Source organism: Caballeronia sp. LZ035 (assembly GCF_031451175.1).
GTDB lineage: Bacteria > Pseudomonadota > Gammaproteobacteria > Burkholderiales > Burkholderiaceae > Caballeronia.
The window spans coordinates 1,387,076-1,443,809 of sequence record NZ_JARUXS010000001.1; the positions used below are offsets into that span (position 1 = coordinate 1,387,076).

Annotated in this window: 52 protein-coding genes, 1 tRNA gene and 1 riboswitch (2 of these 54 cut by a window edge); of the genes, 30 read left to right on the top strand and 23 right to left on the bottom strand. The window is 64.8% G+C overall.

Annotation, left to right across the window (positions count from 1 at the left end; all coding sequences use genetic code 11):
- From QCE88_RS06510 to thiC, 7 genes are all read right to left on the bottom strand, one after another.
- Positions 1-199, bottom strand: the start of a protein-coding gene (locus tag QCE88_RS06510; RefSeq protein ID WP_309900254.1) for a hypothetical protein. It extends 329 nt beyond the left edge of the window; only the first 199 of its 528 coding nucleotides appear in the window; its start codon is at positions 197-199; its stop codon lies off the left edge, out of view.
- Between the two features lie 86 nt (positions 200-285).
- Positions 286-1,236, bottom strand: coding sequence for a DMT family transporter (locus QCE88_RS06515; RefSeq protein ID WP_309900256.1), 951 nt, complete (start codon positions 1,234-1,236; stop codon positions 286-288).
- Between the two features lie 120 nt (positions 1,237-1,356).
- Complete coding sequence (locus QCE88_RS06520; RefSeq protein WP_309900258.1) at positions 1,357-2,958, bottom strand: L-lactate permease; 1,602 nt, start codon at positions 2,956-2,958, stop codon at positions 1,357-1,359.
- A gap of 286 nt (positions 2,959-3,244) precedes the next feature.
- Entirely contained in the window at positions 3,245-3,370 is a 126-nt protein-coding gene (locus QCE88_RS06525; protein WP_309900259.1) for a hypothetical protein, read from the bottom strand.
- A 258-nt stretch (positions 3,371-3,628) separates the two neighbouring features.
- Complete coding sequence (locus QCE88_RS06530; protein WP_309900261.1) at positions 3,629-4,135, bottom strand: hypothetical protein; 507 nt, start codon at positions 4,133-4,135, stop codon at positions 3,629-3,631.
- A 205-nt stretch (positions 4,136-4,340) separates the two neighbouring features.
- Entirely contained in the window at positions 4,341-4,553 is a 213-nt protein-coding gene (locus QCE88_RS06535) for a glycine zipper 2TM domain-containing protein (RefSeq protein ID WP_309900263.1), read from the bottom strand.
- Positions 4,554-4,785: 232 nt separating this feature from the next.
- Positions 4,786-6,717, bottom strand: coding sequence for a phosphomethylpyrimidine synthase ThiC (gene thiC / locus QCE88_RS06540; protein WP_309900265.1), 1,932 nt, complete (start codon positions 6,715-6,717; stop codon positions 4,786-4,788).
- Positions 6,718-6,897: 180 nt separating this feature from the next.
- Positions 6,898-7,039, bottom strand: a riboswitch (TPP riboswitch).
- A 250-nt stretch (positions 7,040-7,289) separates the two neighbouring features.
- Between thiC and QCE88_RS06545 the strand changes: the two genes are divergently transcribed.
- The 3 genes from QCE88_RS06545 to QCE88_RS06555 all read left to right on the top strand — a co-directional run bounded on the left by QCE88_RS06545 (position 7,290) and on the right by QCE88_RS06555 (position 10,907).
- Entirely contained in the window at positions 7,290-8,231 is a 942-nt protein-coding gene (locus QCE88_RS06545) for an EamA family transporter (RefSeq protein ID WP_309900267.1), read from the top strand.
- Between the two features lie 331 nt (positions 8,232-8,562).
- Complete coding sequence (locus tag QCE88_RS06550; RefSeq protein WP_309903431.1) at positions 8,563-9,345, top strand: DUF4397 domain-containing protein; 783 nt, start codon at positions 8,563-8,565, stop codon at positions 9,343-9,345.
- 197 nt (positions 9,346-9,542) lie between these two features.
- Positions 9,543-10,907, top strand: a complete 1,365-nt coding sequence (locus QCE88_RS06555) for a Fic family protein (protein WP_309900270.1) — start codon at positions 9,543-9,545, stop codon at positions 10,905-10,907.
- Positions 10,908-11,044: 137 nt separating this feature from the next.
- Here the strand turns inward: QCE88_RS06555 and QCE88_RS06560 are convergent, their stop codons facing one another.
- Both QCE88_RS06560 and QCE88_RS06565 read right to left on the bottom strand, forming a co-directional pair.
- A complete protein-coding gene (locus QCE88_RS06560) occupies positions 11,045-11,179 on the bottom strand; it encodes an entericidin A/B family lipoprotein (RefSeq protein WP_309831493.1) in 135 nt (44 codons plus the stop codon).
- 229 nt (positions 11,180-11,408) lie between these two features.
- Positions 11,409-12,959 carry a sensor histidine kinase gene (locus tag QCE88_RS06565; protein WP_309900273.1) on the bottom strand — a complete coding sequence of 517 codons (1,551 nt, stop codon included), beginning with the start codon at positions 12,957-12,959 and terminating at the stop codon, positions 11,409-11,411.
- A 151-nt stretch (positions 12,960-13,110) separates the two neighbouring features.
- Between QCE88_RS06565 and QCE88_RS06570 the strand changes: the two genes are divergently transcribed.
- From QCE88_RS06570 to QCE88_RS06590, 5 genes are all read left to right on the top strand, one after another.
- A complete protein-coding gene (locus QCE88_RS06570) occupies positions 13,111-13,287 on the top strand; it encodes a DUF1328 domain-containing protein (RefSeq protein WP_309807883.1) in 177 nt (58 codons plus the stop codon).
- Between the two features lie 61 nt (positions 13,288-13,348).
- Complete coding sequence (locus QCE88_RS06575) at positions 13,349-13,510, top strand: DUF1328 family protein (protein WP_016344888.1); 162 nt, start codon at positions 13,349-13,351, stop codon at positions 13,508-13,510.
- 160 nt (positions 13,511-13,670) lie between these two features.
- Positions 13,671-14,246 carry a ferritin-like domain-containing protein gene (locus QCE88_RS06580; RefSeq protein WP_309900274.1) on the top strand — a complete coding sequence of 192 codons (576 nt, stop codon included), beginning with the start codon at positions 13,671-13,673 and terminating at the stop codon, positions 14,244-14,246.
- A 127-nt stretch (positions 14,247-14,373) separates the two neighbouring features.
- A complete protein-coding gene (locus tag QCE88_RS06585; RefSeq protein ID WP_309900277.1) occupies positions 14,374-15,006 on the top strand; it encodes a response regulator transcription factor in 633 nt (210 codons plus the stop codon).
- Between the two features lie 82 nt (positions 15,007-15,088).
- Positions 15,089-15,529: a response regulator gene (locus tag QCE88_RS06590; protein WP_309900279.1), complete on the top strand. Its 441-nt coding sequence runs from the start codon at positions 15,089-15,091 to the stop codon at positions 15,527-15,529.
- Between the two features lie 131 nt (positions 15,530-15,660).
- Here the strand turns inward: QCE88_RS06590 and QCE88_RS06595 are convergent, their stop codons facing one another.
- The 3 genes from QCE88_RS06595 to QCE88_RS06605 all read right to left on the bottom strand — a co-directional run bounded on the left by QCE88_RS06595 (position 15,661) and on the right by QCE88_RS06605 (position 18,209).
- Positions 15,661-16,917, bottom strand: a complete 1,257-nt coding sequence (locus QCE88_RS06595) for an MFS transporter (protein ID WP_309900281.1) — start codon at positions 16,915-16,917, stop codon at positions 15,661-15,663.
- Positions 16,918-16,981: 64 nt separating this feature from the next.
- Positions 16,982-17,782, bottom strand: coding sequence for a phosphodiesterase (locus QCE88_RS06600; RefSeq protein WP_309900283.1), 801 nt, complete (start codon positions 17,780-17,782; stop codon positions 16,982-16,984).
- Positions 17,783-17,843: 61 nt separating this feature from the next.
- Positions 17,844-18,209 carry a hypothetical protein gene (locus QCE88_RS06605; RefSeq protein ID WP_309900284.1) on the bottom strand — a complete coding sequence of 122 codons (366 nt, stop codon included), beginning with the start codon at positions 18,207-18,209 and terminating at the stop codon, positions 17,844-17,846.
- A 238-nt stretch (positions 18,210-18,447) separates the two neighbouring features.
- On the opposite strand from QCE88_RS06605, the gene QCE88_RS06610 reads away from it, so the two are divergent.
- Together QCE88_RS06610 and QCE88_RS06615 are read left to right on the top strand one after the other, a co-directional pair.
- Positions 18,448-18,750, top strand: a complete 303-nt coding sequence (locus tag QCE88_RS06610; RefSeq protein ID WP_309900286.1) for a hypothetical protein — start codon at positions 18,448-18,450, stop codon at positions 18,748-18,750.
- Positions 18,751-18,873: 123 nt separating this feature from the next.
- Positions 18,874-19,098, top strand: coding sequence for a hypothetical protein (locus QCE88_RS06615; protein ID WP_309900288.1), 225 nt, complete (start codon positions 18,874-18,876; stop codon positions 19,096-19,098).
- A 176-nt stretch (positions 19,099-19,274) separates the two neighbouring features.
- Here QCE88_RS06615 and QCE88_RS06620 read toward each other — a convergent pair whose 3' ends face one another.
- The 4 genes from QCE88_RS06620 to QCE88_RS06635 all read right to left on the bottom strand — a co-directional run bounded on the left by QCE88_RS06620 (position 19,275) and on the right by QCE88_RS06635 (position 21,563).
- A complete protein-coding gene (locus QCE88_RS06620) occupies positions 19,275-19,571 on the bottom strand; it encodes a hypothetical protein (protein ID WP_309900290.1) in 297 nt (98 codons plus the stop codon).
- A 323-nt stretch (positions 19,572-19,894) separates the two neighbouring features.
- Positions 19,895-20,335 (bottom strand): DUF4279 domain-containing protein, encoded by a 441-nt coding sequence (locus QCE88_RS06625; RefSeq protein ID WP_309900291.1) that lies wholly within the window; start codon positions 20,333-20,335, stop codon positions 19,895-19,897.
- On the bottom strand, positions 20,325-21,080 hold the full coding sequence (locus QCE88_RS06630; protein WP_309900293.1) for a hypothetical protein: 756 nt from the start codon (positions 21,078-21,080) through the stop codon (positions 20,325-20,327). The genes QCE88_RS06625 and QCE88_RS06630 overlap by 11 nt, the downstream gene beginning before the upstream one ends.
- Positions 21,081-21,478: 398 nt before the next feature.
- Positions 21,479-21,563: transfer RNA gene (locus tag QCE88_RS06635), tRNA-Leu, on the bottom strand.
- Between the two features lie 161 nt (positions 21,564-21,724).
- Here QCE88_RS06635 and QCE88_RS06640 point away from each other — a divergent pair.
- The gene (locus QCE88_RS06640; protein ID WP_309900295.1) at positions 21,725-22,177 is read left to right on the top strand and encodes a metallophosphoesterase family protein; all 453 of its coding nucleotides are present in this window, start codon (positions 21,725-21,727) and stop codon (positions 22,175-22,177) included.
- Positions 22,178-22,234: 57 nt separating this feature from the next.
- Here the strand turns inward: QCE88_RS06640 and proP are convergent, their stop codons facing one another.
- The 3 genes from proP to argA all read right to left on the bottom strand — a co-directional run bounded on the left by proP (position 22,235) and on the right by argA (position 26,130).
- Positions 22,235-23,710: a glycine betaine/L-proline transporter ProP gene (gene proP, locus QCE88_RS06645; protein ID WP_309900297.1), complete on the bottom strand. Its 1,476-nt coding sequence runs from the start codon at positions 23,708-23,710 to the stop codon at positions 22,235-22,237.
- A gap of 702 nt (positions 23,711-24,412) precedes the next feature.
- Entirely contained in the window at positions 24,413-24,685 is a 273-nt protein-coding gene (locus QCE88_RS06650) for an oxidative damage protection protein (protein ID WP_309831527.1), read from the bottom strand.
- 62 nt (positions 24,686-24,747) lie between these two features.
- Positions 24,748-26,130 (bottom strand): amino-acid N-acetyltransferase, encoded by a 1,383-nt coding sequence (gene argA, locus QCE88_RS06655; protein ID WP_309900299.1) that lies wholly within the window; start codon positions 26,128-26,130, stop codon positions 24,748-24,750.
- A gap of 794 nt (positions 26,131-26,924) precedes the next feature.
- On the opposite strand from argA, the gene QCE88_RS06660 reads away from it, so the two are divergent.
- The 7 genes from QCE88_RS06660 (at position 26,925) to QCE88_RS06690 (ending at position 36,199) form a co-directional block, all read left to right on the top strand.
- Positions 26,925-27,707 carry a hypothetical protein gene (locus tag QCE88_RS06660; RefSeq protein WP_309900302.1) on the top strand — a complete coding sequence of 261 codons (783 nt, stop codon included), beginning with the start codon at positions 26,925-26,927 and terminating at the stop codon, positions 27,705-27,707.
- The gene (gene hrpA, locus QCE88_RS06665; protein ID WP_309900304.1) at positions 27,653-31,471 is read left to right on the top strand and encodes an ATP-dependent RNA helicase HrpA; all 3,819 of its coding nucleotides are present in this window, start codon (positions 27,653-27,655) and stop codon (positions 31,469-31,471) included. Before QCE88_RS06660 ends, hrpA begins: the two co-directional genes overlap by 55 nt.
- A 126-nt stretch (positions 31,472-31,597) precedes the next feature.
- Positions 31,598-32,623 (top strand): beta-propeller fold lactonase family protein, encoded by a 1,026-nt coding sequence (locus QCE88_RS06670; protein WP_309900306.1) that lies wholly within the window; start codon positions 31,598-31,600, stop codon positions 32,621-32,623.
- 91 nt (positions 32,624-32,714) lie between these two features.
- Positions 32,715-33,725 carry a sterol desaturase family protein gene (locus QCE88_RS06675; RefSeq protein ID WP_309900308.1) on the top strand — a complete coding sequence of 337 codons (1,011 nt, stop codon included), beginning with the start codon at positions 32,715-32,717 and terminating at the stop codon, positions 33,723-33,725.
- Positions 33,726-33,805: 80 nt separating this feature from the next.
- A complete protein-coding gene (locus QCE88_RS06680; RefSeq protein ID WP_309900311.1) occupies positions 33,806-34,666 on the top strand; it encodes an EI24 domain-containing protein in 861 nt (286 codons plus the stop codon).
- Positions 34,667-34,685: 19 nt separating this feature from the next.
- A complete protein-coding gene (locus QCE88_RS06685; protein WP_309900313.1) occupies positions 34,686-35,504 on the top strand; it encodes a molybdopterin-binding protein in 819 nt (272 codons plus the stop codon).
- A complete protein-coding gene (locus QCE88_RS06690; protein ID WP_309900315.1) occupies positions 35,501-36,199 on the top strand; it encodes a copper homeostasis protein CutC in 699 nt (232 codons plus the stop codon). Before QCE88_RS06685 ends, QCE88_RS06690 begins: the two co-directional genes overlap by 4 nt.
- Before the next feature lie 415 nt (positions 36,200-36,614).
- Here QCE88_RS06690 and QCE88_RS06695 read toward each other — a convergent pair whose 3' ends face one another.
- Positions 36,615-37,079, bottom strand: coding sequence for a rhodanese-like domain-containing protein (locus tag QCE88_RS06695; protein WP_309900317.1), 465 nt, complete (start codon positions 37,077-37,079; stop codon positions 36,615-36,617).
- Positions 37,080-37,449: 370 nt separating this feature from the next.
- Here QCE88_RS06695 and glnA point away from each other — a divergent pair, with 370 nt between their 5' ends.
- From glnA to ntrC, 3 genes are all read left to right on the top strand, one after another.
- Entirely contained in the window at positions 37,450-38,865 is a 1,416-nt protein-coding gene (gene glnA / locus QCE88_RS06700; protein WP_309900319.1) for a type I glutamate--ammonia ligase, read from the top strand.
- A gap of 161 nt (positions 38,866-39,026) precedes the next feature.
- Positions 39,027-40,169, top strand: coding sequence for a nitrogen regulation protein NR(II) (glnL, locus tag QCE88_RS06705; protein ID WP_309900321.1), 1,143 nt, complete (start codon positions 39,027-39,029; stop codon positions 40,167-40,169).
- A gap of 138 nt (positions 40,170-40,307) precedes the next feature.
- On the top strand, positions 40,308-41,801 hold the full coding sequence (gene ntrC, locus QCE88_RS06710; protein WP_309900323.1) for a nitrogen regulation protein NR(I): 1,494 nt from the start codon (positions 40,308-40,310) through the stop codon (positions 41,799-41,801).
- 22 nt (positions 41,802-41,823) lie between these two features.
- Here the strand turns inward: ntrC and xth are convergent, their stop codons facing one another.
- Positions 41,824-42,606 carry an exodeoxyribonuclease III gene (gene xth / locus QCE88_RS06715; protein ID WP_309900325.1) on the bottom strand — a complete coding sequence of 261 codons (783 nt, stop codon included), beginning with the start codon at positions 42,604-42,606 and terminating at the stop codon, positions 41,824-41,826.
- An 89-nt stretch (positions 42,607-42,695) separates the two neighbouring features.
- The gene (locus QCE88_RS06720) at positions 42,696-44,261 is read right to left on the bottom strand and encodes an integrase (protein WP_309900327.1); all 1,566 of its coding nucleotides are present in this window, start codon (positions 44,259-44,261) and stop codon (positions 42,696-42,698) included.
- Positions 44,262-44,965: 704 nt separating this feature from the next.
- On the opposite strand from QCE88_RS06720, the gene QCE88_RS06725 reads away from it, so the two are divergent.
- The 9 genes from QCE88_RS06725 (at position 44,966) to QCE88_RS06765 (ending at position 55,299) form a co-directional block, all read left to right on the top strand.
- Positions 44,966-45,517, top strand: a complete 552-nt coding sequence (locus tag QCE88_RS06725; protein WP_309900329.1) for a glycosyl hydrolase 108 family protein — start codon at positions 44,966-44,968, stop codon at positions 45,515-45,517.
- A gap of 159 nt (positions 45,518-45,676) precedes the next feature.
- Positions 45,677-45,784, top strand: a complete 108-nt coding sequence (locus QCE88_RS06730) for a potassium ABC transporter ATPase (protein ID WP_309900331.1) — start codon at positions 45,677-45,679, stop codon at positions 45,782-45,784.
- Positions 45,781-45,876 carry a potassium-transporting ATPase subunit F gene (locus QCE88_RS06735; protein WP_309807913.1) on the top strand — a complete coding sequence of 32 codons (96 nt, stop codon included), beginning with the start codon at positions 45,781-45,783 and terminating at the stop codon, positions 45,874-45,876. The genes QCE88_RS06730 and QCE88_RS06735 overlap by 4 nt, the downstream gene beginning before the upstream one ends.
- Positions 45,873-47,681, top strand: a complete 1,809-nt coding sequence (gene kdpA / locus QCE88_RS06740; protein WP_309900333.1) for a potassium-transporting ATPase subunit KdpA — start codon at positions 45,873-45,875, stop codon at positions 47,679-47,681. Before QCE88_RS06735 ends, kdpA begins: the two co-directional genes overlap by 4 nt.
- Before the next feature lie 85 nt (positions 47,682-47,766).
- Entirely contained in the window at positions 47,767-49,824 is a 2,058-nt protein-coding gene (gene kdpB / locus QCE88_RS06745; protein WP_309903433.1) for a potassium-transporting ATPase subunit KdpB, read from the top strand.
- A gap of 27 nt (positions 49,825-49,851) precedes the next feature.
- Positions 49,852-50,421, top strand: coding sequence for a potassium-transporting ATPase subunit KdpC (kdpC, locus tag QCE88_RS06750; protein ID WP_309903435.1), 570 nt, complete (start codon positions 49,852-49,854; stop codon positions 50,419-50,421).
- Positions 50,422-50,465: 44 nt separating this feature from the next.
- The gene (locus QCE88_RS06755; RefSeq protein WP_309900335.1) at positions 50,466-53,282 is read left to right on the top strand and encodes a sensor histidine kinase KdpD; all 2,817 of its coding nucleotides are present in this window, start codon (positions 50,466-50,468) and stop codon (positions 53,280-53,282) included.
- A gap of 56 nt (positions 53,283-53,338) precedes the next feature.
- Entirely contained in the window at positions 53,339-53,929 is a 591-nt protein-coding gene (locus QCE88_RS06760) for a GNAT family protein (RefSeq protein WP_309900337.1), read from the top strand.
- Between the two features lie 95 nt (positions 53,930-54,024).
- The gene (locus QCE88_RS06765) at positions 54,025-55,299 is read left to right on the top strand and encodes an amidohydrolase family protein (protein WP_309900339.1); all 1,275 of its coding nucleotides are present in this window, start codon (positions 54,025-54,027) and stop codon (positions 55,297-55,299) included.
- Between the two features lie 54 nt (positions 55,300-55,353).
- On the opposite strand, the gene QCE88_RS06770 is transcribed toward QCE88_RS06765, so the two are convergent.
- A protein-coding gene (locus QCE88_RS06770; RefSeq protein WP_309900341.1) for a M3 family metallopeptidase crosses the window boundary here: on the bottom strand, positions 55,354-56,734 show its 3' portion. It continues 731 nt past the right edge of the window; only the last 1,381 of its 2,112 coding nucleotides appear in the window; the start codon falls outside the window, past its right edge; the stop codon is at positions 55,354-55,356.

Below are 56,734 nucleotides of genomic sequence, written 5' to 3' on the forward strand. Positions count from 1 at the left end.
GCAAGTTGGCAAGCAACACGGCCTTGCCGAGAATCAGCGACGCGACGATGACCGAGACCGAGGTCGGCAGCGAGATGCCGGTGCCCCTCACCATCAACGCGCGGACGAGGATCACCACATGCAGCAGCACGAAGAAAAAGAGGGTGGGCGGCACCATCTTGAGCATCTCGTGCTTGATACCGGCGAACGACATTCCCATGGCGGCGGCTCCGGGCGCAAGGCGCGCAGGATGACGCGGGACCCGCGCGCACCTCGGCGGCTTGCGCGTCACAGGAAAAGTCTAGTTCACCGCGCGAGCTTGCGCCGCCTTCGCCACGGGAGGCGCCCGAGCGCGCCGGTGGCGAGCGCCGTGCCCGCGAGCACGATCCCGCAGCCTGCAACCATCGCGAGCGAGACGGGTTCGCCGAGAAACCACGCGCCCCACAGAATGCCAAAGAGCGGAATGACGAAGGTCACGGTCATCGCGCGGGCAGGACCGGCAACGGCGACCAGATGGAAGTAGATGAAGTAGGCGATACCCGTGCAGCCGATGCCCAGCGCCAGCGCCGCGCCCCAGGCTTGCGCGGACACCGGCGCCGCGGGCCAGGTGAGAAACGCGAGCGGCGCCAGCGTGAGGGTCGCGCCGAGCATGCTGCCGGCGGCGTTCGTGAGCGCGTCGACGTCCATCAGGTAGCGCTTGGCGAAATTGCCCGCCACGCCGTAGAGCGCAGCCGCCGCCAGCGCCGCGGCCGCCGCGAGCAGGCCCTGCACCGGCACGGCAGAAGCGCTGCCGACGCCTGCGCCGCCCGGCGCCGAAGCCGGCGCAATCTGGTTCCACACGAGCACCATCACGCCCGCGAAACCGATCGCCATACCAATGGTACGCACGGTCGTCAGGCGATCCTTGAGCCACAGGTACGCCACCAGCGCGCCGCATAAAGGCGTGGTCGCGTTGATGACGGAAGTCGCGCCGGCCGAAAGCGTCAACTCGGCATAGGCGAACAGGCAGAACGGCGCCGCCGAGTTGAGCATGCCGACGATCAGCAACGGCCACCAGCGGCGGCGCAGCGTCGCCAGGGTGGCGTCGAGCGGGCGTCGCGCGAGCAGCATCGCGACGAGAAGCAGCGCGCCGATGCCGACGCGCAGCGCCATCAAGGGCGCGACGCCGAACTCGACGACCCCCACGCGGATGAACAGGAACGACGCGCCCCACAGGGCGGCGAGCACGATCAGTTGCAGCAGGTTGGCGGCGGACATGGCAGGACGGAAGGCCAGAAATCAGCGAAAGTCCGCGCATGTTAACACCGGCCCGCACCCCTCCCGACATCTTCCGGACGAGACCGCAAGAACCGGTAGACGCCGCCCCTGGCGCCGCGCTCAATGCGGCGGAATCATCCAGGTCAGCACATTCTGTTGCAGCCACACGAGCACGCCCAGCAGCACGGTGAGCAGGATCGAATGCCAGAAGGTGCGCGCGAACACCAGACCCTCACGTCCCTTGAGTTCGGTCGTGGCGACGCCCGTGGCGATGTTCTGCGGCGAGATCATCTTGCCCATCACGCCGCCCGACGAATTGGTCGCCGCCATCAGCACCGGATTGAGATTGAGCTGGTTCGCCGCCACCACCTGCAGGTTGCCGAACAGCGCGTTGCCCGAGGTATCGCTGCCCGACAGGAACACCGCGACCCAGCCGAGGAACGCCGATACCAGCGGAAAGAACGCGCCCACCGACGCCACGCCCAGGCCGAGCGTGTAGTTCATCCCCGAGTAGTTCATCAGGTAAGCGAGTCCGACGATGGTCGCCACCGTCAGGATCGCGATGCGCGTCTGCACCCACGTATCGCCGATCGCCGCGCCGAAGTCGCGCGCGGGCAGCTTCACCAGCAACGCGGTGATGATCGCCGCCACCAGGATCGCCGTGCCGGTCGCGAGCGGCTGGAAGTCCCAGATGGCGCCGTAGGGCTGGTTGTACAGCGTGATAAACACGGCCTTGTCGAGCCCCGGCCAGGAAATCTTGATGTCGCCGATCAGGAAGATCTTGAGCACCGTCCACACGATCACCACCACCGACACGACAATCCACGGCACCCAGCCATGTCCGCCCGAGAGCGTCGCGCGCGTGTCGGACAGGCGGTCGACGTTGACGGCGAAGCGCTCGTCCGCGACCGGCTTCCACACGCGCAGGAAAGCGATCGTCAGGATCAGCGAGACAAGCGAGGAGAGCACGTCGGTCAGTGCATAGCTGATGAAGTTGGAGGTCACGAACTGCGTCAGCGCGAAACTGGCCCCCGAGACGAGCAGCACCGGCCAGATGCGCAGCATGTTGCGAAAGCCCGCATACACGCCGATCACGTAGAACGGCAGGAACAGCGCGAACAGCGGCAACTGGCGGCCGACCATTTTTGCAAGGGCGTCGGTGGGCAGGTGCGTGACCGCGCCGAGCACCGTGATCGGCACACCCAGCGCGCCGAAGGCGACCGGCGCGGTGTTGAAGATCAGCGTGAAGGTCAGGGCTTCGAGCGTCGGGAAGCCGAGCAGGATCAGCAGCGAACTCGTGATGGCGATCGGCGTGCCGAAACCGGAGATGCCTTCGAGCAGCGCGCCGAACGAGAAGCCGATCACGACGAGGACGATGCGCCGGTCGTTCGGCAGGTTGTCGACCATCCACAGGCGGAAGGCTTCGAAGCGCCCCGAGCGCTGCGCGATGTTGTACAGCAGGATGGCGGCGAACACGATCCACATGACCGGCCAGAGCGCGAAGACGGCGCCTGCCGCGACGGAATCGAGCGCGAGTCCCACCGGGAAATGCCAGCCCGCGACCGCGATGATCAGCGCCAGCACGAGACCCGCGAGCGAGGCCTGCCAGGCGGGGCGGCGTGCCCAGCCGAGCAGCACGAGCACGAGCAGGATGGGCAGCGCGGCGACGATGAACGATGCGAACAGCGAATGGGCGATCGGCGTGAGGATCTGATGGAACATCGCGTCTCCTGGCGGACATGAGCGGGAGCGGCGGGCTGGCTCGCCGCCGTGCGCGTCCCATCGATGCGAAAACTGCGGGCGTCCGCGCTTCGGGCGCATTGGCGCGGCACCGAAACCTTAAGCGGGCGCATAACGCGCTCACTAAGAATAGGGCGCGATCCGTTTGCGTCAAGGCGTGAATGCCCGCGCATTGCGGCGTTTCGGGCGCAGGCATGCCCAAGACGCGCCTGGCGCGAGCGGAACGACGAATGAAGGGGCGCCGCTGACGCCGCTGACGCCCGGGCGCTCAGCCCTCGGCGCCGCTCGGCACGGCATCCTCGCGGCGGGCGATGGGTGCCTGCCGGAATACCCAGACGGTCAGCAGGCCGAGCGAAGCCAGCATCCAAAGCAGGAAAAATACGAAGGCCATCATGTCCGACTCCCCGAGAACCGATGTTTCGCAACGGTGATCCGCGTCGCGCGACGGCAAATGAGGGACACGATTAGCCAGTTTCGTGCCATAGGTCTGGCGATATCCGCCAAGTCGTTGACTGAAAAGGAAAGTGTTCCAGCGCACGCAGCCCGCATGCGTGCCGGAGCAGGTCAAGCGCCCGGAAAATGTTGCAGGTTTGTTACTCGCAGGCAAAGTCCATGTCACGTGCCGGCACTCGCCGCGTCGGCAAGCCCGGGTTTAGTGGCCATGTCCGCCCCCGCCACCGTGCCAGCCGCCGCCGCCTTGCCATCCGTGGCCATATCCGCCGCCGCCGTGCCAGCCATGACCGTAGTAGCCGCCACCACGCCAGCCGCGGCCCCAGCAGCATCCGCCGCCGCCCCAGTAGCCGAAGCTGAATGAAACCGGTGCATAGCCGTAGCCGTAATAGCCGGGATAACCGCCGTAGGCGGGGTAATAGGGATAGCCTGCGTACGGATACGGGTACGCGTAAGGATAGGTCTGGTAGTAGTTCGCGTCGGGCGCGCCGATCGCGTATTCGTACTGCGGGGGCAAGGTTGCTGAGGGCGCCGTGGCAACCGTCGCGCCCGACGCCGGGACGGTGAACTCGCGCTGCGTATAGACGGGGTTGACGACCGGGTAGGAGGGATAGGCGGGATAACCGTAGTAGCACCCGCCAAGAAGCGTTGCAGCCGCCGCGGCCGCCAGTGCAGTCGACCTTCGGAGAACAAGACGAGCGAATTCCATGATGCTGCTCCTGACGGTGTGTAACGCCCGGTGTAGATCGATGATGAAGCGTTGCAGCCGGGCGGGTCCGTCATGAAGCAGCTTACTCGAACGGCGGCACTGCGGTCGGCCAGCGGTCGGAGGAGAAATGATCCGCGTGGCCGTTTGTGTCAGATCTGAAACGTAGCGGCGAAACGACTGCGTTTCGCCGCACTGAAAGGCCGGCTTACTTCCCGACCTGATTCCCGATAATGCCGCCGACGGCCGCGCCGCCGAGTGTCGACAGTCCGCTGCCGCCGATAACGGCGCCGCCCGCCGCACCGACGCCTGCGCCGATCGCGGTATCCCGTTGACGCGTGTTCATGTCGCCGCAGGCAGTCAGGCCCCCGAGAAGCGCCACGACCGTTGCAGCGACGCCGATCTGTTTGATGTTTTTCATGTCGACTCTCCAATACGATATTGAGCGAAGCGGCGGCGGTGCGGCTTCCAGGCATCTGCAGGGCCGCGATGGTCCGGACCGCTTCGTCGCTTGATCAGCAGGAAAGGTGCCTGATTCGTCAGGAGAGGCCCGGACGTTACTGGACAAGGCCCGCGCCGGATGCACGAAGAACAACGGCCTGACGCACGCGAAGCGCGTCAGGCCGTTGATAGCTACTGAAAGGCGTCAGACATCAGGTCGGCTGATAAATCTCCGAACCCTTCTTCACAAATTCGATCGCCTTGGTTTCCATGCCTTTCGCCAGCGCTTCCTGCTCGCTGACGCCCTGTTTCGCCGCGAAGTCGCGCACGTCCTGCGTGATCTTCATCGAGCAGAAATGCGGGCCGCACATCGAGCAGAAGTGCGCGACCTTGGCCGAATCCTTCGGCAGGGTTTCATCGTGGAATTCGCGTGCCTTGTCCGGATCCAGACCCAGGTTGAACTGGTCGTCCCAACGGAACTCGAAGCGCGCCTTGGACAACGCGTTGTCGCGCACCTGCGCGCCGGGATGACCCTTGGCCAGGTCGGCCGCATGCGCCGCGAGTTTGTAAGTGATGATGCCGACCTTCACGTCGTCCTTGTTCGGCAAGCCGAGATGTTCCTTCGGCGTGACGTAGCAGAGCATCGCCGTGCCGAACCAGCCGATCATCGCTGCACCAATGCCCGACGTGATGTGGTCATAGCCCGGTGCGATGTCGGTCGTCAGCGGCCCGAGCGTGTAGAAGGGCGCCTCGTCGCACCATTGCAGTTGGAGATCCATGTTCTCCTTGATGAGCTGCATCGGCACGTGGCCCGGACCTTCGATCATCACCTGCACGTCGTGCTTCCACGCCACCTGCGTGAGCTCGCCGAGCGTCTTCAGTTCGCCAAGCTGGGCTTCGTCATTGGCGTCGTAGATCGAGCCGGGACGCAGGCCGTCGCCGAGCGAGAACGAGACGTCGTACTGCTTCATGATTTCGCAGATGTCTTCGAAGTGCTCGTAGATGAAGCTCTCGCGATGATGCGCGAGACACCATTTCGCCATGATCGAGCCGCCGCGCGACACGATGCCCGTCATCCGGTTCGCCGTCAGCGGCACGTATTGCAGACGCACGCCGGCATGGATCGTGAAGTAGTCGACGCCTTGCTCGGCCTGCTCGATCAGCGTGTCGCGGAAGATTTCCCAGGTCAGGTCTTCAGCCTTGCCATTGACCTTTTCGAGCGCCTGGTAGATGGGCACCGTGCCGATCGGCACCGGCGAATTGCGGATGATCCACTCGCGCGTCTCGTGAATGTGCTTGCCGGTGGAGAGGTCCATTACGGTGTCGCCGCCCCAGCGGATCGCCCAGGTCATCTTGTCGACTTCCTCGCCGATCGAGGACGTCACCGCCGAATTGCCGATGTTCGCGTTGATCTTCACGAGGAAGTTGCGGCCGATGATCATCGGCTCGCTTTCCGGGTGATTGATGTTTGCCGGGATGATGGCGCGCCCGCGGGCTACTTCCTCGCGCACGAACTCGGGCGTGATCGCCTTCAGCGCGTCCTTGCCGAACGCCGCCGCGCCGAAAGACTGGCCCGGATGCTGGCGGCCCATCATGGCGGCGAGCTTCTCGCCGTTCGGGCCGCTCTGCTTCAGGCTTTCGAGATATTCGGCGCGGCGCTGGTTTTCGCGGATCGCGATGTACTCCATCTCCGGCGTGATGATGCCGGCGCGCGCGTAGTGCATCTGCGAGACGTTCTTGCCGGCGAGCGCACGGCGCGGCTGGCGGTGCAGGCCGGGGAAGCGCAGTTCGGCAGTCTTCGCGTCGGCGGCGCGCTCGCGGCCGAAGTCACTTGAAAGACCCGCGAGTGCTTCGGTGTCGCCGCGCTGTTCGATCCATGCGCCGCGCAGCGCGGGCAGTCCCGAACGGATGTCGATCTTCGCGTCCGGGTCCGTGTACGGGCCGGACGTGTCGTACACGTAGACCGGCGGATTCTTCTCGCCGCCGAAGCCGTCGGGGGTATCGGACTGCGTGATTTCGCGCATCGGCACGCGGATGTCGGGCGTCGAACCGGTGACATAGACCTTGCGCGAGTTCGGCAGCGGCGCGATGGCGGCGGCGTCGACGACGGCGTTTTCGGACAGGAACTTGGGATTGGCATTCATGTGCTGTTTCTCCTTGTGACAGAAGCGAGCGCGTGCGCGCTTGCTTCCGCCCCATGCGAAGCAATAGGGACGATATTTTTTCAGCACGAGCGATGACGCTGCCCGGGCTGACTCAGGAGCTAGACAGGAGGAACGAGATGGAAAGGTACGGGCTCGGAAGAGGTGGCCGGATGCGGCAGGCCATGGAGCCCGAACGCTTCCCTGCGCTGGCATTATCCAGATCAGGTTCAAAGGGTATTTCTCACCCACGCCGCACGAAGCGGTTCGGCCCTGTCAGGCCGGCCAAACCGCGATGCGCAACGCAGGACCCCCGCGTTAGCAGCCGTGACATTACACCGCGGCGTGGCGTCTTGGCAACCAACGGCGAAATCCTTCGAATGGGCAGGGCGCTTACTGCATAATGGCGGGCGCTGCAAATTCCGGGTTTTCCCGGGGCGCTTGTGGCCCTTCCCGCGCATCCCGTTCATTCCGCATTTCCTCGTTCCGCCATGCCGTTGAGTCTGGTTTTCGCCGCAGCGCTTTCGCCGGTAGTTGTTTCATCGATCCGGCGCGCAGCCGTCGCGGAGTAACGCATGTCCGCGCTTCCGCCGCCGCGCCTGCCATTCAGTTTTCCCGATCGTTTTCCATTCCGTGCGCCGCGCTCCTTCAAGGGGCAGGTCGTGCTGGCGCTGGCCGTCGTCTATCTCGTCTGGGGCTCGACGTATCTCGGCATTCACCTCGCGCTCGAATCGTTTCCGCCGCTGCTGCTCGGCGGCTTGCGCAACCTGTGCGCGGGTGTCGGGCTGTTCGCGCTCGCCGTGCATCGCAAGGCTGTCTGGCCGAGCGCGCGCGAAGTGCGCAATGCGGCGATCGTCGGCACCTTGCTCGAGGGGCTGTCGAGCGGAATGATGGCCTACGGCATGGGCACCGTGGGCACCGGCACCGCGGCCGTGATGGTCGCCACCGTGCCGCTCTTCGCGACCATTTTCACCGCGCTGTCAGGCCGGGGCGTCGCGCGCGGCGAGTGGCTCGCGGTGGCGCTCGGGTTGATCGGCATCGTGTTGCTGAATCACGGCGATCCGTCGCCCAGTTCCACGGTCGGCACGCTCGCCATCCTGTGCGCCGCGATCTTCTGGGCAGGCGGTGCGCATCTGGCGGGCCGTCTGCCGCAGCCGACCGATCTGCTGATGTCCACGGCGCTGCAGATCGGGCTGGGCGGGCTCATTGCGACGGGTATCGCCCTCGCCGCCGGCGAACGCCTGACCCATGTCAGCCTCGGCGCGGGCGTCTCGTTCCTGTACCTGATGCTGATCGGTTCGATGGCCGCGTATGTCGCCTACAACTTCCTGATCCGCCATACCAGCACCATCGTCGCGACCAGTTGCCTGTATGTGAATCCGGTCGTCGCCGTGCTGCTCGGCGCGCTGCTGCTGGGCGAGATCGTCACGCGCTGGACCGTCATTGCGACGGTCGTGATCCTGCTGTCGGTCGGGCTGTCGTTCTGGTTCGATCACCGCCGGCGCGGACTGCGCTGAGCGCTTGCTTTTGTAAAAACCACCATTCCGTGCGACGCGACGCGTGACGACGGCAACTGCGTGTCCGGCTTTTCCGAACGATTCCTCTAACCAATTCCGAAGCCTTGCCACACAAGGCCGCGTGCCACGCGCGCGGTCGGTACGCACCGGCGCGGGGCATGGGCATTGCTCATTGCTGACACCGGATGGCGCGGCCTGACTTGCGCCGCCGAAACCGGCAAGGAAGGAAAACAGAAGGTCGGTCCGCGAGGTGGAAGGGGTAGACATCTCGACGTTCGCGCGTACCGATCCGCATAACGAGGTGGTCGATTACAACAAGGAAGGTGGAATCATGAAGCTCATCCGCACCGCAGCCGCGCTCGCCGCCGTTGCCTCCGTGCTGTCCGCTTGCGGCGGCAGTTCGGACGATCTGGGCAAGGAGATCGGCGTCACGCAGCCCCAGGTCCATTTCGTTCACGCGCTGCCTGGTGGCCCGAACGTCGACTTCTACGACAACGGCAAGATCCTCCAGCCAAACCTGGCCTACCCGACGGCAACCAACTTCGCGAACATCGACACGGGCCAGCACAACTTCTCGTACGCGGCCGTCAACACGACGACGCAACTCGCCACCGATACCAGCATCAACAACGCGGCCAAGGGTCACGAATACACGGTGATTGCGTTGCCGGACGCGGGGTTCCTGCCGTCGATCGCGGTGATCGACGACCCCTTCGACAAGGGTCTGCTCTCAGGCAGCGCGCGGGTGCGGGCCTTCAACGCATCGACGAATGCGCCGAACCTGGACCTGTACCTGGTCGCGCCGAACGCGAGCATTGCGAACGTCAGCCCGACAATGGCAGGCGTGTCCTACAAGAACGCGGTGCCTGCGACGACGCAGGATTCAATCTACGTGTCCGGGGGCACGTATCAGCTGATCGCGACGCTGCCAGGGTCGAAGACGCCGGTTTATAAGTCGGCTTCGTTCGATCTGGTCAATAACGCGGACTGGCTGATCACGACGCTTCCTTCCGGCAATGCGCTTTCGCAGCTGATTCCGGAGAAGATCCGGTTGCTGGTGGCGCAGGGCGGGAATACGCAGCAACCGGTGCGGGAGTTGCCGGATACGCAGTGAGTCGGACGGGTGGTTTGGTTCAAGAGAACCGGTCGCTTGCGGCCGGTTTTTCGTTGCGCAAAAGAGCGCCAACAAAATCCGCTCAAGACCGAGTATCTGCTCACAATCCAATCAGTATCCGCTCAGAATCTGTTCAAAATGGAGAATCCGCTCATTTTTGGCTAGAATCTGCTCACTGAACAGATTCGCAGCAGAACATGGACACATTGAATCGGGAACGGGTGCTCGACGCCATTCGTGACTTGGCGCGAAAGGGATACGCCGAGGTGACATCCACTCAGGTTCTGGAAGCGACTCAGACCAGTGCTGCCACCGTTCGCCGAATGCTGGATGCGCTGTGCGCCAGCGGCCAGCTTATCCGCAGCGGTCAGGCGCGGGCGACGCGCTATCGCCTGAATGAAGACGCTGCTACGGGCCTGATCCACGGGGCGCGATTCCAGGAAGTCCCGTCTGCCGAGGCTCATCCGGCATGGTCCGACGCCTCGATCGATTTGAGTCGCAAGCTCGAACTGCCTCTGGCAGCGCGCGACCCTGTGACTTACCAGCGCAGTTTCGTCGACGACTATGTTCCCAACGAAAGCTGGCTGATGCCGCAGGACGTTGCCGAAACGCTCTACCGCGACGGCCGGCTGCGTGACCAACAGCCTGTGGCAACCTACGCGCGCAAGGTGCTGGAACAACTTCTCATCGACCTGTCGTGGTCGTCCTCCCGCCTGGAGGGCAATCGCTTTAGCCTGCTGGCTACGGAGCGCTTGTTCAAGCGCGGAACGGCAGAGGGCGATGCGGAAGCGGTCATGCTGCTCAATCACAAGGCTGCTATCGAGTTCCTGGTCGAGGCTGTGCCAATGCAAGGCCTTTCGATGGCGCTCGTGCGTAATCTGCACGCGGTACTGATGCAGGATCTGCTCGCAGATACCGACTCGCTGGGCGCCATTCGCACCAGGCTCGTTCACATCAGCGACACGGTGTATGTACCGACCCAGGTTCCGGCCTTGCTCGAAGATATGCTGGCGACCATTCTCGGCAAGGCAAGGCTGATCAAGAACCCGGTCGAGAATGCTTTCTTCCTGTGGGTAAATCTGGCCTATCTGCAACCATTCGAAGACGGCAACAAGCGCACGAGCCGACTGGCGGCGAACATCCCCTTGATGCTGTACAACTGCTCGCCCCTGTCGTTCCTCGATGTTGATCCGCACGACTATGCTTGCGCGATGCTGGGCGTGTACGAGTATCTGGATGTCTCGCGCGCCGTGGATCTTTTCGTGTGGACGTATCGGCGTTCGATGAGGAAATATGCCGTCGTGGTGGAGTCCCTGGGAGCGCCCGACCCGCTCAGACTGCGCTACCGTGAGCACCTGACCGAGGCCGTGGGACTCGTGGTCCGGGACGGACGCCCGGCACAGCAGGCAATCGATGAACTGGGCCTCACCGAGGATCAGGCGCCCGGATTCCGAGCCATGTTGCTCGACGAGTTAAACAAGCTGGGGATCTACAACTGCGCGCGTTACCGGCTGACAATGGCTGCGACGCAGGCGTGGATCCACGCCGGCAGGCCACGCTGAGCGATACGGGCGTTCATCACTCGACATTAAAAAAAATCCCGCCACACAAGGCGGCGGGAAGACAGGGAACATCATCAACGCTATGGATCCTGCCGAGGCAGGCGGCGCATTGCGGCGCCGCTCCGTGCGTCTCGTGCTTACTTGTGTTCTTCCGCGGAATTGCTGATGGCCTGGCCGCCCTTCGAAATATCCTGGCCAGCGCCCGAAACCGTGTTGCAACCTGCGAGCATCGCCGTGCCGGCGAGCAGAAAAAGTGCGATCAGTCGAGTCATGTGTATTCCCCTTGAAGTTGAAATGCGTGACGGGAATCGCAATCGCGCATCGTGTCGGGTGGAAAGGCGCCTGTCTGGCCAGCGGCAAATGATGCAAGGCAGATGCACCCAGCAATTTCAGCGCCCGACCTACCGGTAAAAACAATCATAAAAAAGGCGCAGCAGACCGGCTGTAGGCAGAGCCGGGATTCTCCTGTAGTCCCGTTCCGCATTTCGAGTGGGAATCGTCCTACGCAAGCGGCGTCATATCGATGGCCGGATCTCCTTGTCCCGTACTGCGCTCGCGCGGCATCGACACGCTGATGATCGTGCCGCGCGGACTCGCACGTTCGATCTCGAAGCGCCCGCCGCGTGCCGACACGCGTTGACGCATGCCCACCAGCCCATGGGTCTGCGTGCGCTTCAGGTCTTGCGGCCGGATGCCGATGCCGTCGTCGCGGATGGCGAGTGACACCGTTTCGTCGTCGAGCGCGAGCGCCACGCGGATGCCGCTGGCATGCGCGTACTTCGCGGCATTGGTGAGTCCCTCCTGCGCAACGCGGAACAGCGCGATCTCGACCGCTTCCCCGAGCTTCACATCCTCTTCGGGCAGGGCGAGTTCGAGGCTCCAGCCGTTGCGTTGCGCGGCTTCGTCGGCGAGCGAGCGCAACGCGGTCACGAGCCCGAAGTTGGCCAGCACGGTCGGGCGCATGTCCTCGATGATGCGACGCTTCAGCGCGATGCCCTGATCCAGATTGCCGAGTGCGCGCGTGAGCTTGTCGGCCATCGCCGGCTCGGCATCCCTGAGCTTGCCGCGGACCCAGGCCACGTCCATCTTGCTGGCCGTGAGGATCGAGCCGAGTTCGTCGTGCAGTTCGCGCGCGAGCTCGGTCTTTTCGTTCTCGCTGACGGATTGCAGATGCCACGCCAGCGCTTCGAGCTGCCGCGTGCGCGCGAAGACCAGTTGATCGAGTTCTTCCTGCTGTGTGATGAGCGCCTTCTGCACGCGCGCCTGCTTGTCGAGCTGGATGCCGAGATTGCGGAACAGGAGCAGAAACAACACGATGTTGAGCGCGCAGAGCGCCCCGACGCACAGCGTGGAGATGCGCTGGTCGGCGCGGCTGGCATCGAGCGCGTGCTGCGCACGCTGATCCTCGTTGAGACGCAGCAGGGCCAGCGCGGCATCGAGTGTCACGCTCGTGTCGGGCGGCGGCAGCGCAAGCGTGTTCGCGCGCGCGGTGGAAGGAGTGGAATTGGCGGCGGCGCCCTGCGATGGAGCGGCGAAGCGCGCGCTGCCTTGCGCGATTTCATCGACGGCGGCGGTGCGGACCTGCGCGAAGCTCGCGAGCGCGGTGTCGTCGCCGATGCGCCGATAGTACGCATCGAGCGAGGCGAGCGTACGCTGCGCGCGGCTGGCGGTATCGCGGAAATGCGTCTGGAAGACGGCGGCCGGGTCGAGCGCGAAGCCGCGTTCGTCGGCGACGAGCGTGGCGATGTCGGCGGCCAGCATCGACAGTTGCGCCGTCGCGCCCTTGGCGTCGAGCGCGGTTTCGTACTCGGCGGCGATGCGCATGCGTCCCGACTCCAGTATCACGAGGCCGCCCACGGTGATGACGATTGCCACGGTCATCGCCACGGCCCAGCTGTAACGGCGCATCCATTCATTGACACGCGCGGCCCGGCGCGCCAGTCCGGCGGGGGCGGGCTTGTCGGGGGCATCGTGCGCGACGCCTGGGGCGGTTACGGACGGCGCCTTGTCTTCCAGAAGCTCGGACGGCAGGGCGGGCGGGACTTGGCTCATGGCGTGATCAAAAAAATCGGGGAGCGAAAAACGAAGACCGTTGAAAGCATGTGTCGGTGGATTCCCACAGCAAAAAAGGAGCCAGCCCGAGTGCGCGGCCCGGGCGCCGCGACTAGCATGGTGCGGTCATCACTCATTACGGGGAACGATCATGCTGAAGTGGGCCTTGTTTTTCGCGATCGTGGCCGTGATTGCCGGTTTGCTCGGCTTCACGGGCGTCGCCGCCGGCGCTGCCGCCATCGCCAAATTCATATTCGTGCTGTTCCTGATCCTCTGCGTCGTGTTCCTGGTGCTGGGGTTCGTCGTCACGAAGAAAGTCGTCGACTAGCGGGGCCTGTTCCTGACCCGCCGAACCCGATCACGCTGAACCCATTCATGGAGGAGGTCCCATGCTTCATTACGCAGCCGTCTTCTTCGTCATTGCGATCATCGCCGCCGTGTTCGGCTTCACGGGCATCGCGGCGGGTGCGGCGGAGATTGCCAAGATCCTGTTCTTCATTTTTCTGGTGGTGTTCGTCGTTACCTTGCTGCTCGGCGTCTTCCGGACCTGACGGCCCACGCCGCAGCCCGTTTTCCGGCGAATTCGAGAGAGCGGGCATGCAGCATGCATCGGCGTATGTGTTTGGATAGCAGGGCGCTATGCGGTCTTTGCAAAAACGGCCGTCCTGCTCCAGCCATCGACACCTCAACTCATTCTCAGGAGCGAACCTCATGTCCAAATCGTCTGCTGTCAAAGCTGCGCCCCATACGTCGTCGGACCCGTTCGTGCTCGACCTGGACAAGATCCGCGCCGATGCCCGTCAGCACATGGACGAAGGCCCGGTCACGGCAAGCTATGGCGCCGATCGCGAGACGGTGCTGAAGCTGCTGAACGACTCGCTGGCCACCGAGATCGTCTGCGTGCTGCGCTACAAGCGCCACTATTTCATGGCGAAGGGCATCCATTCGGAAGCCGTTGCGCAGGAATTCCTCGAGCACGCGAACGAAGAACAGGAACACGCCGACACGCTCGCCGAGCGCATCGTGCAATTGGGCGGCGAGCCGAATTTCGCGCCCGATGGCCTGGCTTCGCGCTCGCATTCGCAGTACAGCGAAGGCAAGGACCTGATCGACATGATCCGCGAGAACCTGATTGCCGAGCGGATCGCCATCGACACGTATCGCGAGATCATTCGCTATCTCGGCGACAAGGACGTCACGACGCGTCGTCTCTTCGAAGACATCCTCGCCGTCGAGGAAGAGCACGCCGACGACATGGCGGACCTGCTGGAAGGCCGCAACGGTTGATGCCCGCAATGGCCGCGCTGGCTGGATGCTGCGCCGGACGGCTTGTCCCGCGCGGTGTCCGGCGTCGCGCCTGCGTACAATGAGCTTCCACCTTCACATAGAGCGTCCGGCAGCACGGATGGCGCGCATGATTCGAGTCCTGATAGCCGACGACCACGCAATCGTCCGCAGCGGTTTTCGCCAGTTCGTCGCGGACGAGCCCGACATGGAAGTGGCCGCCGAGGCGGCGAGCGGCGACGAGGCCATTGCGCTTGTACGCGCGCAAACCTTCGATGTCGTCCTGCTCGACATCGCGATGCCCGACAAGAACGGCGTGGATACCTTGCGCGTCATCAAGCAGATCCGGCCGGAGCAGGGCGTGCTGATGCTGTCGGGCTATCCGGAGAGCCAGTACGCGATCAACCTGCTCAAGGCGGGCGCGAACGGTTATCTGAACAAGGACGCCGCGCCCGACGAGATCGTCCGGGCAATTCGCACGGTGGCGCGCGGGCATCGTTATCTGTCGGAGTTCATCGCCGACGCGCTGGCCGACAAGCTCGACAAGCCCGCCGCCGAACGGCCGCACGAATTGCTGTCGGAGCGCGAATTCCAGATTTTCTGCAAGCTCGCGGGCGGGCAGATTCCGACGGAAATCGCGCAGGAGCTGCATCTCTCGGTCAAGACCGTGAGCACCTATCGGGCGCGAGTGCTGGAAAAAATGCGGCTGGCAAACAACGCCGACCTCACGTATTACGCGATCAAGAACGGCCTGATCGAATAGCGGCGCTGCATCAAGCGCAGCGCGAAGCAATCGCGCGCCCCGCGCCCCGAGTGCAGCGCGCATCAGCCGGAGGACGCCCGACGTGGGCAATCACATCACCACCGACGACCGGGCACGGCACGCAGCGCCGCATCAGACGCCGCTCGCCGTGCTGCTGATCGAGGACTCGCCGCTGATCCGCCGCAGCCTCACCGAGGCGATCGACGCGCTCGGACCGTGGCGCGTGGCCGCCTGCGCCGATGCGCCCGAAGACGCCATCGCGCTGCTGTCGGCGCGGCGCTTCGACGCGGTGATCGTCGACCTGCAACTGAAGCGCGGCTCCGGCATCGACGTGCTCGCGTGGCTCGGGCAGGCCGGCGCGGGTTATCTGCAGGAGGCCTTCGTCGCGGTGCTGACCAATCACGCGCTGCCCGCCTATCGCGAACGATGCCGGCAATACGGCGTGCATCGCTTCTTCGACAAATCACTCGAATTCGATCGCGTGCTCGACGCGCTGCACGACTACGCACGCGAACGCGGCTGAAACGATGCTCATTGCGGGCGCTGCTCCGCTTGACCTTCCGGCGTTTCAAACTAACCCGCCGGCGTTTCGGCTCGACCCTGCGGCGTTTCCCGCTGACGCTTCGACGCTTCCCTCTGATCCTCCGGCATTTACTACTCACCCTGCGGCGTTTCCCTCTGACGCTTCGGCGCTTCCCCTTCTGGCGTTTCCCCCTGACCCTGCGGCGTGCGCCCGCCCCTGCGCCAGTGACTCAGCCCCGCGAGCCCGGTGGCCGCGAGTCCGGCGACGCAGACGCCGGTCCAGCCCAGCGCATGCCAGGCGAGCGATGCGAGCGCCGAACCCAGCGACCCGCCGATGAAATACGCCACCATGTAGACCGTGTTGACCCGGCTGCGCGCTTCGGGCCTGAGCGCGTAGATGCGCGACTGGTTCGAGATCTGCGCGGCCTGCACGCCGACATCGAGCACGATCACGCCGATCACGAGCCCGCTGATGCTGCGTCCCGACAATGCAAATACGACGAACGACAGCGCGGTCAGCACGATGCACAGCGAAATCACGGCGCGCGGCCCGCGCCGGTCGGCCGACTTGCCCGCAAGCGGCGCAGCAAGCGCGCCCGCCGCGCCGACAATGCCGAACAGCCCGGCCGCCTGCGGTCCCATGTGGAACGGCTCGCCCGCCAGCAGGAGCGTGAGCACGGACCAGAACATGCTGAACGCGGCGAACAGCGCGCCGCCCGTGAGCGCCGCTTCGCGCAGCGCGGGGCTCTCGCGCGTCAGATGCCACATCGAGCCGAGCAGCTTGCTGTAGGAGAGCGTGGAGGTGGGACGGCTGCGCGGCAGGCGTGCGATCACGACGCCCGCCAGCGCGACGCACGCGAACACCGACGCCCCGAACACCGCGCGCCAGCCGAAATACTGCGCGACGAAGCCGGACACCGTGCGCGCGAGCAGAATGCCGAGCAAGAGGCCGCTCATCACGGTGCCGACTGCGTGGCCGCGTTCGGCGGCGGGCGCGAGTTCGGCGGCGAACGGCACGGCCTGTTGCGCGATGGTCGATGCCACGCCGATCGCGAGGCTCGCCGCGATGAGCACGGCAAGCGTGCCCGCGAAGCACGCGACCACGAGCGAGAGGCCGAGCGCCGCGAGTTGCAGCAGGATCAGCAGGCGCCGGTCGAAGCGGTCGCCGAGCGGCGCGAGCACGAGCATGCCGAGCGCATAGCCGAGCTGGGTTGCGGCCGGTACCGCGCCGATCAGCCACGCGCTGTGCGGGAAGGTGGCACGGAAGTCGTCGAGCAGCGGCTGGTTGAAGTAGATGTTGGCGACCGAGACGCCGGCGATGGTCGCGAGCAGCCACAGCGTGGCGCGCGAATACGGTGAATCGTGAGGATGCGGTGGCGAAGTCGACATGTCGGCGGGTGCGGGAAGCCAGTCGCCGATGATACTGAAGCCCCGCGCATGCCGCTCGCCGCGGCTAGAACGGCTGCGGCCCGCCGCCCTGATCGACGCTCATGCAATGCGTGACGAGTCCCGTCTCCTTGCGCCAGAGGTGCAGTCCGAAGGCGGGCGGCTCCATGACGAACGCCTCAGGCGCGCCGTGCTTCAGTTGCAGCGCGACCTGATGCGCCGTGGACGGCGCGCACCAGGCCAGCGTGCCGCCGAAGCGCGCGCTGATCGCACGATGCACATGACCGCACACGATGCGTTCCACGTTCGGATGGCGGCGCAGCAGCGCGTCGAGCGCGCGGCTGTCGTCGGGCGCGAGCCGGATCTCGTCCATGAACTCGATGCCGCAGGCGAACGGCGGATGATGCATGCCGATCAGCACGGGCCGCTCCGGGCACGCGTCGAGTTGCGCGTCGAGCCAGGCCAGGCGGGCGGGGCACAGCCGTCCGGAACCGTGGCCGGGATCGAGGGTATCGAGCGCGATCACGCGTACCTCGCCGACATCGAAGGCGTAGTGAATGAAGCCAGCGGGATCGGCTTGCGGCAGACGGTCGCCGAAGACGGCGCGCAGATTGTCGCGCGCGTCGTGATTGCCGGCCATCGGATACCACGGCATGGCCAGGCGGTCGAGCAGCGTGCGCAAGTGCCGGTATTCGTCGAGACCGCCCGCATCGACGAGATCGCCGGTGATGAGCACGGCATCGGGGTGCGGGTCGAGCGCATTGAGGGCGTCGATGGCGCGGACCAGACAGGCGGTCGTATCGACCTGACCATAGGCGAGCGTGCCAGGCGGCGTGATGTGCAGATCGGTGATCTGGGCTAGCAGCATGGCTCGATCTCCTCGATGCGGCCGCGCGGCGCGGCGGGCCGGGCGGGGTTGTGCGGTGAGCTTACTCGGTGTCGGCGTCGTCGTCGGACGGCGGCTTGGGCGCGAGCTTCGCGGGCAACAGCCACTGGAAGTTCGTCATCGATTGCTCGCTGAACGTGCATTCGGCCGCGGCGTACTTCGTGACCTTTTTGGTCTTGCTGGCGGCGGGCGGCGGGTTGCGGTCGTCGATGGTCGCGTGCACGATCACCCGCGATCCATGATAAGCGGCGTTCGAGCCGGTGATCTTGAGCGGCGCGCTGGCGGCGTCGGGATAGTCCGCGATCATCTTCCCCTTGCAGGCTTCGACGTTCTTGTAATAAGACGTGCAGCCGGCGAGCGTGACGAGCGGAAGGGCGAGCAGCAACAGCAGGGAGGACATGCGATTCATCGGTGAATCCGGTCGATGCCTGGCGCCGCCAGCGGCGTTCGGGCGTGATGAGAGTCGGGGCGGAGCTTTATAACATGCGCGCGGCCGTGCATTACTGTAGTGCATCGCGGCGGGGCGCGCCCCTGGCCGATCGGCTAGCTTGTCTTGTCGCGCGCTGCGGTAGCACAATCGGCACGGGGTGCTTCCGGTGCGTATCGGGCGCGCCTGGACCGCGTTTCTAACGATGGAGACGATCGTCATGGAAAAGGACATCGAAGTGGGCGATTACTTGCTCGCCCTGCAGACCGTGCCGCGGCTGCGCCCGAGCCCGAGCCTCGACGGCGCGGACGCCGAAGCCGACGCGGCGCCGTCCGAAGGCTATGCGATCCGCGTGCGCGTCACGCGCCTCGACCGGCAACCGGTCCACGGCAGCCGCGTGGCCGACGAGTCCGGCGAGATGACCGGCGACCATGGTCCGTTCGAGACCGTCGCCGAGGCCATTGCGCATGGCGAGGCGTGGGGCCGTCACTATGTGGCGCGCGTGCTGGGACATTCGGTGTAGGGAGGCGGGCGAAAGCGGGGTGCGCGTCCCTGCGTGATGCGGGGTGCGTCTACCGCGTGGTCGTCGCTAGACTGGCCTCGTCGTCCGGATGCCGGCCGGCATTACCGAGCCGCGGAGGCCGCCATGACGTCCCTGACCCTGCCAATGGCGCTGTATGTCACGCCGAACTACATTGCTTCGGTACGGCGCGGCAAGGCGCGCGCATCGTTCAGCGGGACGGTGCGGTTCATCGGCGTGGAGGCGCTGCCGTTCGATATCGAGCACCTGTGCGTGTTCAATCGCGATACGCCGATCGAAGCGCTGTTCGATGCCGTGAGGGATGCGGAGCGGCTGCTCAACGCCGTGTGAAATGGGCTGCGCGGTGGCTCGTTTCGCGAACGCTGCGTGCTGTGTTGTGTTTTTCAGCGGTTTACGAACCCCACGCCGCCTTGTTCGCGCTTGTTGTCTCCGCCGTCCGGGCGCCTCGGCGATGACGTTTCGATCCCGATCAAAAGGCCGGCAGGCGGAAAGAACCGATGCGCCGCTTACCACCGGTACTCGTGAATCTCGATGGTCCCGCCCATCCCCTCCATCATGGCGCGAATCGGCTCCGGAATGTCCGGGATGCAGTTGCCTGATTCGTTGACCCAATAGCAGAAGAAACGCATTTTCGCGTGCGCTTGCGCCAGCAATTTGGGCAGATCACGGCGCGGTAACTCAAGTGAGGTTGTCAGATACCACAGGTGCGGCGCAAGCAAATCACTTCGCACGCGTCCCTTGGTTCGCACGCCCCAGACGCCAGTCGGTCGTTCCGCATACAGCTTCCCCGCAGGCGGACGCATTCGCTCTCCCTTCTTTCTCGCAAAGTCAGGCTGTTGCTGAAAATAAGTTCGTCCAGAAGGCTGGATTCGCACCATCGCCGGAAATGGTGAAGCTGGCGTAAGCGAACTGCGCATCGTTTGTTGCCATTTCAGTCGTGATATTCGTGAAAGCTGTCGAGGTGCGGCGAGCGCCGGGAGCGTGTTGAGAAATCTTGAGGTACGACCCGCCCGCGTCGGATTTCTCGACTACACGGCGCGAACGTATGTGACATGGCCGCTGCATCAAGCTCCTCCGGCTATAAAGAGGCGGCGTGCAAACAAGCCTCCGCCGTCCCACCGCTCCACTATCGATATTCGTCAATCTCGATCATGCCTCCCATCGCTTCCATCATCTCGTGCGCGAAGGGCGGAATGTCCGGAACCCGGTCGCCGGAATGGTTGCACCAGTAGCACCACAACGCGATCGTGGCGCCTTGTGCTTCCGCTAACGCGCGCGCGTCCCTGCGCGGCAGCGAGAGGCGGCTTTGAAGGAAAATCAGGTGCGGCGCGAGGTGGTCGGAGGTGACATGAGGTTTGCTGCCGAACGCCCAGAGGCCAAGCTTTCCGAGACGCGGATTCATACGCCCGGACGGCGTTTTGAATGGCTTACCTTTGGTGACTGTCCACGTAGGCTCGACGCCGAAAAAAGTCGTCCAGAATTCAGGCACGACGCCCGATCCGGAGACAATCAGCGTCGCGTGAGCGAGGGGGTGCGGCTTGTCCGCGAGATCGTTTTCAGGGCGCATAGTTGTGGATGTTGTCGTCGAGAATCTGCTTCTTGAATTCCACGCTGCCATCGTCGTAGAAAACCAGATTGTCGTTCGGCCGTAGTCCATTCGCAGGTTTTAATGCGTGGACCATGTCGCCGAACGTTTTACGGTCGTATCCGAGCATCTTCGCGGCGTGGTCCGGATTGTTCGTCTTGGCCGCCAACTCCATTGCTTCTTCGCTGAGCGTGTGCGGCACGTACACAAATGGCTCAGTCTCGAGTGCTGTCGCAATGGTGCCATCAGGCAGCCTGTCGCCAGGATTGGCTGCCATGATTTCGAAAAAGTCGTTACGCGGCCACGGTAGCCGCGGCGGCCCTATGGGAGACTTGAACGATCTGACGCTGGCCGCCGCCTCGATTGCGGGCTTGAAGAGCGGCAGTGCCGCGACAGCCTCCCGTGACTTCGGCGCAGGCCGCGCATCGTCGCCGCCCCTTTGGATGAAATTCGTCGTGCGCACCGGAACATCCGGAACGGTCACCAACTCGCCTGTTTCAATTGCGCGCTTGATCTTTCGAAGACGCTCCGCGCCCTCATCTTTCACGCCGATCAACTCGCCCAACTCGCTCAGCAAGCGGCGATCGTTCGACCAGGTCATCGAATCGGCCAGGAACGTGCGCGCCTGTGCGGCGGCGCGCGCCTCGTCGTCGCTGTTCATGTAGAGCACGTCACGACGGCGCTGCACGATGATCCCCGCGTTGAATACTTTGACTTCCTGACTCAAGCGTGTCTCCTGCTGTGAGGGCGCATGAGTAGCATGGCGAAATATCACGCCGCTCACCCGCATGGGCGAGGATCATACAGCGCGCGCGCACTCTGACGCAGTCGCCCCGAAGCGGTACTTCATGTGCCAGTACTTTCCGCTCGCCGGCGGGAATTCGAGATGCATGCTGTCAGCGTTGGTCAGGCGGCAGGTCTTTTTGCGCGCCGCTGCGTTGCGTGCAGGCGTGTCGGCAAGAGCATGAGGAGACTGTCGAAGGCACAAATCCGGGGGCATCATCGGAAATGCCCGAATGGTTCCGAAGGCGCCTTTTCAAAATGCCCGTGTGGATAACAAAAAACCCCGAGAGCGCTTCGCTGTCGGGGTCTCTGGTCATCTCTGAGTGTCGCCTGGAATCTGCCTGGTACCGGGGACCGGACTTGAACCGGCAAGCCGTTAGGCGGCGGATTTTAAGTCCGCTATGTTTACCAATTTCATCACCCCGGCAGGGCGGACGCGATTCTACCATTGCGCCTGCATCGGCCAAAACCCGCGCACGCGGTTCGACAGGGGTTTCACCGTCACGCATAATCGGCGGCACCGGTCATGCAACCCGACCGCACCATCAGCCCGCGGCGCCCGAAAGACGTCGACATCAGGGGAGCACCATGCGCATCGGCCTGATCTCCGATACCCACAACCTCGTGCGTCCCGAAGCGCTCGAAGCCCTGCGCGGCTGCGCGCACATCATCCATGCCGGCGACATCTGCCGGCGCGACGTGCTCGACAGCCTGGCGCCGCTCGCGCCGCTGACCGTCGTGCGCGGCAACAACGACACGGGCGCGGACCTGGCCCATCTGCCGGAGCATGCGCGCGTCGAACTCGGCGGCGTGTCGATCCACGTCGTGCACGACATCGCCGACATACCGACGCAGCTCGCGGGCACCGACGTGGTCGTCACCGGACATTCGCACAAGCCGCTGATCGAGCGGCGCGGCGCCACGCTCTTTGTGAATCCCGGCAGCGCGGGACCGCGCCGCTTCAAGCTGCCGATCACGCTCGCACTGCTCGACCTCGACACCGGAACGCTCGACGCGCGCATCGTGATGCTCACGCCATAGAAAAAGGCCGATGCGTGAAGCATCGGCCTTCGACAACTCATGCCACGGCAACCGCGATCAGGCGCGCACCGTGCCTTCCGGGAATGTATCGTCCATTTCGCCCGCTTCGCGATGACCGCGCAGGATCGCATGCGCTTCCGAGTGCGAGGCGACGGCCGGCGGCGAGCCCTTCAACGGCTTCTTCGCCGATTCATGCAGCGCGATCACCGACACAATGCCGATCACCGACGCGCCCATCAGATAGTACGCGGGCATCATCAGCATGCCGGTCTTGTCGACGAGCCATGCCGTGACGAGCGGCGTCGTGCCGCCGAACAGCGACACCGAGACATTGAAGCCGATGGCAAGCGCGCCATAGCGGATCTTCGTCGGGAACAGCGCCGGCAGCGACGACGGCATCACGCCCGTGAAGGTCGAGAGCAGCGCGCCGAGAGTCATCATGCCGGTGAAGATCGACGGAATCGTGCCCATGCGGATCAGCGTGAGCGCCGGGATCGACAGCAGCAGCAAGCCGACACAGCCCGCCAGCATCACCGGCTTGCGGCCCACGACATCGGAGAGACGGCCGAACAACAGCGTCAGCGGCATCATCAGCACCATCACGACCAGCACGATGAACAGGCCATGCGTCTCGTTGAACTTGAGCGTCGCGGACAGATAGCTCGGCAGATAGGAAAGCGCCATGTAGTCGGTAACGTTGAAGATCAGCACGAGGCCCACGCATTGCAGCAGGGGGCGCCATTGCTGGACCAGCGTCTCGCGGAACTGCTGCTTGGTGGTCTCGTGCGAAACCGCTTCCGCCTTTTCGGCTTCACGCTGGAACGCCGGGGTCTCTTCCAGCTTCATCCGGATGTACAGGCCGATCAGACCGAGCGGTCCCGCGATCATGAACGGAATGCGCCAGCCCCACGACAGCAGCGCGTGCTCCGACATCACCGCCGTCAGCACCGCCACGACGCCCGCGCCGAGCACATAGCCCACCAGCGTGCCGAACTCGAGGAAGCTCGCCATGAAGCCGCGCTTCTTGTCCGGCGAAAACTCGGCGATGAAGGTCGCCGCGCCGCCGTACTCGCCGCCCGTCGAAAAACCCTGCACCAGGCGCGCGACCAGCAGCAACACCGGCGCCAGCACGCCGATGCTGTCATAGCTCGGGATCAGGCCGATCGCAAACGTGCCGAGGGCCATCATGATCATCGTCATCGCGAGCACGCGCTTGCGGCCGATGCGGTCGCCGAGCGGGCCGAACACCATGCCGCCGATCGGCCGCACCAGGAACGCGGCCGCGAACGTGCCGAAGGTCGCGAGCAGCTGCGCGGCCGGACTGCTCGACGGGAAGAACACCTTGCCGAGCGTCACGGCGATATAGCTGTACACGCCGAAGTCGAACCACTCCATCGCGTTACCGATGGCCATGGCGCCGACGGCACGCTTGAGCAGGGACTGGTCGACGATCGTGATGTCGTCGAGGGTGAGGTCGGATTTCTGGCTCGATGAATCGCTGGTGCGCCAAAGGCCCTCGTGATGGGAAGACATGTTTCGAAGACTCCGTATTCGATCCCGAACACTCCGGAGAGTGGCTCGGGCGCGCCATCGAAGCATCGACGGCGCGAATTGCCGGGAGAGTGCAGTTTCGCGACGGCGCCGCCATGCAAGGCAGCGGGAAAACGATCGCCAATGGCTCCGCGCAGCGTCGAATGAAGCAGACGCTGAGATTGAGATAGCAAACGCGGTGCCGGCGCATCGCGGTGGGTCGCGAAATTGCACTCGGATGTAACCAACGAGTTTGACGTGCGGACGGTCAACCCTGACAGAGAGCCTGGGTTACCGCGGGTGGGCCGCGACGTCGGCGAAAAAACAGCTTGAGACGAAAAAGGCCGGCGTGTTTTGCTGAACCATCTGGTCCATCTGGCAAAAGCAGCTTAAAAACCGACGCGCCTCTTTGTATGAAAACAGTCACTCACGCGTTGAGATCGACAAATGTGACACTGAACTACGCTGCGTGAATGATGGTGAATTGCTGTTGATAAGAAGGAGATGATATCACGATGACAGACGATCTGCAAACCGACCCGTCGAGCGGACGCTCCGGGAGACCCTCAATCCCTTATCCCGTCTGGGATAGCGGCGGGTTGGGGCGATGCTCCACGGTGTACCGTCTGGATCAATCTCACGGCTCGCGCGGGCAATAAAAAACCGGCCCACGGCCGGTTTTCTTCGAACGGATGAGGTGGAAGTTCAGCCTTGCGGCGGCACGTAGCCGGACGCGGTATCGGCGCCTTCGCCGAAGAAGTATTTCTCCGTCTGCTTGATCAGGTACTGGCGCGCGCGCGGATCGGCCATGTTCAGGCGATTTTCATTGATGAGCATCGTCTGCTGCTTGAGCCAGCCCTGCCAGGCTTCCTTAGACACCGTTTCGTAGATGCGCTTGCCGAGTTCGCCCGGCAGCGGCGGGAAGTCCAGTCCTTCGGCTTCCTTGCCGAGCTTCGCGCATTGAATCATTCGGGCCATTGTGTGTTTCTCCTCTGTATCGGGGGGAGAGGCGCCGTCTCGGCCCTCTCGAAAACGGTTCTTTAAAGCTGTTTCATCAGCACGAGCGACTTGCGCTGCCAGTTGTAGAGGCGGCGGCGGTCTTCCGGCAGATCATCGACGGTGACCTTGACGAAGCCGCGCTTCAGGAACCAGTGCTCGGTACGGGTGGTCAGGACAAAAATGCGGGTGAGACCGCGCGCGCGGGCGCGCTGCTCGATGCGTTTCAGGAGCCGTTCGCCGTCGCCGGAGCCTTGCGCTTCGGGCGCGACCGTCAGGCAGGCCATCTCGCCGATGCGCTCCTGCGTATAGGGATACAGCGCCGCGCAGCCGAACAGCACGCCATCGTGCTCGATGACCGAGAAATGGTCGATGTCGCGTTCGATCTGGTGGCGGCCGCGGCGCACCAGCGTGCCGTCGGACTCGAGCGGTTCGATCAGCGTGAGAATGCCGCCGACGTCGTCCGGCGTGGCCTCGCGCAGGCTCTCGAGATTCTCGTACGAGATCATCGTGCCGACGCCGTCGTGCAGGAACAGTTCGAGCAGCACGCTGCCGTCGAGCGCGTACGGAATGATGTGGCCGCGCGCCACGCCGCCGCGGCACGCGCGAATCGTATGCTTCAGATAGAACGCGGTGTCGCCCTGCAACTCGCCGCTTTCCTGCAGGCGGTAGGCGTCGTCGAGCGACATTTCGCGCACCAGCTCGCCTTCCGTGTCGGCGAGACCGGGGATCTCCGTGACGAAGATGATCTTGTCGGCGCGCAACGCGATGGCAGCGGCCGAGGCGACGTCTTCCATCGACAGGTTGAAGGCTTCGCCGGTGGGCGAGAACCCGAGCGGCGAGAGCAGCACGAGCTTGTTGCTGGCGAGCGACTGGCGCACGGAATCGCCGTCGATCTTGCGCACGACGCCGGTGTGCTGAAAATCGACGCCGTCGAGAATGCCGACCGGCCGCGCCGTCACGAAGTTGCCCGACACGACGCTGATGTGCGCGTGCGCCATCGGCGTGTTGGGCAGGCCCTGGCTAATGGCGGCCTCGATGTCGAGGCGCACTTCGCCGGCGGCTTCCTTGGCGGATTCGAGGGCGCGGGCGTCGGTGATGCGCAGGCCGTGCGAGAACGACGATTCGACGCCGTGCAGACTCAGCTGTTCGTCGAGCTGCGGCCGCGAGCCGTGCACCAGCACGACGTGGATGCCCATGGCGTGAAGCAGGCCGACGTCCTGCACGAGCGCATTCAGGCGTCCTTCCTGGACCAGTTCCCCGCCGAACGCCACGACGAACGTCTTGTTCCGGAACGCATGGATATACGGCGCGACGGAGCGCATCCAGTCGACGAACTGGGCATGGGGGTCGGGCGCTTCCGGCTCGGCCGCGGCCAGTGGCGATGCCGCTTGAGGAGTCATCGTGAGGTCGGTTTGAGAATTCATCCCGGGATTATAATGCGACGCTATGTCGAATGTTTCTCGTCCCTCGCGTCCCGCGCGCCCTTCAAGTCCCAAGCAGGCAGACACGTCCCGGTCCGCCGACTCCTCCACCGATCCCCTGGCGCAGTTGCGGCAACTGCGGGAAAGCCTGCGGCGCGACGCGCAGGAGGCGCCCGACCCATCCGGCGATGCCACGACGCTGAGCAAGAAGGAACTGGCCGCGCGGCGTTTTGCGGGTACGGCGGGCGCGCAAGCACAGAAGGGAACGGAGCGCGGGAACGCGCCGCGTGAGGCGGTCGGCACGGGGGCGCAGAAGCAGGCGTCGGTGGTGGCGGGCGTTCGTTCACAGGCCACGCAGGATTCGCCGAAAGCGCAAGTGGCGCGGACGCCGCGTCAATCGATGCAGGCGCAAACCGCGCCGATGTCACGACCTGTACATTCCGGAGACGCTTCGCAGCGGCAGCCTGCGCCGGCGCCGGCTGAACGCGCGCGCGAATCGCAAGCGACGCGGCCGCCGCGGCCCGGACGCGAAGAAGCGCAGCGGGATAGCGGTGAGCGCACGCCGCATGCGCCGCAACCGCCCGCAGCAAGGACCGACCGGCCGGAAACCGGTCGGCTTGGTGAGACGAAGTCTGTTGCGCCGCGCGGCGAACGCCGGGGCGCGGTGTCTTCGGCGGAAGCCGGTCGGGTCGGTGAACAGCGCCGCACCCGCCACACGGGCGAAGGTGAAGGCGCTAACTCGAGAGAGGCGCGTCAAGCTCGTCCTTTCCGCGACTCCGGTTCAATCGCCGAACCCCGTGAGCCGCGTCAAGCTCGCGAATCCCGCGAAGGCGCCGAACCGCGCGACCCGCGTCAAACCCGCGAACCGCTCGAGGGCGCCGGATCACGTGAGCCGCGTCAAGCTCGCGAATCCCGCGAAGGCGCTGAACCACGCGAGTCGCGTCAAGCACACGAAACCCGCGAAACTGCCGACCCGCGTCACAGCCGCAAACCGCTCGAAACCGCCGGATCGCGCGAAGCGCAACAAGCTCGCGAATCGCGCAAAGGCGCCGAAACACGCGAACCGCGACAAGCTCGCGAATTCCGCGCAGCCGCCGAACCACGCGAATCGCGCGAAGGCGTCGAAACACGCGAGTCGCGTCCAGCACACGAAGCCCGCGAAGGCGCCGACCCGCGTGAGCCGCGTCAAGCTCGCGAATTGCGCAACGCTGCCGAACAGCGCGAACCACGTCAAGCACGCGAATCCCGCGAAGCTGCGGAATCGCGCGGGCCGCGTCAAGCTCGCGAAGGTGCCGACCCGCGCGACCCGCGTCAAACCCGCGAACCACTCGAAGCCGCAGAACCGCACAAGGCGCTTCAGGCTGACGAACCACGCGAAGGCGCTGCGCCACGCGAACCACGTCAGGCACGCGCGACGCGCGCAGCCGGCGACCCACGCGAACCCCGCGCCCCCCGTCCCCCCCGGCCGCCACGCGTCATCACCCCCAACCCCGTCCCGCCCATCACCTTCCCGGAAGCTTTACCCGTGTCCGGCCGGCGCGAGGAAATCGCCCGGGCGATCGCCGGGCATCAGGTCGTGATCGTCAGCGGCGAAACCGGCTCCGGCAAGACCACGCAGCTGCCCAAGATCTGCCTCGCGCTCGGGCGCGGGCTGGGCGCGGGCGGCAGCGGCCTGATCGGTCATACGCAGCCGCGCCGGATCGCGGCATCCGCGACCGGACGGCGCATCGCCGAGGAACTGGGCACGCCGTTCGGCCAAGTGGTCGGCTACAAGGTGCGCTTCACGGACAATCTCGCGCCCGGCGCCTCCGTCAAGCTGATGACTGACGGCATCCTGCTCGCCGAAACGCAAACCGATCCGCTGCTCACCGCCTACGACACGATCATCATCGACGAGGCGCACGAACGCAGTCTCAACATCGACTTCCTGCTCGGCTATCTGAAAGAGATCCTGCCGAAGCGCCCGGACCTGAAGCTGATCGTCACGTCCGCGACCATCGACGCCCAACGCTTCGCGCGCCACTTCGGCAGCGACGAGCATCCGGCGCCGGTGATCGAGGTCAGCGGCCGTCTGTATCCGGTGGAAGTGCGCTATCGGCCGATCGAGGAAGACAGCGTCGCGGTGAAGTCCGCGCAGGGCACCTTGCCGAAGCGCGGCGAGCGCAACGACCGCAAGAGCGACCGCGACCTGATGGAAGCCATCGTCGATGCCGTCGACGAACTCTGTCGCGTCGGCTCCGGCGACGTGCTCGTGTTCCTCCCCGGCGAGCGCGAAATTCGCGATGCCGCCGAGGCCTTGAGAAAGCATCATCCGCCGCACACCGAAATCCTGCCGCTGTTCGCGCGGCTCTCGGCGCAGGAGCAGGAGCGGGTGTTCCGGCCGTCGAACGCGCGGCGCATCGTGCTCGCGACCAACGTCGCCGAGACCTCGCTGACGGTGCCGGGCATCCGCTACGTGGTCGATACCGGGATGGCGCGTGTGAAGCGCTATTCGTATCGCAACAAGGTGGAGCAGTTGCAGATCGAGCCGGTGTCGCAGGCGGCGGCGAACCAGCGCGCCGGGCGGTGCGGCCGCGTCGCGGACGGCGTGTGCATCCGTCTCTACGACGAAGCCGACTTCCAGATGCGCCCGCGCTTCACCGATCCCGAGATCCTGCGCTCGTCGCTCGCGGCGGTCATCCTGCGGATGAAGTCGCTGCATCTGACGGCGATCGAAACCTTCCCGTTTATCGAGCCGCCGCCGGGCCGCGCGATCGCCGACGGCTATCAGCTGCTGAACGAACTCGGCGCCGTCGATGACGACAACGCGCTCACGCCGCTCGGCCGCGAGCTGGCGCGCCTGCCGCTCGATCCGCGCGTCGGCCGGATGATCCTCGCCGCGCGCGATCACCACGCGCTGAAGGAGGTGCTGATCATCGCGTCGGCGCTGTCGGTGCAGGATCCGCGCGACCGGCCCATCGAGGCGCAGGAACAGGCGGATCAGGCGCACCGCCAGTTCGTCGACGAGCGTTCCGAATTCCTGCAATGGACGCGCATCTGGAAGTGGTTCGAGGAAGCGGTCGCGCACAAGAAGTCGAACCGCCAGCTCACCGATGCCTGCCGTGCCGTGTTCCTGTCGCACCTGCGGCTGCGCGAATGGCGCGACGTGCATTCGCAACTGCTCACGGTTGTGCGCGAACACGGCTGGCGTCTGAACGAATCGGACGCGACTTTCGAACAAGTGCATCTGTCGCTGCTGACCGGCCTGCTCGGCAACGTAGGCCTGAAGGCCGACGACGAACCGCATTATCTCGGCGCGCGCGGCATCAAGTTCCATCTGTGGCCGGGTTCGGCGCTGCTCAAGAAAGCAGGGCGCTGGGTGATGGCGGGCGAACTCGTCGAGACGAGCCGGCTGTACGCGCGCACCATCGCGAAGATCGAGCCGGAATGGCTGGAAATCGTCGGCGGGCATCTGTTGAAGAAATCGCTCTCGGACGCTCACTGGGAAAAGAAGGCCGCGCAGGTCGTCGCGTTCGAGCGCGCGGTGCTGTACGGCCTGACGGTCTATGCGCGCCGGCGCGTGAGCTTCGGCCAGCAGGATCAGAAATACGCGCGCGAGCTGTTCATTCGCGGCGCGCTCGTCGAGGGCGAGTTCGACACGCGCCTGCCGTTCTTCGCGCACAACCGCAAGCTGGTGGCCGATATCGAGCAGCTCGAACACAAGTCGCGGCGTCAGGACGTGCTGGTCGACGACGAGCTGATCCACGCCTTCTACGATGCGCTGCTGCCGGAAGGCATGTGGACCGGCGCGGCTTTCGAGCGCTGGTATCGCGACGAGCAGAAGAAGCCGGGCAACGAGAAGCTGCTGTTCCTGTCGCGCGACGACCTGATGCGCCACGAGGCCGCCGGCGTCACGACCGACCTGTTCCCGAAGCGCATGACGATGTCGGGCATCGAGATGGCGCTGACCTATCACTTCGAGCCGGGCTCGCCGCGCGACGGCGTCACGCTCGCGGTGCCGCTCTACGGCCTGAATCAGGTCGATGCGCGGCGCGTCGAGTGGCTCGTGCCGGGGATGATCAAGGAGAAGGCGCAACTGCTGCTGAAGTCGCTGCCGCAGAAGCTGCGCCGGCACGTCGTGCCGCTGCCGGATTACGCAGCGGGCTTCGCGCAGCGGCATGCCGGACCTGCGTTCGGCGCGGGCGGGCTGGTCGAGTCGCTGATCGCGGATATCCGTGGAGAGACGCAGGTCGCTGTGAAGAGCGCGGACTTCAAGCTCGAGACGCTGCCGGCGCATCTGTTCATGAACTTCAAGGTCATCGACGAGCACGGCCGCCAGCTCGCGATGGGCCGCAATCTTGCGCAACTGCGCGCGGAGCTCGGCGGCCAGGCGCAGCAGCAGTTCCAGAAGCTGACCTCGGCGGCGGCCAGCGAGGCGCTCGACGCGCTCTCCGGCGAATCCGGCGCGCCGGTGACGCCGGCGGCGGGCGTCGGCGCCAGCGCCGGCACCGCACTGTACGAAAACCTGACCACCTGGAACTTCGGCAAGTTGCCCGAACTGCTTGAAATCCGCCGGCGCGGCCAGACGCTGTTCGGCTATCCGGCGCTGGTCGATCGCACCACGCATTGCGACGTCGAAGTGTTCGATTCACCCGAGGAAGCGGCGCGCATTCATCGCGCGGGATTGCGGCGGCTGTTCGCGTTGCAGCTGCGCGAACCGATCCGCTATCTGGAGAAGAACCTGCCGGGCCTGCGCGAGATGTCGCTGCATTTCATGGCGCTCGGCACCGCAGACGAGTTGCGCGACCAGATTGTCGGGACGGCGCTGGATCGCGCGTGCCTGCAAGACCCGCTGCCCGACGACGACGCCAGCTTCCACGCCCGCCGCGACGCCGCGAAAGGGCGCCTCACGCTGCTGGCGCAGGAGATCGCGCGTCTGGTCGGCACGATCCTCACCGAATACGCCGCGCTCCCGAAAAAGCTCGCGCAGGCGAAGCCGTTCGCGCAGGCTTACACCGACATCCAGGCGCAACTGTCCGCGTTGATCGGCAAGCGTTTCGTGATCGACACGCCCTATGCGCAGCTGGCGCATTTCCCGCGCTATCTGAAGGCGATCGCCCTGCGCATCGACAAGCTCAAGGCCGAGCCCGCCCGCGACGCGCGCCAGTTCGCCGACTTGCAGCCGCTCGCGCAGCACTACCAGCGCGCGGTGTCGCAGCGCGGCGGCGTCGCGGACGCGCGGCTCGCGGAGTATCGCTGGCTGCTGGAGGAGTTGCGCGTGTCGCTGTTCGCGCAGGAATTGCGTACCCCGATGCCCGTGTCCGTCAAGCGCCTGCACAAGGTCTGGGAGTCGATGCAGCGCTGAGCCTGGCGCTCGCCCACATCGTTGTGCCGGGCGGCGCCGTTTATCTCGCAAAAAGCCGCGTTCGGTCAACGTGCCGCCCGTGGCAAACGTTCTACAATGACGCCTGCCTTCCGAAGCCAATCTTTCATGCGCACTCTTTTTCGTTCTGGCCGCTCGTCCGGCCGCTTCCGCGCGGCCGCCGCGCGCGCGGTACTCGCGACCGGCGCGGCGCTCGTCGCCACCGCCGCCTTCGCCAACAATGTCATCGTTCTGAATTCCGCTGAAGCCACGCTGAGTCTCATCGACGAGAACACGCGCCAGGTCGTCGGCACGGTGCCGACCGGCAAGGAACCGCACCATCTGATGGTGACGCCCGACAATACATCGCTGATCGTCGCGAACTCGGTGTCGAACAACCTGATGTTCGTCGATCCGAAAACCGGCGCGTTCCAGCGCTGGGTGCAGGACATCGAGGATCCGTACCAGATCGGCTTCTCGCCGGACAAGAAGTGGTTCGTGTCGACGGGCCTGCGCCTCGACCGCCTGGACATCTATCACTTCGACGGCAAGAACCTCTCGGTGGCAAAGCGCCTGCCGCTCGCGACCATGCCGAGCCACATCGCCTTCACGAAGGACAGCGCGACCGCGTTCATCTCGTTGCAGGTGTCCGGCGAGATCGCCGCCATCGACCTGGCGACGCAGACGGTCAAGTGGAAGATGAAGGTCGGCAAGGTGCCGGCCGGCGTCTGGCTCACGCCGGGCGACAAATACCTGCTCGTCGGCATGACGGGCGCGGATTATGTGGCCGTGGTGGACTGGCGCAACCAGAAAGTCGTCAAGACCATCACGACGGGCAAGGGCGCGCACAACTTCCGTTCGATGGTGGACGGCAAGCACGTACTGGTGTCGAACCGCGTGGCGAACACGATCAGCATCATCGACGAGGACTCGCTCACGAATGTCGGCGACATCACCGGACTGCTGCCCGGCCCGGACGACATGGAACTTTCCGCCGACAAGAAGTATCTCTGGGTAACGTTCCGCTTCGCGAAGCATGTCGGCGTGATCGACCTGGCGAGCCGTAAGCTGATTGAAACCATCAAGGTCGGGCGCTCGCCGCACGGGATTTACTTCTACAACCGCGCGCCCGTCACCGCGCCGAACGGGGCGTAGGCGGCGGAGTGAAAGGGCGCTTTGCCGCGCCCTGTACTACGATTGAGGAATGGCCCGCCGCGCCGGGCCGCCGCCAGCACCACGGAGCATCATGTTTCATTCCATCGTTTCGCTGCTAGATACCTTCGTTTCCACGCTGCAGACGCTGCTGTATGTCGACGTGGTCCAGCCGGTGCTGTTCAAGATCGGCATGATGGACTACGACGAAGACACCTACGATGCGCTGTACTGGGTGATCGTCGGCGTGCTGGAAGTGCTCGCGATGTACGCGGTCCTGCGTCCGCTCGAAGCCTTCCGTCCGGCGGAGAACTGGCAAGACCGCAAGGGCGTGCGTGTGGACGTGCTGTACACGTGGATCGTCAAGCTGGGCATCCTCAACCTGTTCTTCTTCTTCACCTTCCAGCCGATCTTCGACTCGATGCAAAGCTGGCTGCGCCTGAACGGCGTGCCCAATCTCGAGATCGACAATCTGTGGCCCGGCGTCACCACGCAGCCGCTCGTTACCTTCGTCATCTATTTGCTGATCCTCGACTTCGCCGGCTATTGGTATCACCGGCTTGAGCATCGCATCGGCATCTGGTGGGAACTGCATGCGGTGCATCACAGCCAGCAGAAGATGTCGCTGTGGAGCGACGATCGCAACCATCTGCTCGACGACATCCTGCAAGCCAGCGTCTTCGCATTGGTTGCGCTCGTCATTGGCGTGGAGCCGTCGCAGTTCGTCGTGCTCGTCGCCATCACCAATTTCATGCAAAGCGTGCAGCACGCCAACATCCGCATGCATTTCGGCTGGCTCGGCGAGCGCATCGTCGTCAGCCCGGCGTTTCATCGGCGTCATCACGCGATCGGCTTCGGCCACGAAGGCACCACGTATGGCTGCAATTTCGGCGTGCTGTTCTCGTTCTGGGACATCCTGTTCCGCTCGGCCTCGTTCGACCGCACCGTCGAACCGACCGGCATCCGCGACCAGCTCGGCGCGCCGGGCGTGATGCCCGTGCATTACGGCGACGGTTTCTTCGAACAGCACTGGCTCGCGTTCAGGCGCATCGGCGCGCGTCTTTCGAACCGCCGCGCCCGCACGTCCGATTCCGCCACGATCTGACCTTTCCGCCTCTCCCAGACCAGCGCCCGCGTGCGGCGCTGGTTTATCCTGTCGTTTCCTCTTTTTCCTGACGATCACGCATGAATGACTTGCTGCGTTCGTTCGTGCGCGCGGTGGCGAACGTCTTCCATCCGCGCATGCTGTGGCTCACGCTGATGCCTTTCGGCGTCGCGACGGTGGTGTGGGGCGGCCTGCTGTGGTTCTTCTGGCAGACGCTCACCGGCGCCGCCAACGGCTGGCTCGAAGGCTGGGCGCTCACCTCCGCGATGTACCGGCTGTTCGATGCGGTCGGTTTCTCGTCGCTGCATGCGGTCATCGCGCCGTTCCTCGTCGTCATCATGACGATTCCGCTGATCGTCGTGACCGTGTTGCTGCTGATCGCGACGCTCTCGATGCCGGGCGTCGTCAAACTGCTCACGCGCCGGCCGCGCGGCCATTACGCGTCGCTGGAAGAGCGGCGCGGCGGCTCGTGGTACGGCAGCCTAGGGCATTCGGTGGTGACCACCGTTGTTTGTCTCGTGTTGCTGGTCGTTACGTTGCCGCTGTGGCTGATCCCGCCGTTCTTCGCGTTGATTCCGCCGCTGCTGTGGGGCTGGCTGACCTATCGCGTGATGACCTACGACGCGCTCGCGCTGCACGCGAGCGTCGAGGAACGCCGCGCGATCGTGCAGGACGGGCGCTGGCCGCTGCTGGCGATCGGCATCGTGAGCGGCCTGTTCAGTTCCGTCCCGACGATGCTCTGGGCCTGGTCCGTCTGGCTGCTGCCGCTGTTCCCGGTGGTCGCGGTCGTGACGATCTGGGCGTATGCATTCATTCTGGTGTTCTCGGCGCTGTGGTTCGCGCACTACTGCCTGCATGCGCTGGAACGCCTGCGCGCCGGGGAGCCGCAGTATCCGGCGATCACGGTCGAGTCCCGTGAAGTTTCCGTCAAGGAACAATGAGGCGATAAAGGGGGTTCCCATGGGCATTGGCGTCATCATCATCGGCGATGAAATCCTGTCGGGGCGGCGCACCGACAAGCATCTGCCGAAAATCATCGAATTGCTGGGCGCGCGCGGGCTGTCGCTGGACTGGGCGGAATACGTCGGCGACGACCCGGCGCGCATTACGGCGACGCTCAAGCGCACCTTCGCGTCCGGCGACATCGTGTTTTCGACGGGCGGCATCGGCGCGACCCCCGACGATCACACCCGCCAGTGCGCGGCCGACGCGCTCGGGCGTCCGCTCGAACTGCAACCGGAGGCGGCGGAGCTGATCCGCGCGCGCATCCGCGATACGGCTGAACAGGCCGGCAAGCCGGTCGAGCTGGATTCGCCCGAGAACCTGCATCGCCTGAACATGGGCACGTTTCCGCAGGGCGCGGCGATCATCCCGAACAGCTACAACAAGATTCCGGGCTTTTCGGTCGGCGATCATCACTTCGTGCCGGGCTTTCCAGTCATGGCCTGGCCGATGATCGAATGGGTGCTCGACCACCGGTACGCTCACCTGCATCACGCGGTGCCGCATGTCGAGCGCTCGCTGCTGGTGTTCGGGCTGCCGGAGTCGCGCATCACGCCGCTGATGGTGGCGATCGAACGCGACTTCGAGGGCGTGCGCGCGTTCAGCCTGCCGAGCGTCGGCGACGCGGCGCGCGGGGCGCTGTACGCGCGCTCGCACATCGATCTGGGCGTGAAGGGCGATCCGCAACAGGCGAATGCGGCGTTCGAAGTGCTGCGCGAGGGCGTGAAGGCGCTGGGCGGTGAAATCGTGGAAGTGCCGCCGGAGCCGGCGAAATGACGGTGCTGGAAGTCATCGCGACGACGGTGGCCGATGCGCGCGCCGCCGAGCGCGGCGGCGCGGACCGGCTCGAACTGGTCACGGCGATGGGCGAGGGTGGCCTGACGCCGGGAATCGGGCTGGTGGAGGCGATCGTTGAGGCGGTGGCGATTCCGGTGAACGTGATGGTGCGGCCGCACAGCCGCTCGTTCGTCTACGACGCCGACGATGTCACGGTGATCCTGCGCGAGGCGCGCGCGATCGCGAAAACGGGCGCGCATGCGCTGGTGGTCGGGATGCTGCGCGCGGACGGCGCCATCGATACGGAAGGGCTGACGCGCGTGGTGGAGGCGGCGGGAGATCTGCCGCTGACGTTTCACCGCGCGTTCGACGAAGCACGCGATCTGGTCGCGGCTTTTGAAACCCTCTCGGCATTCGATAGGGTCACGAACGTGCTGACGTCGGGCGGCAAGGCATCGGTGCTCGATGCCGCGGAGACGATCACGCGACTGGTCGGCATGGCGGCCGGATCGCACTGTACGGTGCTGGCGGGCGCGGGTCTCGGTGTGGAGACTGTGGCGCGCTTCGTGGCATCGACGGGCGTGCGCGCGGTGCATCTGGGTTCGGGCGTGCGCGTTGGGGGACAGGCATTGGCGCCGGTCGATGAAGCCAGGGTCAGGCGCGTGCGAACGTTACTGGACGGGATTGTTTCCTGAGTGCGGCGCGTTTCAAGCGACGGTGCGTTGTTTCGCTCGATGCCCCGCGTCTCTGAATGCCCACGCAAGGGTCCTGACACGAACAGGTCATGCAACGCTCACAGGCTTGGCAAGCGACCGATCACGAATGCCATCCAGCGTCGCGAACGCTTCATCGTCCGGTCGAACCTCGCGCCCGGTATTGGCAAGCAAGGGCCCGAGCTTTACTCGTTGTTCAAAGATGACGGCGTGTTCGAAAATTACCACTGCTTTCGGGTTGCGCCTCCGTCTGGTCGCTCGGATCCGAAGTGCCCGGGACATCTCACCGGGCAGGTCTCGTTCCACAGTCATCGCCATGCATTCAGCACGCGAGAAGCCGTTGCATTCAATTTTCCTGAAATGCGCTCAGATGAAGACAGCGATTTTTCTGAAAAACTCAAGCCCCGATCCACGGCAAGCCCCGGAAGCACCACCCGCCCGATGTCTTCCGATGCCCGTTCGCATCCTTGTCGCCCTCGAAGCCTTCCAGCAGGTCATAGGCCTTCGCAAACCCCTGTTTCTGCGCGGCCACGGCGGCCAGCTTGGAACGCGCCGCGCTGCGGCACAGAAAAATCACGGTCGTATCCGGGGTGGCGACCTGTCGCAATTGTTCGATAAACTCAGCGTTCGGCACCGAGCCGGGGTAGCGGATCCATTCGATATGCGCGTACTGTGCGCCATCGATGGCCGGCCGGCCCACCCAGTCAAGTTCGGCGCGGGTGCGGACGTCGACGAGTCGCACGGCCGGATCGAGTTGCAGCAGTTCGAATGCCTCGGCGGGCGAGAAGGCGCCGGCGTAGGTCAGTTGGTTGTCGGCGGCGCGGCGTCCCGCCTGATCAAAGAGTTGTTCCAGCGTGCTCATGGCGTGTTTGTCTCCGGTGAAACGCAAAGAATGATTCTAGCGAACGCAGCGAGATTGCCGGCAGTATTGGCGACGTCGCTGGAAATGTTCCATGTTGGTGCATTTCAGTGCGAACGCACCAGATCCGAGCATATTTGAGAGTGTTCACAGGAAGACGCACCAATTGTGTGCGTGCAGAATCGGGAATGGCTAGGAGATGATCGCGAATCCCTCGGCCGTCTCACTAAAAATGCGCGCTGCTTCAGGCGCTTAGCGCAATGTTGGTGCGCTTGGCACGGAAGCTGCTTTTTCATCCTCGATTGAATTGATGTACAGGATTGGTCGGGGCGGCGGAGCGATTCGCCGACTTTTGTTAATCAGGAGATAGGTAATGAGTAAATCCGTGGCCGACGTCATGCAACTCGTCAAGGACGAGGACGTCAAGTTCGTCGACTTCCGTTTCACCGACACGCGCGGCAAAGAACAGCACGTTTCCGTGCCGGTCTCGGCTTTCGACGAAGACAAATTTGAAAGCGGCCACGCTTTCGACGGTTCGTCCATCGCCGGCTGGAAGGGCATCGAGGCATCGGACATGCTGCTCGTGCCGGACGCGAACACCGCCTTCATCGACCCGTTCTTCGAAGAAGCGACGCTCGTGCTGAGCTGCGACGTCGTCGAACCCGCCGACGGCAAGGGCTACGAGCGCGACCCGCGTTCGCTCGCGAAGCGCGCGGAAGCCTATCTCAAGAGCTCGGGCCTGGGCGACACCGCCTACTTCGGTCCGGAACCGGAATTCTTCATCTTCGATAGCGTCCAGTGGAACACGGACCAGTCGGGCACCTTCGTCAAGATCGGCTCGGAAGAAGCACCGTGGTCGTCGGCCAAGGAATTCGAAGGCGGCAACACCGGCCACCGTCCGGGCACCAAGGGCGGTTACTTCCCGGTCGCCCCGGTCGACACGTTCCAGGACATCCGCTCGGAAATGTGTCTGCTGCTCGAGCAGATCGGCATTCCGGTCGAAGTGCACCACCACGAAGTGGCGGGCCAGGGCCAGAACGAAATCGGCACCAAGTTCTCGACGCTCGTGCAGCGCGCGGACTGGCTGCAGCAGATGAAGTACATCATCCACAACGTCGCGCACACGTACGGCAAGACGGCGACCTTCATGCCGAAGCCGATCGTCGGCGATAACGGCTCGGGCATGCACGTTCACCAGTCGATCTGGAAGGACGGCCAGAATCTGTTCGCGGGCAATGGCTATGCCGGTCTGTCGGAATTCGCGCTGTTCTACATCGGCGGCATCATCAAGCACGCCCGCGCGCTGAACGCGATCACGAACCCGGGTACGAACTCGTACAAGCGTCTCGTGCCGCACTTCGAAGCGCCGGTCAAGCTGGCTTACTCGGCTCGCAACCGTTCGGCATCGATCCGTATTCCGCACGTGAGCAACCCGAAGGGCCGTCGCATCGAAACGCGCTTCCCGGATCCGCTCGCGAATCCGTACCTGTGCTTCTCGGCACTGATGATGGCGGGTCTCGACGGCGTGCAGAACAAGATTCATCCGGGCGAAGCCGCGGACAAGAATCTGTACGACCTGCCGCCGGAAGAAGACAAGAAGATCCCGACCGTGTGCGCCGGCCTCGACCAGGCTCTCGACGCGCTCGACGCAGATCGCGAGTTCCTGACGCGCGGCGGCGTGTTCACGGATTCGATGCTCGACGCGTACATCGAACTGAAGACGCAGGAGTTGCAGCGTTATCGTCAGTCGGTGCATCCGATCGAGTTCGAGATGTACTACTCGCTGTAAGCATGACGGCGGCGCGCTTCTTCCCAGGATGTTTGGCGAAGCGCGCGGCACATGTGAAGCGGTGACACAAAGGGACGGCGCGCCGTCCCTTTTTTCATCGTCGCGGTTTCCCGAAATCCAACAAGAAGATCGGTTTCACGAACGGCCTCAATCATTGCCCGATGGTGCTCAAGAATCTGATCAAGGCGCGCCGTGGCCACGCCGACGCGCTCTCCGACGACGCCCAGCTCGCCAGCAGCGGTTTGCTGGCCGGTTTCGAGGCGCTCCCGACGACCGTGCTCGTGCTGGACATGCGTCAGGTGCGCATTGCCTACGCGAATCCGTCGGCGGAAGCGATGCTGGAACTGTCGCGCAAGCAGCTGACGCAGATGAACTGGACCGAGCTGTTCGCGAACGCCGAGGAGCTCGCGGGCACGATCACGTCGATCGCGGAGAACCGTTTCAACGCCACGCGCCTCGACGCCGTGCTCGACCGCCCGAACCGCGAGCCGGTGCACGTGCATGCGATCGTCGGCTATCTCGAAGCAGCCAGCGACTACGTGCTGCTCGAACTCTTCGAGAACGAGCGCCACCTGCGCACCGATCGCGAAGAACGCATCCACGACCTGACCGCGGTCAACAAGCAGCTGATCCGCAATCTGGCGCACGAGATCAAGAATCCGCTCGGCGGCATCCGGGGCGCGGCGCAATTGCTCGAGTTCGAACTGGGCGCGCTCGAACGCGATGAACTGCGCGAATACACGCAGGTCATCATCAAGGAATCGGACCGGCTGCAGACGCTGGTCGATCGACTGCTGGAGCCGCACCGGCATCCGCATATCGTCGGCGACGTGAACATCCACGAAGTATGCGAGCGCGTGCGTGCGGTGATCCTCGCCGAGTTCCCGCGCGGGCTCACGATCGAACGCGACTACGACGTCAGCGTGCCCGACCTGCGCGGCGACAAGGAGCAACTGATCCAGGCGTTGCTCAACATCGTGCGCAATGCGGCCGAGGCGTTGCGCGAACGTATTTCACAAGGCGATGCAAAGATCGAGTTGCGTACGCGCATCGCCCGCAAGGTGACGATTGGCAAGAAGCTGCACAAACTGGCACTGGACTTGCATATCACTGACAACGGTCCTGGAATCCCCAGCGAGATTCGCGACCGGATCTTCTTTCCGCTCGTGTCGGGCAGGGAAGACGGCAGCGGCCTGGGACTCACGCTCGCGCAGTCGTTCGTGCAGCAGCACGACGGGCTGATCGAAGTGGAGAGCAAACCGGGCTGCACCGAGTTCATCATCCTGTTGCCATTCGGGAGCTGAAATCGGGTTGACCATCACCACTACGCGCCATCACGTCACAGGCCGCTCTCAAACCAGGCCGCGTCCGCATCACGCTTTGAAGCCGCACCGTTTCGACGGGCTCACACCGAACCATACGAAGACTTCTCGCCGAACGATATGAAGCCGATCTGGATAGTAGACGACGACCAATCCATCCGCTGGGTGCTGGAAAAAGCGCTGGCCCGCGAGAATTTCGCGACGCGCAGTTTCTCCGGCGTGCGCGACGCGCTCGCCGCGCTCGAACAGGACAGCCCTCAGGTGCTCGTGTCCGACATCCGCATGCCGGGTGGCTCGGGGCTCGAATTGTTGCAGACCGTGCGCGACCGTCTGCCGGGTTTGCCGGTCATCATCATGACGGCGTTCTCGGATCTCGACAGCGCCGTGGCGGCATTCCAGGGCGGTGCCTTCGAATATCTCGCCAAGCCGTTCGACGTGGACAAGGCGGTCGAGCTGATTCGCCGCGCGGTGGACGAAAGCATGCGGGGCGAAGCGGCCTATGACGAGCGCGTGACGGAAACGCCCGAGATGCTCGGCCAGGCGCCCGCGATGCAGGACATGTTCCGCGCGATCGGCCGGTTGTCGCACTCGGCGGCGACCGTGCTCATCACGGGCGAATCAGGCACCGGAAAGGAGCTTGTCGCGCGCGCCTTGCACCGACATAGCCCACGCGCGAGCGGGCCGTTCATCGCGCTCAACACGGCGGCGATTCCGAAGGATCTGCTGGAATCCGAACTGTTCGGCCACGAGCGCGGCGCGTTCACCGGCGCGCAGGCGATGCGCCAGGGCCGCTTCGAACAGGCCGAGAACGGCACCTTGTTTCTCGACGAAATCGGCGACATGCCGTTCGACTTGCAGACGCGTCTGTTGCGCGTGCTGTCGGACGGGCAGTTCTATCGCGTGGGCGGGCACAACCCGTTGAAGGCCAACGTGCGGGTGATCGCGGCGACGCACCAGAATCTCGATGCACGCGTGCGGCAAGGCTTGTTCCGTGAGGACTTGTATCACCGGCTGAACGTGATCCGGCTGCGGCTGCCAGCGTTGCGCGAACGCAGCGAGGACATTCCCTTGCTCGCGCGGCATTTCCTGCAGAAGAGCGCGCGCGATCTCGGCGTGGAGCCGAAGCGGGTGTCGGACGAGGCGTTGGCGTATCTCGCGTCGCTGCCGTTCCCGGGCAACGTGCGGCAGCTGGAAAACCTGTGCAACTGGCTCACGGTGATGGCGCCCGCGCAGGTGATCGAGCAGAAGGATCTGCCGCCGGATCTCACGCCGCGTCAGGATTATGCGGCCGAGGCCATCGCGGTCTCGACCGACGGCGCGGTGGCCACGGCGCCCCTCATGCAGAACGGCGCGGGTGCGCCGGCCACTGCGGCGCCGCTGGCGGCCGGGGTGGCGGCGAGTGTGTGGGAGAACGGCTTGCGGACCGAAGTCGCGCGGCTGTTGCGCGAGAATTCCGCCGATGTGATGGACGAACTCGCCCGCCGTTTCGAGGCCGCCGTGATTCGCGAGGCGCTCGACTTCACGCGCGGCCGCAAGGTGGAAGCCGCCGAGCGCCTGGGCATCGGACGCAATACGATCACGCGCAAGATCCAGGAACTGCACCTGGACGCGTGATGCCTATGCCCGCGAGACGGGATCAGCCGAGCGTCGCGATTACGGGCGCGTGGTCCGACGGCTGGTCCCACTTGCGCGGCACCTTGTCGACTTCGCACGCGGTGCAGGTCGCGGCCAGTTCCTTCGACAACAAAATGTGGTCGATGCGCAGCCCCGCGTTGCGCCGGAACGCCATCATCCTGTAGTCCCACCACGTAAAGAGCTTGTCCGGCTGTTCGAACTGGCGGAAGGCATCGGTGAGGCCGAGTTCGAGCAGTTGCGTGAAATGCGCGCGCTCTTCCGGCGACACCAGATTCTGGCCTTCCCAGGCTTTCGGGTCGTGCACGTCGCGGTCGTCGGGGGCGATGTTGTAGTCGCCGAGGAGGGCGAGTTTCGGGTGCCGGGCCAGGTCTTCACGCAGCCATTCGCGCAGCGCTTCGAGCCAGCGCATCTTGTAGGCGAACTTTTCGGTGCCGGGCGCCTGGCCGTTCGGGAAATACGCCGAGATGATGCGCACGCCGTCGATGGTCGCGGCGATCACGCGCTGCTGCAAATCCTCGAAGCCGGGAATGTTGCGCACGACGCTGATCTCGTCCACGTCGAAGTTCGCCTCGGCGCGCACCAGGATGCCGACGCCGTTGTAGGTCTTCTGTCCCGCGAACCAGCTTTTGTAGCCGGCGGCTTCGAGCTCCGCGCGCGGAAACTTCTCGTCGGGCATTTTCAGTTCCTGCAGGCACAGCACGTCGACGCCCGATTGCGCGAGCCAGTCGATGACGTGCTGCTGGCGGACTTTGAGGGAGTTGACGTTCCAGGTAGCTATCTTCACGAGATGTCCAGAATGTTGATGCTTGGGCGGTGTGACATTTTACTGGTCCAGCAATGTGAGGATGGATGTGTAGTCGGCCCGGATCCGTATCACGTCGCTTCGAGCAAGTCGACACATCCGAGCGGCGCAGCTTTATCGATGACCGCGAGGGCCATATTCGCCTTGGCGACAAGTTCGAGCGGCCTGAGTCCCTGCTCGTAATGACCGTGGGTAATCCGGTCCATGCCTGCTCCAGCGAGCTTGGCGACCGTGCGCAGGCTCGCGTGCAGGGCAACACTGTCCAGACGGCCGCCGTGGAGGATGAGGTTGCGTTGCCGGTACAAGCGATGAAACGATTCCGCGATCAGTTCCTTGATCGTCTGCAATTCCGGATGCGGGTTCAGCAGCAACTTTCTCATCCGCGCAACGGCTGCTTGATCCGCGACGGAGGGCATCACGGGCATGCGGTCTTCAACGATCATTCTGGCCAGCACGCGCGACCGTTCGCGGTTTGCCTCGATGCCGGCCAGTTCTGCACACTCGGCGGGAAAAATTCGTTCTGCACGTCGAGATAGTGACGTAAGCTCCGCGCGCGGAAAAGAGCAGGTGACGAGCGTCGCCAGATTGTCCGCCGCCGAAGCCCTGTCGTTGGGATCGGCAAGCAGGCCTTCGATCGCCCCCCAGCCTCCCGCGATCGCGGCAGGCGGCGAACTGTCTTCGAGGTGCGCAAGCAGTTCCAGTGCAGCGTCAACGTCCTGGCTTCCATCGGTGGCAAAGATGCGATCGCTTCGAAACAACTCGCTCACCGCGACGCCGCGCGAATTGGCTTTCGTGGAGAACTCCACGGTGCTACCGCTCACCCAGACATTCGGCAGGAGGTGGAGTGGCTCGCCGGTGGCCAGCAGAGCTCGAGCCGAATACCGGTCGGACTCATTGCGGGCGGCGTTTGCTGCGCCGATTTCATCTCTGGCCGTCACCGTAATGGTCATCGCTGCGGCTGCTCGCACGCCGGTCGTGTCGAAACCATGCTGTCTCAGCCATTCGGTGACCGCGGCCGCTCTTAACCATCGCGTGTTTGCGACTTCATTCAACTTCGGCATGCTCTTAACGGCGATCAACACTTCGAACGCGCGCGGCGGGTTCGATTGGATCAAGCCCTGAAGTTCTTCGGCAAGCTCTGCAAGCGTGATGAGTTGAGATGAGTCACGTCGGTCTGCAATCCAGTCGTGCAGAAATTGAGCGGAGAAGCCGGCATCGAGCAAATGGGCGCCGACGTGACGGGCGAAGTGTTCGGGCCGAAAGTCACCTCTTGCGATCGCGTCTGCCCAGCGGGACAAATAATTCGAGGACACGCGCTGGCACAGCTCGCGGATGGTGAAATGAGCAACGCCCTCCGGCCGTGGGACCTGCCGAACCTGCTCAACGAGAAGCTGCTTTTCGGCAGGAGAGAAGGCCGGATGTGTGCCGACGCGTTTCTGCAGTGACGAGGCGATGCGCTTGACCGATCCTTCGCTCAGATGCCCCTGTTTCATGACCGTGCATGCTTCGAACAGTTCGTCCATGGCGAGCACGGTGCCGATTCCCCAAAGTGACCGGTACCAGCGTTTTTGTTCGGAGAAGAACTCGTGCAAGCGTGCAAATGCGATCTGCTGAGCTGGATTGACAAGGTTGAGCATGCGAATTACGATGACGGTCCGGTCAGCAGAAGTGTTGATCTACAGTCTAGTGGGGCGCGACCCAATCGAAAGCGACAATCATAGATTGTTTAACTCGAACGGCTCAAGCCCCCAGTTGTTGAAAGCCCCGCCATTGGCGGGGTTTTTTTTCGACTGCCTGAATCGTCTTCGGATCGCTGAGATAGGGCGCCTTGAGACACATGGCTTCCAGCCACGTTTATGGCATCAGCGGGACCATCTCGTATAACAATCATGTTCTCGAGTAGTCATCTTCACGAGGAAATGAGGCCGGCCCAAAGCGCTCACGCCGGTGTCCAAAAAAGCGGTGTGACACAGCCCGGCATTTTACGAAATTATCCACGCTCGCCGTGATAAACGCGCCTTGCGCTGTGTGGTCCGTGCCGCGCGTTGCATGTTCCGAAGCCATGCCGCTCGATGCTCCTCGCCAAGGCCACATTTCACTCCACACGGGCGATTCTTGCCCCGCACGGGCGCGAAGTTCTTCCCGAACTCGCTGATACTGGCTCCGCATCGCCTTGCGTGTGACGCTCGACTCACACTGCGGCCATGCGGCTCGATCAGGCGAACACGAACCCATCGAGCCAGCGAAATCGTTGGCGATCCTACCGACCCGGACGAACGCGACCGACCGTCGCAAGGAAGGCTCGCGCCCGTCTTCCACACTCACGCGCATCCTTGTTCAAATGAATCCGATCGACCTCATCGAAGAAACCATTGGCCTCGAAGGCGGCTATTCGAATCATACCGACGACGCGGGCGGCGAAACCATGTGGGGCATCACCGAAACCACCGCTCGCGCGTACGGCTATACCGGCCCGATGGACGAGATGCCGCGCGACACGGCCATCGACATCTACCTCCAATGCTATTGGGAGGAACCGCGCTTCGACGAGGTGAATGCGATCGACGAGGACATCGCCGGCAAGCTGTTCGACATCGGAGTCAACATGGGGCCCGCCACCGGCGTCCGGTTCCTGCAACGCGCGCTCAACGTGCTGAACGACCAGGCGTCCTCCTACGACGATATCTCCGCTGACGGACTCATCGGCCCGATGACGCTGTCCGCGATGCAGTCCTTCATCGATCAGCGCGGCGACGACGGACGGCGCGTGTTGCTCGGCATGATCGCCGCCCAGCAGTCGGTGCGGTATGTGGAGATCGCGGAGGACGACCCGTCGCAGGAGAGCTTCGAGTACGGCTGGCAGTTGAACCGGGCGTTCAGCATCGCGGGATAGGCGGACAACACGGAGCGCCTCGTTTACGCGATTTTTATACGTCGTCGCTCACTCTTGTCGCGCCCTTTACGCGGCTTTCCCTAATCTCCCCTTGTCGTGATCGGACTGATCGGACTGATCGGACTGATCGCACTGATCGAACAAGGGGAGAACCACACAATGGACCTGTTTTACCTCGCCGGCATCGTCCTGTTCCTCGGACTCTGCATGGCGCTCGCGGGCGGCTGCGAGCAGTTGCGCCGCCATCCGCCGGGAGGCCGCCCATGAACGGCTGGATGATCGCGCTGGCCTCGGCCGCCACGCTGCTTTTGCTCGTCTACCTCGTGTACGCCCTGTTGCGTGCGGAGGAGCTCGAATGAACGCCAGCAATCTCATGCAGACGGCACTGTTCATCGCCGTGCTGATCGCGCTCGCGCTGCCGCTCGGGCGTTATATGTCGAATGTGTTCGAGGGCACGTCGCTGGTCGTGCGCAGAATCGGACGGCCTGTCGAGCAACTGCTGTACCGTCTCGCAGGCGTCGATCCCGAAGCGGAGATGTCGTGGAAGCACTATGCGCTCGCCGTGCTGCTCTTCAACGGGCTGGGGGCGCTGGTGCTGTACGCGATCCTGCGTCTGCAAGCGGTGCTGCCGCTCAATCCGCAGGGCATGGCCGGCATGACGCCCGATGCCGCGTTCAACACCGCCGTCAGCTTCGTCGCCAACACCAACTGGCAGGACTACGGCGGCGAAAGCACGCTCGGCTATCTCGCACAGATGCTGGGCCTGACCGTGCAGAACTTTCTCTCGGCGGCAACCGGCATCGCGGTGGTGATTGCGCTGGTGCGCGGCTTCAAGCGCCACGGCGCGCAGACCATCGGCAACTTCTGGGTCGACCTGACACGCGCGACGCTCTACGTGCTGATGCCGCTCGCCGTCGTGTTCGCGCTGGTGTTCGTGAGCCAGGGCGTGATCCAGAACTTCAAGCCATATGCCGATGTGCCCACGCTCCAGGTCACGACGTATCAGGCGCCGCGCCTCGATGCGCAAGGCAACGCAATGAAGGACGCGCAGGGCAAGCCCGAGATGCAGGACCAGCACGCCCGCACGCAGACGCTGGCGATGGGCCCGGTGGCCTCGCAGGAATCCATCAAGATGCTCGGCACCAACGGCGGCGGCTTCTTCAACGCCAACTCGGCGCATCCGTACGAGAACCCGACGCCGTTCTCGAACTTCCTGCAGATGCTCGCGATCCTGCTGATTCCGGCCGCGCTGTGCGTGACCTTCGGACGCATGGTTGGCGACGGACGCCAGGGTCACGCGGTGCTCGCGGCCATGACCATCGCGCTCGCGGTGGCCTGCGTCGGCGAGATCTCGGCGGAGCAGGCGGGCAATCCGCTCGTCACGACGCTGCATGTGGACGCCCAGGCCTCGGCGTTGCAGCCGGGCGGCAACATGGAGGGCAAGGAGACGCGCTTCGGCATCGCGCAATCCGGTCTCTTCACCGTGGTGACCACGGCCGCCTCATGCGGCGCCGTGAACACCATGCATGACTCGCTGACGCCGCTCGGCGGTCTCGTGCCGATGCTGCTGATCCAGCTCGGCGAAGTGATCTTCGGCGGCGTCGGCTCGGGTCTCTACGGCATGCTCGCGTTCGCGCTGCTGGCGGTGTTCGTCGCGGGGCTGATGATCGGCCGCACGCCCGAATACGTCGGCAAGAAGATCGAGGCCTTCGACATGAAGATGGTTTCCATCGTGATCCTGCTCACGCCGATGCTGGTCCTGGCGGGCACCTCGGTGGCCGTGCTGGCCTCGGCGGGCAAGGCAGGGATAGCCAACCCGGGCGCGCACGGTTTCTCCGAGATCCTCTACGCGTTCAGCTCCGCCGCCAACAACAACGGCAGCGCGTTCGCGGGCCTCTCGGTCAACACGCCGTTCTATAACCAGATGCTCGCTGTCGCGATGTGGTTCGGCCGCTTCGGCACCATCGTGCCCATTCTCGCGATCGCCGGCTCGCTGGCCGCGAAGAAGCGTCTCGCCGCCAACGCCGGCACCTTGCCCACTCACGGACCGCTGTTCGTCGTGTTGCTGCTCGGCACGCTGCTGCTGGTCGGCGCGCTCACCTACGTGCCCGCGCTCGCGCTGGGACCAGTGGTCGAGCATCTCGCCATGATCGCTGGACAATGATTTCGAGGACTGCATGAATCACGATAAACAACCGTCTGCGCATCTCCCTGGCAATCTCGGCCAGGCGCGCACGGCGGCACGCTCGATGTTCGATCCGGCGCTCGTCCGCCCCGCGGTCGTCGACGCCTTCAGGAAGCTCGCGCCACGTACGCAGTTGCGCAATCCGGTGATGTTCTGCGTCTACGTGGGCAGTGTGCTCGCGACCATTCTGTGGATTGCCGCGCTCGCCGGTCAGGCCGAGGCGCCCGCCGGCTTCATCCTGGCCATCGCACTGTGGCTGTGGTTCACGGTGCTGTTCGCGAACTTCGCCGAAGCGCTGGCCGAAGGCCGCTCGAAGGCGCAGGCGGCCGCGTTGCGCCAGGCCAAGCACAACGTGATGGCGAAGAAGCTCAACGAGCCGCATCCGAAGTCGCCGATCCGCATTACCACGTCCACCGACCTGCGCCGCGACGATGTCGTGCTCGTCGAGGCCGGCGACGTGATTCCCGCCGACGGCGAAGTGATCGACGGTGTTGCGTCCGTCGACGAATCCGCCATCACCGGGGAATCCGCGCCGGTGATCCGCGAGTCGGGCGGCGATTTCTCGTCGGTGACGGGCGGCACGCGCGTGCTGTCGGACTGGATCGTGGTGCGGGTCTCGGTGAATCCGGGCGAGGCGTTCCTGGACCGCATGATCGCGATGGTCGAAGGCGCGAAGCGGCGCAAGACGCCGAACGAAATCGCGTTGACCATCCTGCTGGTCGCGTTGACGCTCGTGCTGCTGTTCGCGACCGCCACGCTGCTGCCGTTCTCGATGTTCGCGGTCGAGGCGGCGGGGCAGGGACACGTGGTGACGATCACCGTGCTGGTCGCGCTGCTCGTCTGCCTGATTCCGACGACCATCGGCGGGCTGCTGTCCGCCATCGGCGTGGCCGGCATGAGCCGCATGATGCAGGCGAACGTGATCGCGACCTCGGGGCGCGCGGTGGAAGCCGCGGGCGACGTCGACGTGCTGCTGCTCGACAAGACCGGCACGATCACGCTGGGCAACCGGCAGGCGGCCTCGTTCAGCGCGGCGCCGGGCATCGATGAACGGGACCTGGCGGATGCGGCGCAACTCGCCTCGCTCGCGGACGAGACGCCGGAGGGCCGCAGCATCGTCGTGCTGGCGAAGCAGCGTTTCGACATCCGCGCACGCGACATGGCGACCCTGCACGCGAACTTCCTGTCGTTCAGCGCGCAGACGCGCATGAGCGGCGTCGATTTGCCCAATCGCGAGATTCGCAAGGGCGCGGCGACGGCGCTGAAACAGTACGTCGAAGCGCGCGGCGGGCGCTTTCCGCAGGAGGTGCAGCATGCCGTCGACGAGATCGCGCGGCGCGGCGGCACGCCGCTCGTCGTGGCGGAGTGTGTGAACGGCAAAGCGCGCGCGCTCGGCGCGATCGAGTTGAAGGATATCGTCAAGGGCGGTATTCGCGAGCGCTTTGCGGAACTGCGCAAGATGGGCATCAAGACGGTGATGGTGACGGGCGACAACCGGCTCACGGCGGCGGCGATCGCGGCCGAAGCGGGCGTCGACGACTTCCTTGCCGAAGCGACGCCCGAAGCCAAGCTCACGATCATTCGCGAGCATCAGGCGCAAGGCCGGCTCGTCGCGATGACCGGCGACGGCACCAACGACGCCCCCGCGCTCGCGCAGGCCGACGTTGCCGTGGCGATGAACACCGGCACCCAGGCGGCGAAGGAAGCCGGCAACATGGTCGATCTCGACTCCAATCCGACCAAGCTGATCGAAATCGTGGAGATCGGCAAGCAGATGCTGATGACGCGCGGCTCGTTGACCACCTTCTCCATTGCCAACGACGTCGCCAAGTACTTCGCGATCATTCCCGCCGCGTTCGCGACGACCTATCCGCAGTTGCGCGTGCTGGACGTGATGCATCTGGCGTCGCCGTCGTCGGCGATCCTGTCGGCGGTGATCTTCAACGCGCTGATCATCGTGTTCCTGATTCCGCTCGCGCTGAAGGGCGTGAAGTATCGCGCGCTCGGTGCGGCCGCGCTGTTGCGACGCAATCTGCTCGTGTACGGACTGGGCGGCATCGTGTTGCCGTTTCCGTTCATCAAGCTGATCGACATGGCGATCACCGCGCTCGGCTGGCACTGAGCCATTCATTCCAAAGGCAGAATCATGATGAAAACTTCATTGCGTCCGATGCTCGTGCTGTTCGTCGCGCTGACGGTGCTGACGGGCGTGCTCTATCCGCTGGCGGTGACGGCGATCGGCCAGGCCGTGTTTCCGCATCAGGCCAACGGCAGTCTGATCGAGCGCGACGGCAAGGTGGTCGGCTCGGCGCTGATCGGGCAGCAGTTCGATGCGCCGCGCTATTTCTGGGGACGTCTCTCGGCCACGACGCCGAATCCGTACAACGCGGGCAGTTCGAGCGGGTCCAATCTCGGCCCGACCAACCCCGCGCTCACCGACGAAGTCAAGGCGCGCGTCGCCGCGTTACAGGCCGCCGATCCGGACAATCATGAAGCGGTTCCCGTGGATCTGGTGACGTCGTCGGCAAGCGGACTCGATCCTGAAATCAGTCCGGCCGCTGCGGCGTATCAGGTGGCACGCGTGGCCCGCGCGCGGGGTCTGCCGGTTGAGCAGGTCGAGGCGCGGGTGGCGCAGGCCACGTCCGGACGTCAGTTCGGCTTGCTCGGGGAGCCGAGAGTGAATGTGCTTAAATTGAACCTTGCGCTGGACAAGCAATAAGAACGGAACCTCGACCCAGCGCGCCCGCCCACCCGAAGCAGCACATGCCCCGCCCAACCCCAGACGAGCTTCTCGACAAACTTCACCGCGAGGAAGAAAAGCGCCAGCGCGGCCGGCTGAAGATCTTCTTCGGCGCGTCCGCGGGCGTCGGCAAGACCTTTGCGATGCTGCAGGCCGCGCGCCGGCGCCGCGACGAAGGCGGCGAGGTGCTGGTCGGCGTGGTCGAGACGCATGGCCGCAAGGAAACGCTGGCGCTTGCGCACGGGCTCGACACCTTGCCGCCCGCGCAGATCGACTATCGCGGCCGCGTGCTCGCCGAGTTCGATCTCGACGCCGCGCTGCATCGCAAGCCGCAACTGATCCTCGTCGATGAACTCGCGCACGCCAACGTGCAGGGCGCGCGCCACGTGAAGCGCTGGCAGGACGTGCAGGCGCTGCTGGACGCGGGCATCGACGTCTACACGACCGTCAACGTCCAGCATCTCGAAAGTCTCAATGACATCGTCGGGCGGATTACCGGCATACGGGTGCGGGAGACGATTCCTGACCGCATCTTCGATCTCGCCGACGAAGTCACGCTCGTCGATCTGCCGCCTGAAGAACTGCTCGACCGCCTGCGCGACGGCAAGGTGTACGTGCCGCAGCAGGCCGCGCACGCGGTGCGCAACTTCTTCCGCAAGGGCAACCTGATCGCGCTGCGCGAACTGGCCTTGCGCCGCACCGCCGACCGCGTCGATGCCCAGATGCGCGAGTACCGTGCCGACCAGTCCATCGAGCCCATCTGGCGCGCGCGCGAGCGGCTGATCGCGTGTATCGGACCGGGGCCGGAAAGCGCGGCGCTGGTGCGCGCGGCGGCGCGTCTTGCCGCTGCGCTGAAGGCGGACTGGCTCGCCGTGTATGTCGAAACCCCGAAGCTGCAGCGCCTCTCCGACGAACGCCGCACCCGCACGCTCGACGCGCTCAAGCTCGCGGCCGAACTCGGCGCGGAAACGGTCACGCTCGATGGCGCCGATGCCGCCGCGACGCTCATCGACTACGCGCGGCTGCGCAATGTGTCGAAGCTGGTCGCGGGGGCGTCGGCGGCGCGCGGCTGGCGGCGGCTCTTCGATGCGCCGGTGAGCGAGCGCATCGTCCAGCGCGGCCCGGACATCGACGTGACGCTGGTGGCGACCGGCGCGCGCGACGAACCGGGCGGCGCGCAGGCGCCGCGTCCGGGCGCGCTTGCCGCGTGGCGCGACGGCGCGCACTCGCCGCCGCGCGCATATGCAATCGCGTTGACGATCGGCGCGGGCATCACGCTGCTGGCGGACCTGCTTGCCGCGCGCCAGTTCGCGATCACCAATCTCGTGATGCTCTATCTGCTGGGCGTGGTCTTCACGGCGGTGCGGCTCGGGCGCGGGCCGGGCGTGATGTTGTCGTTTCTCTCGGTCGCGGCCGTCGATTTCTTCTTCGTGCCGCCGCAACTGTCGTTCTCGGTCACGGACACGCAGTATCTGCTGACCTTCGGCGTGATGCTGCTGACCTCGCTCACCATCAGCCATCTCACGTCGAGCCTCAGGCGCCAGGCGCGCATCGCGTCACTGCGCGAACGCCGAACCGGCGCGATGTATGCAATGACCAAGGAACTCGGCGCGGCGCTGATGACCGGGCAGATCGTCGAGATTGGCGTGCGGCATGTCGCCGAGGTCTTCCAGGCGAAAGCCGCGATTCTCCTGCCCGACGCGTCGGACAAGGTGCGCCGGAACGTGGGCGAGGAGGGCGGCATCGGGCTGGATGAGACCGCCCTCGATGCCGATGTCGCGCAATGGGTCTACGACCAGCAGCGGCCGGCGGGCCACGGCACGGACACCTTGCCCGCGAGCCGCGCGCTGTATCTGCCGCTGAAGGCGCCGATGCGCACGCGCGGCGTGCTCGCGCTCGTCACCGGGCGCGAAGGGGAGTTCGCGGTGCCCGAGCAGCGCCGCATGATCGAGACCTTCGCGGCGCAGATCGCGCTCGCGCTCGAACGCGTGCATTACGTCGAGATCGCGCAGGATGCGCTCGTCAACATGGAGTCGGAGCGGCTGCGCAACTCGCTGCTGTCGGCGATCTCGCACGACTTGCGCACGCCGCTGACGTCGATCGTCGGCTTCGCGTCCGTGCTGGAGGAGCAGGCGCGCGAGGCCGGCGGCGGCAACCCGGAGACCTCGCGCGAACTGGTGCAGGCGATCCACGAAGAAGCGCTGCGCATGAGCGGGCTCGTGATCAACCTGCTCGACATGGCGCGGCTGCAAGCCGGTTCGGTGCGGCTGAACCGGCAGTGGTCGATGCTGGAGGAGACGGTCGGCGCGGCGCTCGCCGCTTCGCGACGCGTGCTCGCGGGCCGGACGATACACACGGACGTGCCGGCGGACCTGCCCTTGCTCGAACTCGACGCGGTGCTGATGGAACGGCTTTTCGCCAATCTGCTGGAGAACGCGGCCAAGTACACGCCGCCGGGCACGCCGGTGGCGATCGGCGCCGCGCTGGTCGATGCGGATGACAAAGACAACGCGGGCAATGCGCGCGTCGTGCGCGTGCATCTCGACGACGAAGGCCCGGGCGTGCCCGAGGCGCTGCGGGCGCGTCTGTTCGACAAGTTCACGCGCGGCGAGAAGGAATCGGCGCAAACGGGAATCGGGCTGGGTCTCGCGATCTGCCGCGCGATCGTCGAGGCGCACGGCGGGACGATCGGCGTCGAGAATCGGCGGGATGGCGAAGGGCGCGTTTCAGGCGCGCGCTTCTGGTTCGCGCTGCCAGTAAGCGACGCCGCACCGCGCGACGTGCCCGAGCATGTGCCCGATGACCTCCCGCCCGGCGAACCTTCTTCGCGGGAAGCATAGGGCTTGCTCCGGCCGCGCTTTATGATGTGCGCTCGACCCACGAAAGAAGACTGGCGATGAGCGAATCCCAACCCACGTTGAGCGGCACGCGCGTGCAGCTCCGACCTTTGCGGCGCGAAGACCGCGCCGCGCTGCTCGCGGCCGCCGCCGACGGCGAACTGTGGAATCTGCGTGTGACGGTGGTGCCGAACGAGGACACCATCGACCGCATGATCGACACCGTGTTCGCGGACCGCGACGCCGGTACGGTCATGCCCTTCGTGATCGTGCGGCGTGAGGATGGACGCGTCGTTGGCAGCACGCGTTTCTGGAAGATCGACCGCGTCAACCGGAAGTGCGAAATCGGCAGCACGTGGCTGGCGGCCTCGGCGCAGCGCACCGGCATCAATATCGAGGCGAAGCTGCTGATGCTCACGCACGCGTTCGAGGTCATGCAATGCGTGCGGGTGCAGTTCACGACCGACGAACTCAACGAGAAATCCCGCGCCGCGATTCTCGGCATCGGTGCGAAGCAGGAAGGCGTCGTGCGTCACGAACGCATCATGCCGGATGGCCGCAAGCGCAATTCGGTGCGCTTTTCCATCATCGACGACGAATGGCCCGACGTGAAGGTCATGCTCGAAGCGAGGCTCAGGCGTCCGGCCTGATCGTTCCATTTTGCTGTGGCCGTCTGCAGGTCATTTCTGTCCCGCTACAATCGGACCAGACGCTGGACACATGGCCCGGGACGGAGGTTTCGCACATGGATTTGATCATTCGCCGCGCGGCGCTCGCAGGAGCGCGCGAACTCGTCGATATCGGCATGGACGCCGGGCGCATTGCCGCCATCGAGCCGCATCTGTCCGCCACCGCGCGCGAGGAAATCGATGCCGACGGCGCGCTCGTCACACCGCCTTTCGTCGATGCGCACTTCCACATGGATGCCACGCTGTCCTACGGCCTGCCGCGCGTGAATGCATCGGGCACGCTGCTCGAAGGCATCGCGCTGTGGGGCGAACTGAAGCCGGACCTGACGCAGGAAGCGCTCGTCGAACGGGCGCTGCAATATTGCGACTGGGCCGTGGCGCGCGGGCTGCTCGCGATCCGCTCGCACGTCGACGTATGCGACCCGCGCCTGCTGGCGGTCGAGGCGCTGCTCGAAGTGAAGCGGCGCGTGAAGCCCTATCTCGATCTGCAACTCGTCGCGTTCCCGCAGGACGGCGTGTTGCGCAGCGCCGGCGCTTTCGACAACCTGAAGCGTGCGATCGCGCTGGGTGTCGATGTGGTCGGCGGCATTCCGCATTTCGAGCGCACGATGGAAGACGGCGCGGCATCGGTGAAGCTGCTGTGCGAATTCGCGGCCGAACAGGGCTTGCGCGTGGACATGCATTGCGACGAGTCCGACGATCCGATGTCGCGCCATATCGAAACGCTGGCCGCAGAGACACACCGGCTCGGCTTGCAGGGGCGCGTGACGGGTTCGCATCTGACCTCGATGCACTCGATGGACAACTACTACGTGAGCAAGCTGATCCCGCTGATGCGCGAATCGGGCGTGGCAGCGATTGCCAATCCGCTCATCAACATCACGCTCCAGGGCCGCGCCGATACCTATCCGAAGCGACGCGGCATGACGCGCGTGCCCGAACTGATGGCGGCGGGCGTCACGGTTGCCTTCGGTCACGATTGCGTGATGGATCCGTGGTACAGCCTCGGCTCGGGCGACATGCTCGAAGTCGCGCACATGGGGCTGCATGTCGCGCAGATGACGGGCGTCGAAGCGATGCGCGCCTGTTTCGATGCCGTCACGGTCAACCCGGCGCGCATCCTCGGGCTGGAGGGCTATGGGATCGAAGTGGGCTGTCACGCGGACTGCGTGGTGCTCGATGCGCGCGATCCGATCGAGGCCATCCGCCTGCGCGCGGCCCGCACCGCCGTGGTGAGACGAGGCAAGGTCGTGAGCCGCAGTCCAGCCGTGCGCGCGACGCTGGCGCTGGAAGGCCGGCCCACCGAGGTGGACTTTCGCATCCGCCGATAAAAAACGCCGGCATCCATGAGATGCCGGAGCCTCTCGCCGTACTGGTCAGCGCACTTAGTGCACGGCCTGTCCCGACATGCCGTTATGCCGCAGCAAGGCGTCGATGTCCGGCTCGCGGCCACGGAACGCCTTGAACGATTCCATCGCCGGGCGGCTGCCGCCCACCTCCAGAATCTCGCGGCGATAGCGCATGCCCGTCTGGCCGTCCAGCACCGAACCGCTGCCGAGCTTCGCGGCTTCCTCGAACGCGGCGTACGCGTCGGCGGACAGCACTTCAGCCCACTTGTAGCTGTAATAACCCGCCGCGTAACCGCCCGCGAAGATATGGCTGAAGGTGTTCGGCCAGCGGGAGAACGGCGCCTGCGGAATCACGTGGAACTGCTCGTTGATCGCGCGCGCGAGGTCGTTGACGTTCTGCGTGCCGTTGGCCGGATCGTAGGACGTGTGCAGCACCATGTCGAACATCGAGAAGACGATCTGGCGCAGCGTGCCCAGTCCGCTCTGGAAGTTCTTCGCGGCAAGCATCTTGTCGAAGAGTTCGCGCGGCAGCGGCGCGCCGGTTTCCACGTGGGCGGACATGTCGGTGAGCACGTCCCACTCCCAGCAGAAGTTCTCCATGAACTGCGACGGCAGCTCGACCGCATCCCACTCGACGCCGTTGATGCCCGACACGCCCAGTTCGTCGATGCGCGTCAGCATGTGATGCAGGCCGTGACCGAACTCGTGGAATAGCGTGATGACTTCGTCATGCGTGAAGCAGGCCGGCTTGCCGCCCACCGGCGCCGAGAAGTTGCAGGTGAGATACGCCACCGGCGTCTGCACGCCGCCCTGGACGCGCTTGTGACGCGAACGGGCGTCGTCCATCCAGGCGCCGCCGCGCTTGCCTTCGCGCGCGTAGAGATCGAGATAGAACTGCGCGACCAGCGTGCCGTCCGCATTCTCGACGCGGAAGAAGCGTACGTCCGGATTCCACACGGCGGCTTCGTCGCGACGAATCGACACGTTGAAAAGCGTTTCGGTGACCTTGAACAGGCCCTTCAGCACGGCTTCCTGCGGGAAGTATTGCTTGACCTCGTTTTCCGAGAACGAGTAACGCTTCTGACGCAGCTTCTCGGCTGCGTACGCGACGTCCCACGGTTGCAGTTCGGGCATGCCGAGTTCGGTCGCGGCGAACGCGCGCAATTCCATCCAGTCGTTTTCGGCGTAGGGTCGCGCGCGGGTGGCGAGGTCTTCGAGGAACGCAATGACCTGTGCGGGCGATTCGGCCATCTTCGGCGCCAGCGACACTTCCGCGAAGTTCTGGTAACCGAGCGTCTTCGCTTCTTCGTCGCGCAGTGCCAGGTTCTCGACGATGTTCGCCGTGTTGTCCCATTCGGCTTTGCCGCCGCCGTAGGTTTCACCGAGTTCGGATCCCCGCGTGACGTAGGCGCGGTAC

What these genes read in the sequence shown, in the direction of transcription:
- QCE88_RS06625 (WP_309900291.1), bottom strand. Translation starts at nt 20,335, where the DNA reads ATGCGCCCTGAAAACGATCTCGCGGACAAGCCGCACCCCCTCGCTCAC.
- thiC (WP_309900265.1), bottom strand. Translation starts at nt 6,717, where the DNA reads ATGAATGCCAATCCCAAGTTCCTGTCCGAAAACGCCGTCGTCGACGCC.
- kdpA (WP_309900333.1), top strand. Translation starts at nt 45,873, where the DNA reads ATGAACGCCAGCAATCTCATGCAGACGGCACTGTTCATCGCCGTGCTG.
- QCE88_RS06565 (WP_309900273.1), bottom strand. Translation starts at nt 12,959, where the DNA reads ATGAGCCAAGTCCCGCCCGCCCTGCCGTCCGAGCTTCTGGAAGACAAG.
- glnA (WP_309900319.1), top strand. Translation starts at nt 37,450, where the DNA reads ATGAGTAAATCCGTGGCCGACGTCATGCAACTCGTCAAGGACGAGGAC.
- QCE88_RS06515 (WP_309900256.1), bottom strand. Translation starts at nt 1,236, where the DNA reads ATGTCCGCCGCCAACCTGCTGCAACTGATCGTGCTCGCCGCCCTGTGG.
- kdpC (WP_309903435.1), top strand. Translation starts at nt 49,852, where the DNA reads ATGAAAACTTCATTGCGTCCGATGCTCGTGCTGTTCGTCGCGCTGACG.
- QCE88_RS06530 (WP_309900261.1), bottom strand. Translation starts at nt 4,135, where the DNA reads ATGGAATTCGCTCGTCTTGTTCTCCGAAGGTCGACTGCACTGGCGGCC.
- glnL (WP_309900321.1), top strand. Translation starts at nt 39,027, where the DNA reads ATGGTGCTCAAGAATCTGATCAAGGCGCGCCGTGGCCACGCCGACGCG.
- QCE88_RS06550 (WP_309903431.1), top strand. Translation starts at nt 8,563, where the DNA reads ATGAAGCTCATCCGCACCGCAGCCGCGCTCGCCGCCGTTGCCTCCGTG.
- QCE88_RS06735 (WP_309807913.1), top strand. Translation starts at nt 45,781, where the DNA reads ATGAACGGCTGGATGATCGCGCTGGCCTCGGCCGCCACGCTGCTTTTG.
- QCE88_RS06680 (WP_309900311.1), top strand. Translation starts at nt 33,806, where the DNA reads ATGAATGACTTGCTGCGTTCGTTCGTGCGCGCGGTGGCGAACGTCTTC.
- QCE88_RS06695 (WP_309900317.1), bottom strand. Translation starts at nt 37,079, where the DNA reads ATGAGCACGCTGGAACAACTCTTTGATCAGGCGGGACGCCGCGCCGCC.
- QCE88_RS06650 (WP_309831527.1), bottom strand. Translation starts at nt 24,685, where the DNA reads ATGGCCCGAATGATTCAATGCGCGAAGCTCGGCAAGGAAGCCGAAGGA.
- QCE88_RS06560 (WP_309831493.1), bottom strand. Translation starts at nt 11,179, where the DNA reads ATGACTCGACTGATCGCACTTTTTCTGCTCGCCGGCACGGCGATGCTC.
- QCE88_RS06720 (WP_309900327.1), bottom strand. Translation starts at nt 44,261, where the DNA reads ATGCTCAACCTTGTCAATCCAGCTCAGCAGATCGCATTTGCACGCTTG.
- QCE88_RS06595 (WP_309900281.1), bottom strand. Translation starts at nt 16,917, where the DNA reads ATGTCGACTTCGCCACCGCATCCTCACGATTCACCGTATTCGCGCGCC.
- QCE88_RS06675 (WP_309900308.1), top strand. Translation starts at nt 32,715, where the DNA reads ATGTTTCATTCCATCGTTTCGCTGCTAGATACCTTCGTTTCCACGCTG.
- QCE88_RS06615 (WP_309900288.1), top strand. Translation starts at nt 18,874, where the DNA reads ATGACGTCCCTGACCCTGCCAATGGCGCTGTATGTCACGCCGAACTAC.
- ntrC (WP_309900323.1), top strand. Translation starts at nt 40,308, where the DNA reads ATGAAGCCGATCTGGATAGTAGACGACGACCAATCCATCCGCTGGGTG.
- QCE88_RS06585 (WP_309900277.1), top strand. Translation starts at nt 14,374, where the DNA reads ATGATTCGAGTCCTGATAGCCGACGACCACGCAATCGTCCGCAGCGGT.
- QCE88_RS06730 (WP_309900331.1), top strand. Translation starts at nt 45,677, where the DNA reads ATGGACCTGTTTTACCTCGCCGGCATCGTCCTGTTCCTCGGACTCTGC.
- QCE88_RS06620 (WP_309900290.1), bottom strand. Translation starts at nt 19,571, where the DNA reads ATGCGTCCGCCTGCGGGGAAGCTGTATGCGGAACGACCGACTGGCGTC.
- QCE88_RS06640 (WP_309900295.1), top strand. Translation starts at nt 21,725, where the DNA reads ATGCGCATCGGCCTGATCTCCGATACCCACAACCTCGTGCGTCCCGAA.
- QCE88_RS06765 (WP_309900339.1), top strand. Translation starts at nt 54,025, where the DNA reads ATGGATTTGATCATTCGCCGCGCGGCGCTCGCAGGAGCGCGCGAACTC.
- QCE88_RS06525 (WP_309900259.1), bottom strand. Translation starts at nt 3,370, where the DNA reads ATGATGGCCTTCGTATTTTTCCTGCTTTGGATGCTGGCTTCGCTCGGC.
- QCE88_RS06535 (WP_309900263.1), bottom strand. Translation starts at nt 4,553, where the DNA reads ATGAAAAACATCAAACAGATCGGCGTCGCTGCAACGGTCGTGGCGCTT.
- proP (WP_309900297.1), bottom strand. Translation starts at nt 23,710, where the DNA reads ATGTCTTCCCATCACGAGGGCCTTTGGCGCACCAGCGATTCATCGAGC.
- QCE88_RS06520 (WP_309900258.1), bottom strand. Translation starts at nt 2,958, where the DNA reads ATGTTCCATCAGATCCTCACGCCGATCGCCCATTCGCTGTTCGCATCG.
- QCE88_RS06760 (WP_309900337.1), top strand. Translation starts at nt 53,339, where the DNA reads ATGAGCGAATCCCAACCCACGTTGAGCGGCACGCGCGTGCAGCTCCGA.
- QCE88_RS06605 (WP_309900284.1), bottom strand. Translation starts at nt 18,209, where the DNA reads ATGAATCGCATGTCCTCCCTGCTGTTGCTGCTCGCCCTTCCGCTCGTC.
- kdpB (WP_309903433.1), top strand. Translation starts at nt 47,767, where the DNA reads ATGTTCGATCCGGCGCTCGTCCGCCCCGCGGTCGTCGACGCCTTCAGG.
- QCE88_RS06555 (WP_309900270.1), top strand. Translation starts at nt 9,543, where the DNA reads ATGGACACATTGAATCGGGAACGGGTGCTCGACGCCATTCGTGACTTG.
- QCE88_RS06580 (WP_309900274.1), top strand. Translation starts at nt 13,671, where the DNA reads ATGTCCAAATCGTCTGCTGTCAAAGCTGCGCCCCATACGTCGTCGGAC.
- QCE88_RS06600 (WP_309900283.1), bottom strand. Translation starts at nt 17,782, where the DNA reads ATGCTGCTAGCCCAGATCACCGATCTGCACATCACGCCGCCTGGCACG.
- QCE88_RS06755 (WP_309900335.1), top strand. Translation starts at nt 50,466, where the DNA reads ATGCCCCGCCCAACCCCAGACGAGCTTCTCGACAAACTTCACCGCGAG.
- QCE88_RS06570 (WP_309807883.1), top strand. Translation starts at nt 13,111, where the DNA reads ATGCTGAAGTGGGCCTTGTTTTTCGCGATCGTGGCCGTGATTGCCGGT.
- QCE88_RS06725 (WP_309900329.1), top strand. Translation starts at nt 44,966, where the DNA reads ATGAATCCGATCGACCTCATCGAAGAAACCATTGGCCTCGAAGGCGGC.
- QCE88_RS06685 (WP_309900313.1), top strand. Translation starts at nt 34,686, where the DNA reads ATGGGCATTGGCGTCATCATCATCGGCGATGAAATCCTGTCGGGGCGG.
- QCE88_RS06670 (WP_309900306.1), top strand. Translation starts at nt 31,598, where the DNA reads ATGCGCACTCTTTTTCGTTCTGGCCGCTCGTCCGGCCGCTTCCGCGCG.
- QCE88_RS06545 (WP_309900267.1), top strand. Translation starts at nt 7,290, where the DNA reads ATGTCCGCGCTTCCGCCGCCGCGCCTGCCATTCAGTTTTCCCGATCGT.
- argA (WP_309900299.1), bottom strand. Translation starts at nt 26,130, where the DNA reads ATGAATTCTCAAACCGACCTCACGATGACTCCTCAAGCGGCATCGCCA.
- QCE88_RS06610 (WP_309900286.1), top strand. Translation starts at nt 18,448, where the DNA reads ATGGAAAAGGACATCGAAGTGGGCGATTACTTGCTCGCCCTGCAGACC.
- QCE88_RS06575 (WP_016344888.1), top strand. Translation starts at nt 13,349, where the DNA reads ATGCTTCATTACGCAGCCGTCTTCTTCGTCATTGCGATCATCGCCGCC.
- QCE88_RS06690 (WP_309900315.1), top strand. Translation starts at nt 35,501, where the DNA reads ATGACGGTGCTGGAAGTCATCGCGACGACGGTGGCCGATGCGCGCGCC.